Here is a 57,671-nt window from a genome sequence, read left to right as displayed (position 1 = left end):
AGCCGCTGTTAAACACAACAGCGGCTTTTTAAATTCTGCGAAGAGCTTTTTATTTTTTTATAACGGTTATGGTTTTTGAGTATGTTGTAGTACCGTCTTTATCTACTTGAGCTATTCGTACAAAATACTTGCTGCTGTCTTTATTTAACTTATCCAGATCACTTTTAGAGCAAGAATATAAAATACCTATGCATCCAAAACATATTAATAGAGATGCTATCCACCGTTTTCTTCGACATAGTATGCCACCTACTAGGAATGTTAAGAAGCTGAGGCCTAATACAACCGGGTTAATGGATTTTGAAAATGTATAAGTGAGTGGTATATCAGAATTGCCACCTATAGCTTTTGAAGAAACCTTGCCTATCTGCTTAAAGTGAACCCCATCAGATGACAGTTCTACGATAAAATGACTATTATTTTCTTCTTTCAAAACCTCCCACTCAATTGTAAGGTTATTGTTTTCGAAGAAAGCGCTAATTGCACCAAATATTACGGGCAATGCTTCTGAAAATTGAACACTCACTGTGGCAGGTGTGGGATCCTGCAATCCTGTAGCGTCAATAACGGAGTAAGTAAAGCTGGTGACATCCACTCCAGATACTGGATCCACTAATTGAAGTGTAAGTTGGGAAGGATCGAAATTATCAATGCGATATCCATTCTCTCCTAAATCAGTTATAGGGTTGTTATTATAGTATAGAGCAAATCCATTAGTGGGTAAACTTGTAATAACAATAGATCTTCCGGTCCAATCCTCACCATTAGGATCGCCGTCAGGAAAGTCTTCAGCATCACTACCTTTGATAAGACCGGTTAAAGGAATGTTCTGATTGGGTACAGGTGGCCCATCGATTGGCAAGACAGAATCATGGCTTTCAGGTTGTTGGCTGATGCCAAAATTAACACTGCTTACATCATCATTGCCGATAACAACATTACTTAATATTCCGGAAGGTTCACCATCGCTACCGGTTCCGCTACCTACTTTTTGTCCTGTTACACTCCATCCTGCGGGTAATACTACGGATGGTGGGGTGGTGCTTCCCAAAGTGCCGGGCTCGCTGGTGAGAATAATATTATAATTTTTACCAGGAGCAGCAGCAAGTATATAAGTGCCATCAGGTTCTACAGAGGCGATGTCAAGAATTTTGCCTTCGTCAATATCCCATAATACTACACTTAATGTACCGCCACCATTGGTACCTGTACCATTGACTATATTATCCGTCAGGCCGTTTACATCATAAAATACATTACCTGATATAGCCACATTTTCAAAGATGGCAAATGGACAGGATGCGCCATCATTATTTTCATTAGCAGCTACTGTAGGGCCTACTTGTACCGAAGTTAAATTAGTTATATCAATTTTATAATATCGGCCTTGTAAGTTAGCAAACACATATAAACTACCCGTTCCATCAAAAAAAACAGATCCATAAGCAGATCCTTCACTTTGGATACCCCCTCCCGTAACTAGACCGCTGCTTAAAGTTAAAACCCCTGTTTTAATATCTAAGGTGGCTAGCTTAAATCGGTTAGGGTCGGCTCCTCCTCCGCCCCAAATGGGACCATTAATTCCATAGAAGAGACCATCCTCAGGATTGTATGCCATATCACTTGTATTAAGTGACGCTCCATTGGCTAAAGAGGTATAATATGGGGCTGCGGTTTTAGCGGGGTAAGGGAAAGTTGCACTAGTGGGATCTACTAACTTTCCATACGTATCAGGCCTGTTCGGATTTATATCCAACACATAATATCGTGTACGTACAAAAGGCTGGTTATTGGCTATAAACATGTAACCATCATTTGTTACAGCACCATTATTGCAATATTCCAGACCTGTAACTGTTATAACAGAATCTCCGGTTAAACCAAATTTAATTATTTGATTATTAGGGGTGCCGGATCTGGAAGCGTACATATAATTATCAATAGGTGAATAAACCACAGCGTTTACTGCATAAGGTAGTGTTCGAACAGTAGTTCTTGTCCCTGTATTTATATCATATGCATATAAAGTAGTTGAGTTAGAACCGTTACTTACCGTTTGATAAGCAACATTCGTACATTCAAAAGGAGTCATTTCAGAGGGGGCTCTTGGGCTAGTAGTGGTGCGGTAAAAAAGGTTAATAGAACTAAGAAAATGAGAGCAAGTCGTTTAAAATTTGTAATCATATTAATAGTATTAGAAGGTGAGGGTGATGAATGTTAAATACTTTAATGATTTTTTTTTAGAAAAAAGTCACTCTATTCTATCAGTTTGAGTATGCCAAAATATTATAAAAATATGCTGTTGAGGGTGTGAACTATATGTTGTATACTCAAAAGAGATATTCTTATGGTAGAAAAGCATTATTTGTAGTGAAATGTTTTTAACTGTTTTTTAAGCGTTAAGTACATACTACTGAATTTTAAAATGTCTTACAAATTTGTTAAAATAAAAATAAATAAAATTTCTTTTAAGTCCCAATTTATTGTTTATTTGTTTCATAAACAGCCTAGTACAAGAGTTAATTCTACATCAGCTCCTATTAATTGGCAATAATAAATAGCGGTTTATAATAAGCTACATTAATCCTAAACTCTTAATTTATGTAAACGGGCATAGTTTAACGGAGATTGTCCAAATTTTCGTTTAAAGCTTTTGGTGAACTGTGAAGCAGAAGTAAAACCACATAGAAAGGCTATTTCATTCATTTTATAAAAGCCTTGATTGATTAAAGTTACAGCTTGGTTTAAACGTCTGTCTTCAATAAGCTCATTAGGTGTGCAGTGTGCTAATGATTTGATTTTTCGATAAAGAGAGGCACGGCTCATGTGAAGAATTTGTGCCAGCAGATTTAGATTTAGTTCTGGGTAGGCAATGTTTTCATCAATAATATTATTAAGCTGGTTAATAAAATATTCTTCCTCCGTAATAAGATTGTCCCCGTGTGTCTTTTTAGGTGAGATAAAGCTCAGTATTCGGGTACGGTTTTCTATTATTGAAACCACTTGTGCTTTTACGTATGAGGGAGAAAAGGGTTTTTCAATGTATACATCTGCGCCTTCATGTAATCCTTGAATTTTATTTTCTTCTTCTGATTTTGCAGATAATAAAATAACTGGAATATGACTTAGATGTGGGGTATTTTTCACAAAATTGCATAAATCTAGCCCGTCTTTTCCAGGCATCACTACATCTGATATGATCAGCGAAACAGAGAGCGAATTAAGTATTTTTATAGCATCATCTCCATTTAATGCCGAAAATACTTTGAATTCGACATCTAGCAAGTCCGACAATAAATCTACAATAAAAGCATCATCATCAACGATAAGAATGGAATGTTGTTTCATAATGCAATTGGCAACAGTTAGGTTAGGTATAGAAAAGAACCTATTTATTGTAAAAATATACTACAATAAGCAAGATTTTATCTTTTTACCAAAACTTCAATTATTACATCCTTATAGTTACAATATAATGAAAAACTTTTGTATTTTAATAAAAGTTATTATTCAGCACACTACAATCGTTTTATTTTGAGAACGCAATAAGTGCGCCAGAGGGTATGTCAAATGGCCGCATAAATGCGCCAATCTGTCACTCTCTTTTAAGGTTTTTGTAAATGGATAGAAATTTGTACGTTTACCCACGTTAATTAATGTATCAGCATGACTTATAATTCTGAATTTGAAAAATATGCCGTAAAACACAAGGGTATTTCCAGTAATACCCTTAATAGCTATGGAAACTATCTGGTTACGGCTCTTACTCCTAACATTATTGAAGAACGCCCCATGAACGTGGCGGTAATGGATGTATATAGCCGGTTGATGATGGACCGCATCATTTTTGTAGGTTATCCTATCAATGATGAGGTGGCCAACATCATTACTGCTCAGTTGCTGTTTCTTGACAGTACCGATCGCACTCGTGATATTAATATGTATATTAATAGTCCGGGCGGGAGCGTGTATGCCGGTTTAGGAGTATATGATACTATGCAGTATGTGTCTCCCGATATCGCCACTATTTGTATAGGCATGGCGGCTTCGATGTCATGTGTGTTGCTGGCAGCAGGTACGCCGGGGAAACGTGCTGCGCTAAAACATTCCCGTATCATGATGCATCAGCCTAGCGGTGCCATTGGCGGACAAGCCAGCGATATTGAAATTACCGTCAACGAGATCAGAAAACTCAAAAATGATCTCTACGAAATAGTACAGAACCATACCGGAAAGCCTCTGGATCAAATCGAAAAAGATTTTGATCGGGATAAATGGATGACTTCCCTAGAAGCAAAAGAGTATGGTATCATTGATGAAGTACTGATGGTAGGTAAGAAAGAAAAATAAAGCTTAGACAACATAAATTCTATAAAAATGAGCATCTCAAACATATACAGCCAAAAATGGCATCAGCCCATTATCAGTGATGAGGAGGAGGAAAAAGAGCGGGAGAATAAAGCCGATGAGCTTTCCATGTTTAACAAACGCCTCGAAAAACTCTTCTTTGAAAAAAGGAGTGTATACCTGTGGGGAGTGGTTGATGATAAAAGTGCGCGCGAAGTCACTACAAAATTGTTGCTGCTGGATGCTGATAAACCCGGAGAAGAAATCAAATTTTATATCAACAGCCCCGGAGGGGTAGTCACCAGCGGTATGGTGATTTATGATACCATGAAGATGATTAGCAGCCCCGTAAGTACTATTTGTATGGGGATCGCAGCTTCTATGGGTAGTATCCTATTGAGTGGTGGCGAAAAGGGCAAACGTTATATTTACCCCCATGGTGAGGTAATGATACATCAGCCTTCATTGGGTGGTTACTTCCGTGGTGTAACGGCCGATTTGGAGATTCAGGCACGTCAAACTCAGCGTGTTAAGCAAATCGGGGCACAAATTTTGGCCGATAACTGTGGTAAAACTATAGAAGAAATTATGCGCGACTTCGATCGCGACTACTGGATGAATGCCGAGGAAGCCATACAGTATGGTATTGTAGATAAAGTGGTGGACAAGCTGTAGTTCATTTCATAAATAGTTAATATTATAAAAAAGTCCACTACTCAGTAGTGGATTTTTTACCTTTGTAGACAAGAATCATACGCAGAGATTATCTCTGTAATAAAGTAATAGACAATGAAGGAAAAAATCTCAGGCAATGTTTTGCACTGTTCTTTCTGCGGAAGAAGCCGCGATGATGTGGAAATTCTAATTGCAGGACAGGAAGGACATATCTGCGAAAACTGTGTAGAACATGCCCAAGAAATCATCGAGCAGGAGTTAAACCTGAAACGTCATCTTAACAATTCCGGCTATTCGCTGAATGTGAAGAAGCCTATGGAGATTAAAGCATTCCTAGATGAATACGTTATCGGACAAGATGACGCCAAGAAAGTATTGTCGGTAGCTGTGTACAATCACTATAAAAGATTAAAACAAAAAGCTTCTGGCAGAGAACTGGATCCGCTTAACGAAGTGGAGATTGAGAAAAGCAATATCATTATGGTGGGAGAAACCGGTACAGGAAAAACCCTACTTGCCAAAAGTATTGCCAAGATTCTCAATGTTCCCTTTGCCATTGTAGATGCTACCGTATTTACCGAAGCCGGATATGTGGGAGAGGATGTAGAGAGTATCCTTACCCGTTTGTTGCAAGTATGTAACTACGATGTAGAGGCTGCAGAAAGAGGGATTGTATACATCGATGAAATAGACAAGATTGCAAGAAAAAGCGATAACCCCAGCATTACCCGCGATGTTAGTGGTGAAGGTGTGCAACAGGGTTTGCTAAAGCTACTCGAAGGTACCGATGTATTAGTGCCACCGCAGGGAGGACGTAAACATCCTGATCAGAAAATGATTAAGGTGAATACGAATAATATCCTTTTTATATGTGGAGGTGCATTCGACGGAGTAGATAAAATTATCGCCCGTAGAATACAAACAAATACTATCGGATTTAATGTTGATAAGCAACAACAGGAAGATGTAAGGAAAAATCTGCTTCGTTTTGTGAATGCACAGGATCTCAAATCTTTTGGCCTCATACCTGAATTGTTGGGTCGCCTCCCGGTAGTAACCTATCTAGATCCTCTAGATGCAAGTGCCCTACGGGATATTCTTACCAAGCCCAAAAATGCTTTAATGAAGCAGTATCATAAGCTCTTTGAGTTGGAAGGCATTGAGCTGAAGGTGGAAGAAGAAGTGTATGATTTTATGGTACAAAAGGCAGTTGAGTATAAGTTGGGCGCGCGCGGATTGAGAAGTATCTGCGAAAGCATACTCACCGACGCTATGTATGAGCTGCCTTCTTCTAAGGAAAAAACCTTTACACTTACAAAAGAGTATGCCGAGAAGAAATTTAGCAAAAGTAAAATGGGATTAATTAAAGCGGCATAGATAATTATTCAGTAAATATTCAACCTTAAATTAATAGTCAATGAACGAAATTATCGAAAGGCTGCAAAGCGAGGCGGGACTTACCGAAGAGCAAGCCGCAAAAACATTAGAAGTAATAAAGAATTACGTGATTGAAAAGTTTCCCATGCTGGAAGGAGCGGTAGGTAATCTTTTTGGTAATAACTAATCAGCGAATAAAATATATTGCATGTAAAGCAGGCTTCGGTCTGCTTTTTTATTATACGAAATTAGGGAGGCGTGTATCAGACATTATTAAATGCCATGTGCCTATAAGGAGAGCTATGTTGTTTTTATCAGATAAAAGGCGAAAACTTTGAATGAAAAGTTCTCGCCTTACTGTAAAATATCTGCGCACGAAGGTAAGCGGAAGTATTATGGAAAAAGAAAAAGCATATTTAAATCTCACCGGCCATGTAAGGATCAGTTACAGATATATTGCCACTTTCGACATGCCCTGCATATAGGCGGTAAAAATGTTTATATCCTTTTACTTTTAAAATAAAATGATACCACCCATAGGTGGATTCCAAATTGATTTTTAGTTTTTTGCTTTTTTGGGCGTTTAATACGATTGTTTGTTCCTCTTTTTTATAAACAGGATCTGTGATGACAATTTCGAGATCCTCCCTGCCATTGTTGTTTAGTGTAAGTATTATTTTTTCTTCAGCTTTTCCACTTAACGGTTTCTGAGCGTAGTCGAACTTTATGGCAAGCTCAGGGTCATGTTTATCACCAGCGAAAACTCTACAGAATCCATTAGGTCCGTCTATAGAAAGTTGATACTGCTCTTTATCAAACTTTGCTAGTTCCAGATAATCTTTCACAGTATCGCCTGCTAAAACAGCATAGGCCCAGGTTTTGCCCTTATCATTGTTATAGGATGTTTGGGTATACATATTAAACGGAGCTCCTTTTGCTCCTACAACCTTTTCCGCGCTAAACGAAAGTTCCAGTTGTTGCGATGTTTTGTTAAGAACACAATCGGCATGTAATCGGTAGGGAATAGCACAGGCGGGGCGGGTGCCGCTCTCCTGCAAAGGTGTGTTGGCGGCGATATCTTGTAAGTGATCTGTTTTATTGATTTTTTCAATCTGCGGTTCGGTTAACGGATCGGGAACCAACTGTTGTGGTTTGTTTTTTGCGTTTTGAATAGTGACGATAACTTTCTCTCGTTTCAGAAATTCAGGAAGCGGGAATGATTCCCCCTTATAGGGTCTGAATACTGATGTAAGATCGCCACAAATTGCCCTGCGCCAACTACTGATATTGTTGCACCGAATAGGTTTTCCGGTTTTCTTTTGAAGAAATTTTTCGAGAAACATTAATGTTGACGTGTGATCAAATATTTCTGAATTAACAAAGCCACCTTTGCTCCATGGTGATGCTACAATACACGGAACGCGGTATCCCAATCCGATAGGCCATCCGGACTGCTTTTCAAAATCTGAATCGCATTGAATGCCTGCCGAAACTTTTCCTCCAGTAGCGCCTCCGGGAATCACAAAGGGTGGTATATGGTCAAAATAACCATCGTTTTCATCATAATTGATGATTAAAATTGTTTTCTTCCAAACTTCCGGGTTTTGTGTAAGAATGTCCAGCACCTGCGAAACATACCATGTACCGTAGAAAGGAGTATCCGTATGATCGGAAAAACTCTCCGGAGCCGCTAGCCAGGATACAGTAGGCAACTTGTTATTTTCAACATCTTTTCTGAATTGATAGAGTATATCTCCTTTAGGGATGTTAACAGTTTCCTCAACTCCCTGATCATTAGTAAAAGTAAAAGGTTCTAGTTCCAGATAGTCTTCCTGTTCAATATTGGTAGTAAAGGCTTTATCAATCAAATTTTTTTCTCTTTGAGATAGCTGATTATAACGCGCCTGTACTTCTTCCGGGCTTAAATGCGGCGTGACAGTTTTATCGCCGTTTTTTCTGAAATAAGCCGAAAGTTTTACACGATGGCGTTTTACATACTCGATGGCGTTGTCTCCATAATTACCCAACCAATAGTCTTTTTTTCTTTCAAGATTGGCCGTCCATAGCTCGTTCTGATAAATTTTCCAGCTAATGCCATTATCTTCTAATATTTCAGGAAAAGTTTGCCAATCGACAAATACATTATTGCGCGATTCGGCATTGGAGTTATATACAGCAGCTATGGAATGACCATCGGGTCGGGGACGAATGTTGCCTGTCCAAAAGAAAAGTCGATTAGGAGTTGTTCCTGTTAAGGAGGAACAGAAATAATGATCGCAAATAGTAAAGGCATCGGCTAGTGCATAATAAAAAGGCATGTCATGACGATTATAGTATCCCATCGTCATAGCAGTTTTATGCGGGATCCATTGATCATATTTGCCATTATTACGGGCCTTACTTTGATCGGGCCAGCTATGCGGTAAGCCGCCCTGCCAAGTGATCTTGGTTTGGTGTATATCTAGATGAAAAGGGGCTATGGCTTTACCTTCTTTGTCTTTCTGTATCCATACCTTGTTACCATCAGGTAGGATTTTGGGGCGTGGATCGCTGAAACCTCTTACGCCTTTCATGCATCCAAAGAGATGATCAAATGATCGATTTTCCTGCATCAGTAGCACAATGTGTTCTGCATCGTAAAAGGTGGAGCCTTTGGGTGCATTAATGGCAAAAGCTCTTTCTACAGCAGATGCATTCATAGTGGTGACGGTAGTACCAGCCGCTAGGATTGCGGCTTGTTTTAGAAAATTTCTGCGGGATTGGTCCATAGCATAATTTTTTTCTTAGAAATAAAAATAAACATATTTACATGTTGCTTTAACTTATGGTTTGTCTGCTATTTCAAAACTGGTAAGCACCGCTGCATGATCCGAAGGCCATAGATTGTCTATGTTAGGATGTGTTCTAATGATTTTGGAACCAATCGGCTTGATTCCTTTACCCTTGTAATAAATGAAATCTATGCGACAATGAGGCAGCTGCCCGTAGATTGGTGACCATGTTCCCTCGGGTCGTTTTACTTCATCAGGATGTATTTCTCTGAAACTATCCTTATATCCTTCTTTTAGTAAATATCTGGAAACAGGGAAATGTACAGGCCCATATCCAAAGTGTAATGATGTAGCAGCTTTTGTCCAGTCCAGATGACTGGCTGAATTAAAATCTCCAGCTAAAATTACAATTAGGTCTTCTCTATCTAAATAGGGTTTGGTATCTTTTTCAATGATGTTTTGTATATCCTTTAATGCTTTTGCCGAATCTCCAGCAACCCATAATTCGGGATTTTGGCCTGTATTGGGATAGATGGAGGTATACTCCGGATCATTGCTATAACGCAGCCAGCATGAATTTACTAAAATGGTGCGTCCATTAGACAAATGTATCAATACAGGGTTGGAATTGAATGTATTGTGAGACTGTGGTAATGGTGTGATTTTATATCTGCTATAAACAGCTAAATTCTCTTTTGAATTTACTGAATACATATAATATCCTAGTGCATCGGCTATTTGCTGCTGAGAGCCGTATGCTTCCTGCATTGTAATAATGTCAGCATTCGCGGCTTTTAATACCTCAATAACTTTATTCATGCCATCATTGCCAAGATGTATACCGCCATGCCATATATTCCATTGCAATACTTTTATAATTTGAGAGCCAGGTTTACTGTTGCATATTAATTCAGGAATAATAGGATTAGTATCTTCTTCTGGTACATATGAGGTTTCATTTAAGCTAAATTCAGGCACCTTGATTTTTATTCTTCCTTGTCGTGTTGTATTTCTTGCGATATCGGCGGTTATAGTAATATAGTTAACTCCAGGAGATAAGCAAATTCGTTTTTGCTTATTTGTCAATGAAATCTTTTTTTTCGGATGGATATTTCTACCTAAGTATTGTATTACGGTATCCGATTTACCGTTGCTATAAGAATGAAAAATTTGTAATCGTTCAATATCGGGCAACCAGCTCACTTCAGAGAGGTCTAGGGTGATTCCCGTAAGATATGCAGGGCTGTTGTGCTGATTAAGTATAATTCTTAATTTAAGTATCTGGAAGTTTTTGCTGTGTTGATCATAATCCCACTCGTTATGTAATATCACTGCATTAAATAAAGGTTGTTCGTTTGGGTTGTATTTGAAGTGGATATTATTGCTTGGAACAGTGGAGGCTAAAGGAGCCCGGCCCCTGAAATGAATGCGTCCGTTTCTGAGATGAAAAGTTTGCCAGCTTTTTCCTACCCAATTAATACCAATCTCATTAATTCCATCATCAAAATTATAATAAGCTACAAGACTTTTGAAATTTGGATGATTATTGTTGAGTGGCCGTTTCATCCAGTATTGTATTTCGGATTCATCTACCGCAGCATTCCAGATGCGTACCTCATCCATTAACCCTTTATATACAGTGGCACTTTTTAAGTGCGATCCTAATGTGCCGGGTATTATAGAGAAGCTGGTTAGTTTTTTTGCTACAATATGTCCATCAATATATAATTGGGTTATTTCTCCGTTGCAGGATAAAGCAATGTGATGCCAGCCCTCGTCTAATATTGCTTCAGACCAAATATCAGCAAAAGGATTTCCAATTTTACCTCCTATAAAAATGAGTGGTAAATTGTGTGCAGTATTAAGTGTACTATATTCTCCCCCACCAATGATTACGGCCGTATCTTTGAGTAGGTTAGAATCGGGCTTGATCCACACTTCAAGAGTCCAAGGCGCTTTGATAACACCAATTCCGGTACATACATTATTATCTTTCCCGTCTAATTTTAGAGCTCTGTTGTGAGGAGTGTATTGGGCCGAAATAATTGTTGTATACAAACATAGGCATAAACACCCCAATAATCGTTTTACATAAAGCATAATTATGTAAGCTGTTTTAGAAACAGTTCGTCGTTAAAAGAGGGATTATTGGAATATTCAATAATCCCTCAGTTCCTAACCATTTATTGTATCAACCACATTATCGAATTGATGTTATCGTTTCCGTTAAACTGCCTATTTACTGCATCTTCTACATTTTCTTTATTAATGGTAAACTCATTAGCCGGATAACGCCAACGTTTAGGTACCATACCATTGTTGAGGGTGCCTGGTCCTACACTAAGTGTAGGAATACCTGTTCTTCTTTGTTCAAAGAATGCTTCTCTTCCTGAGTTCATAAAGAAGGCGATGTATTTCTGTTTTGCAATTTGTGAGAGGCCTGTAGCACTATTGTAGGCTACACCGGGATTTGACAGGTAGGTGGTAACATCACCTCCTGTAATATTATAAAATGCCATAGAGGCGGTGATTCCGTTATCATAGTGTTGTTTAGCTGTACCTGCTCCTGATATCCAGCCGCGTTCAATAGCTTCAGCTATTAGAAATTCCTGCTCTGCATATCCCAGAAATATTGTAGGCTCATTTACCTGATTTTGATGATAACGGCTTTTAATGCGCGATGCAGATGCAGAAGTAAGTTGCATTTCAGCCAATGTAAGTCCTCCATCCACCCCATCATAACTGGAGAATTCATTAGCCGGTCTGCCACTTACTGGTTCAGCAAAGGAAAATAATCGGGGATCCTGAAAATCTTTCAACATATTGACAAAATTTTTCTCCATCGATACCGATGTAGCAAAGCTGATATGCTGAAACGTGGGATAGGAATTATTAGTTGCTGAAGTATTGTACACGATTTGTCCATTATCATTGTTATCATTCATCAGCGGATATTTAGTAGGATTACTAATGATGCTTTGAAACTGTTGCTTAATATTCAAGTCCGGATCGTTTTCTTTTTTTGATAGATGTATCAGCAATCTTAATCTGAAAGCATTGATTAGCTTTTTCCACTGAAGCACGGGATCGGGACGCCCTCCGTAGATAATATCGCCGGTTATAGGGCCATTGGCACTGCTGAGCATATTATTGGCTTCTTCCAGTTCCGCTAATAAACCAAGATAGATTTCTTTTTGACTATCATACTTGGGAGTGGCAAGTCCCTCGTGTCCACGCAATGCTTCTGAATAGGGAATATCACCAAATGTTTCGGTAAGCTGGGAGAATAACACCGCCCGAAAGAATTTGGCCAACGCCTTATAATTGTCATTTCCATTCTTAGCCATCTCCTGAACATTTCGAAGGATGTTATAATTGTTATAACTTCCTGTTCCCCAGTTGTAGGTCATAGATTCGGATGTGCGTTCGTAATAAGCTAAATGCCTGTCTACATACGAGTAGTCCGTGTGTGTGATATTAAAAACGGATATTTGTATACCTGCTAATAATAGCGCTGGATCTCCTACAGAAGGATTGTCGGGATCAATCTGATAATAGGCATTCTTATGACAGGAGGAGAGCAGTGCGATTAACGAGAATGTAATGAAAGTTATATAGTGTGTAGCTTTCTTCATAGCAAAAAATTTAGGCGGTTAGAATTTTAAATTGATATTGATACCAACATTCCTGTATGATGGTTCAGCCATAGTAGTACCGGAATATGCTTCAGGATCCATATAAGGAACTTTGGTAAACATTAACAGATTACGCCCTACTAGCGATATACTTACCGATTTAAATGGTGTTTTGTTAAGCGAAGCGGGTTTAAAGTTGTACCCGATAATAACTTCTCTCAGTTTTAAATAGGTCTGTTTGTATAATAACGACTCAGTCACACCATTTGTATAGGTTGCAAATACCCAGTCTATATAATCCACTTTGACATCGTTGGGAGCAAAGGTGCGGTTATCGCTTATGATATTTCCAAAAGCATCGTATACCACATCGCCACCGGTAACTACTACGCCTTTTCCAACATAAGTTTTCTGTCCGGCATAGGAATCTTCCCTATAAGAGTTGGCTGTGGCAGGATGCGAACCTCCTTCGTACATTTTCGCCTCCACACCATTAAACATGTTGCCCCCCACGCGGCCATCCAGTAAAAAGCTAAATGAAAATTGCTTCAACCGAAAGGCATTATTAATGCCATAATCAAAGTCGTGTTCATGCACGCCTAAATTGATTAACTGGTTCAAATATTTGGGTAAGCCGTTTTCATATACAATCTGTCCGTCAGGAGATTTTTCCCATACCCATCCTGTATAGGCTAGCTCACCTCCCCATCTTGCCGGATCCACATTGATTCTATCGCCTACTTTTATCAGTCCTCTGCTTTCGACTCCTCCATACAATTCTTTTACATAGTTTCTGATGCGGCTATAGTTTACCAAAATATCCCATCCGAAATTTTTGTTTTGAATAGGCGATGCGTTTAATACTATTTCCCATCCCCGTCTGTTATATACATCGCCATTTACACGATAAGAAGAATAACCTGAAGCTTGTGATAGGCTGATATCTCTGGGTGAGTCTTTATCAAGATAGCTATAGTATGTGAGATCTAATCCTAAACGATTATTCAGGAATTTGGTTTCAAGACCCACTTCTCTTGAAATTGTTCTACTAGGACGAATGGCTGAATCTAATATTGAACCGGGGCTTGATAACGACGGTACACCATTCCATCTTGTACCTGAGCTATAAGTCGGCACTGTATAATACGGCGATACATCTGATTTTACATCCGCATAAGCTCCTCTAAGTTTTACAAAATTAATAGCATCGGGTAGCCTTACTACATCCGATAAGATAAAGCTCAATGATGCAGAAGGGTAGAAGTAAGAGTTGTAGGGTTTTCGTAATGAGCTACTCCAATCATTTCTCACACTGATGTTGAGGTTAAGAAAGTTTTTATATCCCAAATCGGCATATCCCAAAACACTGTTGACTTCTTTCTCCCAACGATCGTTGTAAGTTGTTGCCGGATCACGCGACATAGCCAGGTTATATACTTTCGGTACCTGTAATCCTCCGGTTGTACTTCCGCCGTTTGTTGAGTAGGATTCGTAACGATTAGCACCGCCGCCTGCAATAGTCATATCCAAATCGCCAAATGTTTTTTTGTAAGTGAGTAACGCGTCTGTCTGAAACAATAGTCTACTGGTACTGCTTATCGAGAATGCTCCATAAGGCAATGCCGAATAAGAGATGAAACTGTACGGAGTTTTTAACTCTGATCCGCTGTTACTAAAGGTGCCGCCACTTCTTATCATCAGACTTAAGTTGTCTGAGATATTATAGTTTAAACTTGCAGTTCCAACAACTACATCGTTTTTATATTGACGAAGACGTTCATAAGCTAGGTACCAAGGGTTGTTATACCAAGAGTAGTTGTAGTTCATCTGTTGAATATCCTTTACTCCGTAAGGCTTAAATTGACCTTCCTGCTCGTATCCACCTGCAGGTTTCCAATAATCACGCAGATCTCGTATATCCACATCGGCTCCCATCCATAAGAGTATATTGTAGAAAAAGTTTTCTGGGTTATAAGAATTATCAGGGTAATTGGGTGAAAACTGTCTGTTATAAGATAAGCTTCCCTCGATTTTTATTTTAGGAGAAATTTTGATATCTCCTGCTACCGCAAAGGTGCTGGAATTGAGTTTGGTATTAGGTATCTGTCCACGTTGGTACATATGACTTAACGATACTCTGTAACCTCCTAGTTCGCCACGTGCTGCAACATTGGCGTTGATGGTATACAGCATCTGTGGACGCATGAAGTTCTGCAAATTTTTCTTGCCTCGCGAAATATAGGGTATGGGTTTATAATGGCTTTGTCCTGTGTATCCATTTTGAGTAAACTCGTACCACGTGTTTGGATCGTATGGACTGTTATATTGAGGATATTCCACCCATCCGCTTTCCGTTGTAGGATCAGGTACATCCAGCTTAGGTCCCCAAACGTATCCATAGTTATCATAAAATCCACCACCGCCTTTCCCATCTATAAATGCGTAGTAGCCTTTCCACCCCATACCATATTGAGTCTGATATTCGGGAAGCTTAAGCCAGCCTGCAGTCATTTGAAATCCTTGATTAATGCTAGTCTCTACACCAGACCCCCTTTTGCCTTTTTTAGTAGTAATTTGCAAGGCTCCGTTTACACCAAGACTGCCGTACAGCAAAGCTGCCGCATTACTTTTCAGTACGTTAATGCTTTCGATATCATCAGCATTTAAGTTCCATAAGTCTCCTTGAGAAGGAATTCCATCTATTACAACGAGAGGTGTTTTCCCTCGCAGTGCAATGCTGGCTGTTTCATAAAGGGATGCTTTGTTGTTAATGGTGAGACCTGCAACTCGTCCTGTAAGGCCGGAAATTACCTGAGGCTCGCGTGCTTTGGTCATTGCTTCTCCTTTCACCTCCTGTGTGGCAAATCCTAATACTCTTTTATCTTTTTGTATGCCCAATGCTGTCGTTACAATTACTTCATCCATCCCTAGTGCAGCGGGTAGTAAGTATATTTCTATTTGATGGCTACTAACCTTCAGCTCTTGGGTAACGTATCCAATTCCGGAGACGATAATCGTACTTCCGGAGCGTATGGCTAAGCTGAAGCTACCATCGGTATTAGAGCTCGTGCCATTTGAAGTTCCTTTTTCGATAATACTAATACCAGGAAGGAAAGTACTGTCGCTAGAGGAGCGAACCGTTCCCTTAATATGGACCGTCGTTTGGGCCTGGCATATTATCGAAAGTATGCCTAGCAATACAATTAGAAGTGTTTTTTGCATAAGAGTGGTTTTAAGTTCTTGAATATCTTCATTAACTGGAGGTGTTGTAAATGGTTTATTATCGTTGTTGACTCATAGCATTCGATATTATTAATCGTATGTCACACACTATATGATCTGGCAAGAATATTTCAAATTTCCAATTAAAGGTAATTAATTGAATGAATATTCAATTAATTTATCATTAACTTTAAGCGTGCAATCGATTGCGCGTTTGAAGCGCAGAGATTATAAAATAGGTAATTTAGAATTGCTAAAATATTCCTATCACTAAACTCAAATGCATGGGAAGAAAGAGTTTAAAAGAACCAAGACAAAAAGAAATTATTGAAGCTTTTTACAGACTGGCTAAAAAGGAAGGGCTGGAAAATGCATCTATTGCCAAAACTGCCAATCTGATAAAAATAAATCCCAGTTTAGTGATGCATTATTTCAAGACAAAGGAGCATCTTATTTATGGACTTGTAGAGTATATACTACATAAGTATTTGCAGATTTTTAAAATTCCACCACGTTATCAAAACGATCCTAAAAAAGCCCTGAAGATTGTAATTGAGAATATTTTTTCTCATAAATGGAATACGTTATTTGACGATAGTGTTTCTTATAGTTGTTATGCACTTGTATTTCGCAATAAAATAATAAGAGGAAAATATAAATCCCTTTTGGATGAGCTTCGTAAAAAACTGGAGCAGCTTATCATCAGTTGTAATGAACAAAAAGTGCTTTCAGTAAAGAATCCAGCATATACGGCCGATCTCATTTTTGTATTAGTAGATGGTGCATATTATTATTTAAGTCTTGCTGATGATAAAAAAGAATATACAACCAAGCTTAGTAATTATAAAAGAGAAGCGTTCAAGCTGTTGGGATTGACCTAAACTCAGTTTTTTTTTGATAAAATCATTATCATTGCCATTACAGCTATGCCGCCCCAAACCAGATTTACTACAATATTAGGATGGTCCTCCAGAAAGAAGGCATGCACAATCATACCTATGGCACCTGCCAGGTTCATAAAATGATACAATATACTATTGGCCTTGAGTTTTCGTATACTTAGCAGAAAGTAGGCTATCAAGTAAAAGACAGTACCCAGCCATCCCAAAACACTGGCGGATGTAAATCCGGCAAGCAATGCACACAGCATAAAAATCATGATGATAGATTTTGATACAAGTTTGATGACTCTATTCAATTTGAGTGTGTCTTAGCTCCAGAAGATTTAGCGCATTCGTGGTAAATCCTTTTACATTCTTTTGTACTAAATGAATGACTTTATCGTACCATAAAGGAACAACCGGCGCATCATTAATGGCTATCTGATCAGCTTTTCTGTATAGCGCATATCTAATAGAATCGTTGGTTTCTTGAATGGCCTGCTCAAACACTTTATCAAATTCAGGATTGTTGTATCGCGTATAGTTGGGAGGCGCGGGATTTTTAGAATAAAATACCGATAGATAATTTTCTGCATCGGGGTAGTCGGCTATCCAACCCCCACGGAAGAACGCGGTTTTAGAGCCTGCGGTCATTTCGAACAGCAGCGATTTCTGCACTACTTCCACCTGTACACGTATGCCTAATTCTTCCAACTGTTTTGCAATAAAATTCCCAAAATCAGCATAAACCGAAATGGTGAGCAATTTAATGGGAGGAAGACCTTTTCCTCCGGGGAAACCAGCTTCTTTTAGTAATTGCGCAGCTTTGACAGGATTGTAGTTGTATCCCTTTACGAGGGAGTCGTTAAATGACGGCATTCCTTTGGGAACAAAACCGCTCTGAGCAGGAGTTCCTAAAGAGTTGCGCAGGTAGAGTATCATTTTTTCCCTGTCGAAACCATAATTAATGGCTTGACGCACTTTCTTGAATCGTGTCGGCGCATTTTTAACTAACGGATTGGTGGTGTCCATTAGAAACCCTAAATATTCTACATTTAAATAGGGGTGCGTTTGCAGCTCTATTTTATCTTGCCATTTTTTGCGTAAAGTGCCCTTTTTGGTAAGTACTTCGTCTTTAAAGCTAGGGTCAAGCTCGTTGATAAAGTCCAATTGTCCCTGACGAAATAACAAAAACTCTGTAGCCCTGCTATCTTTAAAACTAATTTTGATGCCGTCGAGATAGGGCAATCGTCTACCGGCACTGTCAAACTCAAAATATTTTTCGTTTTTGGCAAATATCAAAGCCTGTCCTTCTTCCCACACCACAAATTTGAAAGGCCCTGTACCTACGGGATGCTGCCTGAAATCAACCCCATATTGCTGTACCGCTTCTGGGGCCACTACTGAGCAATATTGCATGGAAAGTATGCCCAATATAGGTTGATAGGGACGTAGGAGCTTAAGCTGAAAAATAGTATCGTTAATAGCCGTGAAGGGTTGTATACTATCTACCTTACCATTGAAAATCCATGCGCCCGGACTGGCAGTTTTGGGATCTAGTATCCGCTGAAAACTGAACACCACATCCGATGCCACCATTTTGCGTCCTTTTCCATCGGGAAAGCAGGCGTCGTCATGAAACCACACATCATCTCTCAAGTAAAAAGTATATGTCGTTTTATCCGGAGAAATGTCCCAATACTTTGCCAGAGAGGGTTTAATATTCAGACTGTCATCTATCTCTACCAATGTGTTGAACAACTGATGGGCGGGCCACATGGTAGACTGGTTCTTGGCGAATGCCGGATCCAGCGAAGCAATACCGGCATATTCGTTATAACGGAATATTTTCTTTTTATTTTTTTCGGAAGGTTGATGGCATGCATATAATAGGGCTATAGCACTTATTATTATTGCCCACTGAGAAAAAATTTGTCTCATTTTGAAAACATAAATCATGCTGAACCCCCTTCTTAAATATCGAAATTGACCGTTTATCAACTTAAAAATACTGTTTGAAACCGAAGATTTAAATTTACACTATCAATTGTACAACATGCGTAAAGATATTTATAAGGCAATAATTTTCGCTGTTGCGATGGTGTTTTGTTTTACAGCAAATGCGCAACTAGGAAGCAATAAAAAGCAATTTAGCAGACAAGATTCGCTTCGAGGCTCGCTAAGGCCAGAGCGCGACTGGTGGAATGTGACCCGTTATGATATTGCTGTAAGTGTGGATATACCCCGAAAGTTTATTAAGGGTAATGTAGATATTAGTTACAAAGTACTGCACGTGAGTAGCAACAACCTCATGCAGATTGATCTACAGGAGCCTATGCAGATAGACCGCGTCGAATATCTCGATACCAAAAAAGCTTTATCATTTACTAGAGAAGGAAATGTATATTGGCTGCAACATTCCTCCCCACCCCAACCCGGAAGTGAGCAAAAATTGCGTATTTACTTTAAAGGGCATCCCAAAGTGGCAGTGCGTGCTCCTTGGGATGGAGGATGGGTATGGACAAAAGACTCTTTAGGCCGCGATTGGGTTACGGTGGCATGTCAAGGCCTCGGAGCCAGTGTTTGGTATCCTTGTAAGGATCATCAAAGCGACGAGCCGGATAAAGGTGCATCCCTCTCGATAACCGTTCCGGATTCGCTTACGGCTATTGGCAACGGCCGGCTGATAGGTACCACGGCTCATGCTAATGGAACCACCACCTGGAAATGGGAGGTAACATCACCTATCAATACCTATAATATCGTTCCCTACATAGGCAAATATGTAAATTTTAAAGACGCTCTGCAAGGACTGAAAGGGCAGTTGGACCTGAGTTATTGGGTTTTGGATTATAATTTATCAAGAGCCCGGCAACAATTTGCTGTGGTACCTGAAATGATTCGTTGTTTTGAAGACTGGATGGGACCTTATCCGTTTTATGAAGATAGCTACAAGCTTGTAGAGTCGCCGCACCTAGGTATGGAACACCAAAGTGCTGTAGCTTACGGCAATAGATATCGCATGGGCTATCTGGGAAGAGATTTAAGTAATAGCGGTTGGGGCTTAAAGTGGGATTTTATCATTATTCATGAAAGTGGACACGAATGGTTTGGAAATAATATTACCTCAAAGGATATCGCCGACATGTGGGTGCATGAAGGGTTTACTAATTATACCGAGACGATGTTTACCGAATGCTTATTTGGTAAAAAAGCAGGTTCTGAATATGTTATCGGTCTCCGCAATGCTATACAAAACGATATACCTATTATCGGTCCTTATGGTGTAAATAAGGAGGGAAGTGGTGATATGTATTATAAAGGGAGCAATATGATACATACCATCCGACAGGTTATTGATAATGACAGTATATTTAAAGATATCTTACGAGGACTGAACAAAGACTTCTATCATCAAACCGTTACCGGTAAACAAGTAGAAGAATATATAAGCCGAAAAAGTGGTAAAGATCTCAGCAAAATATTTGAACAGTATCTTCGAACTGTTCAAATTCCCGAACTTCAATACTACAAGAAGGGAAAATATATTTTCTACAAGTGGGAAAATGTGGTTAAAGGATTTGACATGCCGATAAAACTCACCAACGGGAAATGGATTTATCCTAAAGAAACTTTAAAAAAGATAGCATTAGACGAGCTCGGTGATACGGGTTTTGAAGTAATTCCTGATTTTTACATTACAGTGAAAGAAATTTAGTTTTGCCATTCCGAGTGCTCACAAAATATCCTATGTTTGATATGTTTGGCAACCAATAAGTAAACCGGAGTTTTTCTAATGAGTGTAAAAATCAGGCAGCAAAGCATTATTTCTTCTTTAGTCATTTATTTTGGCTTTGCTATTGGATTACTCAATACCTACTTTTTTACCAAGGAAGGGCTATTTACAAGTGCAGAGTACGGTTTAACAAAGATATTTATTGATATCGCCACGCTAATTGCATCTCTGTCCACCTTTGCCATGCCGGGCTTTATCTATAAGTTCTATCCTTACTATAATGATAACCTCAAGCCTCGAGAGAGCGATATGCTGGCCTGGGCGGTTTTGGTGAGTATTGTAGGGTTTGTGCTGATTGTATTTTTGGGATGGAGTTTTAAAGAATTAGTATATCGGAAATACAGTGCCAATTCTCCTTTGTTTGTTACTTACTATTACTGGGTTTTTCCCATGGGGTTGGGGTTAACGCTCTATAATGTTTTTGAGGCTTATGCCTGGAGTTTGCATAAATCCATTCTTACCAATTTTGTTAAAGAAGTAGAATGGCGTTTGCTCACTACTATTATTATTGTTCTCTTTTTTTTTAACGTCATACCCGATTTTGACACATTCATTAAACTGTATGCTTTTACCTATCTGGGAATTGCGCTTACGTTGCTGATCTATATATTGGTAACCAAAAAAGCCTTTTTTGTTTTTAGAATCAGTAAGGTTACCAGAAGATTTATTAAGAAGATTGCACGCTTTTGTTTTTTTATCTATAGTGGCGGACTGATATTTACTTTGGCACAAGTATTCGACTCCTTTGTAATAGGAGCAGTACTGGATAACGGAATGGAAAAAGTAGGGATATTCAGCCTGGCCTATATATTAACCAGCTTGATTCAGGCTCCTCAGCGTGGAATTATTGCGGCTTCTGTAGCGCATCTGGCTCAAGCTTGGAAAAATAAAAACCTGCAAACCATACAAACCATCTATCAGCGTTCTTCCATCAACCAGCTAATTTTTGCTTCGTTTATGCTTGTGTTGATTACGTTGAATTATCAGAATGCAGTGATAGCTTTCAAGCTAAAACCCGAATATTTGTTGGGTTTTCATGCTTTTATAATTCTGGGATTAATGCGCTTGGTGGATATGGGATCGGGCGTAAATGCTCAGATTATAGGCACTTCTAATTACTGGAAATTTGAACTATTTAGCGGAGTAGTGCTACTACTGCTGATGTTGCCCTTGAATTATTTTCTTACAAAGAAATTGGATATACTGGGGCCGGCACTAGCGAATTTGCTTTCAATGACAGTGTATAATCTGATACGCATTGTATTCCTTTGGAAAAAGTACCGCTTATTTCCTTTTACCCCTAAATCGGTGCATACTATCAACCTCGCTTTAGGTGTATTCCTTGTTACCTGGTTTTTATTTAAAGACTGGCAAGGGTTTACGGGTTTATTTTCGAGAAGCCTTTTTGCGCTGGTGCTATTTTGCGGAGGTATATATATACTCAATCTTTCACCGGATGTTCAGCCCGTTTTGCAATCGCTCCATCAACGCATGCGTTCAATTTTAGGCAAAAATAAAAAAGGATAGCAAGTAATTGCTACCCTTTTTATCCAATGATGCTATCATGTCTTCACCATAATTGGTTGGAAGATGATAATTCGTATATAACACCGAATCCAAAGCTATAGTATTTATTGGGATTGTTAATGCCGGGACCGGTACGGTTGTCGAGATTCTTAGAGAAGAATCTTAGATTGCCTTCAGCCAAAATCTTAAAACGATCGTTTATTTTATATTTAACTCCTAAACCGGCGGGCATTACAAAGCCCGTTCTGTCTTTGCTGTCTTTGGGGCCTAAGCTGGAAGTATAATTGAATAATGTATAAACGCCGGCACCCACATTTACAAACGGGGTGATGTTATTGATGCTTAAATCGATGAAATCATATTCTGCTTTTGCCGATACTTCAATCATTTCGGTTTGGAAATAACCGGAGGGTTTCTCTTCTTGGGAGGGCACATTTGTATTATCGGCTCTCATGCGACCTCCAAACAATTCTCCGCGAACATATAGTTTATCCCAGACTTTTCTACGATAATTAAGAGAAGCGTAAAGGGATGAGTGACTGGCTAGAGAGGCATCTACAGCAAATCTTCCTGAATAGGATAGAGCTCCAAAGCCCAATCCCAAACTGTTTTTCTGTGCTATATATGTCTGAGCGAAAGCAATAGAAGATGCTGTAATAAGCATAAACGCTAGAATAAGTTTTTTCATAGTTATAATTATTTTATTCGAACTATTTTGCCCAACTTCTTGCACTTAAATTGTTCAATTGTTCTTCTATAATAGCGGCCTGTTCGGGTGTGAGGGGTGTATTGTTAAAACCATTCTCCGCATCAAGCGAGGATTTGATAATCCTGCTTTCAAAAAGACGGTTTTCAAATACTTCTTCCCATGTTACAGAACCGCCTAGGTTTAGTGGATTGGTAATACGATTCCTTACTAAAGTCTTTCTTAAATCGGGGTAATATACCCAGAATGCAGCATGTTCGCTATTTTCCAGTGTATATCCATCAGAAGTGGTATAACTAATGACAGGTGCAATACCTAGGATGCGCACATAGGTTTTGCCATCACGCTTGTTAAAAAGCCACTCTTCTTTTATTCTGAATTTGTATACAGAGTCAGGCGATATCATTCGGTTTCTTACCTGATACCCTACGATATTACCATCTAGGTCATATTTGGCAGATGTATCTGTTCCTCCACCGAATGCAGCTAGAGCTTCTTCAAAGGTGATGGGAGTTGTAAATCGATCGTCAATATTGCTGAAGGCCTGTACGCCGTCTTCTTTAATGGCTTTAAGAAGAATGTTGATAAATCGTTTATCATTATCGCCTTCAATTGTCTTATTATAGAAGTATTTGGCGTTTTGAGGGGTACGTGCATCTATAGTGCGCCATGCCCTTATGCGAAAAGCTGCATCAGCTGCATAGAGCGGCGTATAAGCTAAAGGCTGTGCTGTACTGTCAATATCGTCATCTTCCAAAATATTGTCTTTTCTTAAGGAAGGTTTATAAGTACCATACAAACCGCCTTCGCCTTCGTCTTCGACAACTTCGATAGGTAAATTGACTTCAGGTTGCGACGTATAGTCACCACTTTCTCCTGAAGGTGTAGCATATTGGCTATTGGATTGTGTTGACTGATTATTGTTTCTTCTGTTAGATCTCTGTGAAGGTGTTGTATCGTAAGCACTTCGCGGTGCATTTTGAGCATGCACACTATCCACATCTAAAAGGAATGCACAACACAAAGTAAAAAATACAAGTTGTTTCATGGTACTTTACTTTTTAATACAGGTTAAACGCAATAGGAGCTAATGTTCGTGGCCCTCCCGGACCTACAGCTCTTATTTCATCAATAGTAATCGTACTTCCGGGCTGTGCTCTTTCAATAAGACTACGTGCCGGAGCAAAACTGTTGCCGGATACAGCTTTGTACATGAATTCAGGATAACCGGCTCCTGCAAAAGTGATTGTGTAACTGGTAACGGTAAACTTTACGCCTTCGAAGACAAAGTTTTCCAGCTCTGCTCGCACGCCAGACTGTGCTTTAAAATCGTTTACACGCATGCGTCCTCCACGACTATTTCCTACCATGGCCGTAGGAGTGGGTACCGTTTTTACACGAAAGTCGAAGCTTGTGGTTTTCTTTCCATCGTTTACAGTAATTGTTGCGGTGCCCGGGGTTGTAACACGCGCAATGTATCTGCCATTGCTACCGGTGATTGTACCTTGGCTGATTGAAACTTTTAAATTGCTAGCATTGGTGCCACTACCTCCACCGATGGAAATAGGGTTATCTAGACCTACATACAATACTTTAACCGCATCGGCACTTACTGTAAGGCCAGTGGGTGCTGCTACAACGTACTGAATATCTTTAGTGAGTGTTGCAGTAGTACCATCGGGTTTGACAAACGAAACGTTTACTTTTTTAGTGTAAGATCCCGGGTTCCCCGCAACAGTTTTATATTCGGCAAGGCCATTTTCGTTTAAAGGTACTTGTACGCCATCAATCGTTACTGAGGGTTTTGCATTTTTACTAAATGCTCCCACTCCGGCAGTAATGGTAAATTCACTTCCGGGATATAATACTTGAGAGTTGGCTGTGGCCAAAGCCTGAAACTCGTCATATACTACCTGTACTTCACCAATTTGATTATGACAATATTCTACGACTTGTGCCTCGGCGTTTTTGATATCGCTTTGGAATTTGGAAAGAATAGTGATGGCCGCAAGTGCAGGTGTTCGTCTAAAGTATGCAGCCTCCCAAGTATTATTGCTTTTGTTTTGTACCGGAGGCATACTCAGGTCCAGCGGAAAACTGTTTTTAAACTGTGCTTCTATTTTTGGATCGATACTCAATATATTGTTTTTGTATTCTGTTAATCGTTTGAGTAACTCTTTTCCGCTTGTTTCATCCACCATAATTTTCGTTGGCGCATTGGTGTTTTTTTCATTGAAATGGTCGCCAGAGGAGCCGGCTTCGTTTTTTATTTTGGTTTTTAAATCTTCTATATAAGCAACCAGCTCATCAGAAAGTTGCTTAGCTTTATCTGCTTTGGGTTTCCAAATTGAGGCCAGCTCGCTCGTTTTGGGATCTTTCAGTTTTGACTCGAAGGATGAGAAAATGGTGTTGGTTTTATTATCAATGACAGCACTGGCATTGGAGAAGCTTTTATCCATGGTTCTGAAAGCGTTCAGAACTTCGCTGGATACATTTAGTGCTAATAATGCCGTAAGCACTAAATACATCACATTGATCATCTTTTGTCGGGGCTCCTTAGGTAAAGCCATAGGATAATGAATAATTTAAGGTTAACGACTACGCGATGTTACTTTTGTTGTGTATCTTTTATCATCGTATTAGGATCCTTTTATTTGCATGGCTGCAATCATACTGCTATACATTTGATTTAGCTTTTGCAGATTTTTAGCCAGTTCAGCCATTTCTTTTTGTGTGACTTTAGCATCTTCAGCACTGCTGATAAGTGCATGCGATGTTTCAGCAAGCTTGTTGTAATAGGTATTAACACGGTTGATTGCTAAAGTAGCCTCTTTTACCTGCTTGGCATATTCGTCTGTTTCTACAACAGTATTAGTAGCGTTAGCTATTTTGATAATATTGGCTTCAAGTGTTTTAAAGCCTTCGCTTAGCTTTTGGAGTGATTCGGGAGTAATATCGGCTGCCTGCAACATTTCATCCAGTGCGGCAAGAGAACTGCCAGTTTTTGTCGGTGTTTGTTTTTGTGCGATGGTTTCCTGTTGGGGTGCGTCATCTAATGCTTGAGGCTTAAAGGCATACATATATGCATATACCAGAAAAACCAATGCTTCGGTATACATACCGAATTTCAACCACGTATCGGGATTGCCGATAGGTGCAGTGTTGGTAAGCTTAAACAATGCACCTAAAAGTACAGGTACTGCCCCTAGTGAAAAGAAAACGTTCAAATAACGTTGAATGTTTGTGCTTCTTCCTTCATTCATTGTAAAAAAGTTTTATAGTAGTTGATTTTTATTGTGGCATATTTAATACAACTCTAAATCCTAGATAAGAGTGTGTTGCATCCATATCATCGTAAGAGCGATTGGAGGTAGTTTGCATGGATGGGGTATCCTTCCAGCTGCCGCCTCTAATCACTTTTCTTCTTTGGAATCGAGATTGTGTTGTCGGTGTACCTATTTGAATATCCGGGTTAAAACGATTTTGAAAGTTTTCGCCTCCTTCGTAATAAGAGGTCAGCACCCATTCCGAAACGTTATCGGTCATATTGTACAACCCTATATTGCCTTTTTGACCTTCATATACGTTTACGGGAAATATTCTGGCGGGTTGTTCTTCAGATGTATCTTTTTTCTTTTTCGCAGCCTTTGCGTTTGCTTGGGCCGTTCTTTCATCAAGGCTGGCTGCATATAACCATTCTGCTTCGGTTGGGAGTCGACAGCGGCCTCCTTGTGATAGTTTATTTTTAATTTGATAAGGGTAGATTTTTTGTTTGGTAATCCAGTCGCAGAAAGCATTTGCCTGATTCCAGCTTACACCTACAACCGGAAAGTTTTGATATTTGGGGCTGCTGAAATAATTAACGGCCATGTGTTCATTGTTGGAGTAACCGAAGTCGCGTAACCAACAAAGTGTATCCGGATAAATGGGGATTTCATATTTGTAAATAAATTCTGTGGGGTTTCTGTCACGATTTTCTTTCTTAGCTGCTTCAAGATAATTGAAGCCGTGCATCAGGTATACCAGCCTCTTGGGATCGATGCTTCTTTTATTGTCAACAGATCTGGAGGGATCGATGAAGAAGTCTCCTAGTATTTCAATGATTTGAGGATTATTATAATTAATTTTAGAAGCCAATTTCCAGTTTACAGCTGTATCACTGCCATTGATTTTTATGTATTCGCCTCCTAAAATTCTTGCTGCAATAGAGTCGCGTACCCAGTGCACGAATTCTCTATATTGAGCGTTTGTAATTTCGGTTTGCGAAATATAAAAGCCGCTTATTAACACTGGTTTGACACGTTCTTTTTTTGTTACCGACGAGGTGTCGTTTTCATCTCCCATGATAAAGGTTCCGGTAGGAATTTCTACCACCGATAAGGGAATAGTAGATGAAATTGCCGATTTTTTAGCTACTAGTTTTTTTAATCGCAAGCTTTTTTGCGCATAAACACTATTGCTGATAAGTAAAAAAGTAATAACAAAGCATGAAATGAACCTCATATCTTTTATGGTGTTTTATACTCAAAGTGTGTAATAGCTTTTCAGCAAATGATATACCAAAGCCGCCAAAATGCACCAGCAGATGATTTTTGTTTGCTATATCTTTGTTAGCTTATATTGTTTTTAGTGCTTGTTCCAAGTCTTGAATCAAATATTCCGGTTCTTCCAGTCCGCAGTATAATCGTATGTGGCGGTGATATTCATTATCTGGGTTGTAGTCTTGTTCCGGTATAAAAGTGCAACGGGGTATCACAAGACTTTCGTGACCACCCCAGCTTACGGCCATCAGAAAGTGTCGTAAACTTTCACAGAAATGGATGATTGAGCTTCTGTCATATTTTTTCAGAATTATCGTAACCAACCCTAGTGCAGCTTTCATCTGCTTTTTGGCGAGCTCATACTGTTCAAACGAAGGATGAAAAGGAAATATAATTTTTTCTATAGCAGGATGCTGGTCCAAAAAGCTTATTATCCGCTGCGTGGTTTGATGGATGCGTTCCAGACGCAAAGGCAGTGTGCGAAGACCTCTTAATAAAAGCCATCCGTTAAAAGGCTGGAGACTGCTACCGATTGTCATCAACTCGGTATCGAAAATCTTTTTCATCATGGCGTTACTTCCGCATAGTACACCTCCTAATGTATCACTATGCCCCCCGATGTACTTGGTTGCTGTCTGCATGGCAATATCAATACCTATATCTATTACATTCTGATAAATGGGAGTGCAATACGTATTATCGATGAAGGTGACGATATTATGTTTTTTAGCGAGTTGCGCTATTTGTGCCAGTGGCTGTAATTCATAAGTCCAGCTGTTGGGAGATTCCAAATAGAATAAGACTGTATTGTTCTGCCGTGCATTTTCCCACTCCTCAATAGTTTTTCCGTCTATATATGAAACCGTAACACCAAATCTTGGCAAAATAGCATCGAACATTTTTTTGGCCGAACTGTACGGATTTTTTACAGATACGATGTGGTCTCCGGCTTTTACATTTGCAAATACCCCGGCGAAAATAGCAGCAGCGCCACTGCTAAACAACAAGCAATCCTCTGCATGATCTAGGGCAGCTAATTTTTTGCGTAATATATCGGTTGTGGGATTAATACCCCTGCTGTAAACATAGGCTTGGCGCTCATCCTCAGCAATTTTACTAAAATCTTCTACTGTTTTAAATGCAAAGTTGCTGGCCTGCCAAATGGGAGGAGCCACTGCATTAAAATAAAGCTCCCTGTCCTCTCCCAGCTCATTAATGATATTGGAAATATCCATTTTATAATACTTTCTTTTTGGTGTTTTTATAAAAAATAAAGTATAGTAGCATGAACAATGCCAACACACTTAATCCTATCAGCGCTGCATGGTCATTTTTTTTGTAGTCCAGCGCAATGCTTGTTCCTACAAAAGCATAGGCCGCAATGAATATAATGGGTATTAACGGATAAAGTTTCATCTTATAGATGCCGGTCCCGTCAAGATGTTTTGTTTTTCTCCTGAAATAAAAAATACTGCCGGCAGATAAAGCCATGCCGAAGCAGTCTAAAAAAATGGAGAAGCTGAGTATTTTATCAAACTCTTCAGCCCAAAATACCACCAATACAGCTATTAATGAAAAAACTGTAAGCGAAGTGCTGAATACCCCATTTTTATTAGTGGATGAAAAAAATGAGGGAAGCACCTTGTCCTGACTCATGGCATACATCACGCGCGGATTACTTAATAAGGAGCCGTTGATATAAGCCAGCACTCCGAGAAATAGAAGTACAGAGAGTACGGTTTCGGCTTTGGAACCTAAAACCTTTGAAGCCATAATGGCTGCTATATTTTTGCTTTCCTTCAATTGCTCAAACCCTATCACGTATACGTACGCGTAATTCACCAGCAGATATAAGGATACGATGATAAGCATTCCCCAGAAGATGCTGCGAGGAACAGTTTTAGAGGGGTTTTTGATTTCTTCTCCAAAATTAATGGTCTGCTGATAGCCTCCATACGTAAAACTCACCGCCACTAGTCCAATTCCAAAAGCTTTAATATATTCTTTCATTGTGGGCGATATTACGCCTTCAGGTTGTATTCTAGGAGCGGGATCCGCAAAAAATATTGATAATACTAGTAAGGCAACTAAGCCGATTTTGATAAGCATTAATACATTTTGTGTACGGGAACTCATCCTCAGTCCCAGCATGTTGACACCATAGAATATAATAATGGCCACTATTGCTGTAATGATCTCTATGGTTTTGATATTGGGTGCGCTGGGAAATAGGATGCCTGCGATATATTCTGCACCTACCAGTGCTACCATTCCTAATGAAGCGGCATTACTTACAAGTATGATACAATTGATGGCAAAGGCAATGGAAGGATGGTAAGCGTAAGAAAATACTTTATAGTATCCGCCAGTTGCTGGGGTGCGCGATCCTATTTCGGCATAAGTCAACGCTCCGCAAAAAGCCACTAGGCCTCCAGCCAGCCAACATAAAAAATAGGTGATAACATCGGGTGTAGCACGCGCCACATTGATGGGTGCTCTAAATATCCCCATGCCTATTACAAAACTGACACTTATCATAGTAAGGTCAAATAGGCCAAGTTGCTTTTTCATCGTATTGAAGATATGTAATTAATAATTTCCGTTTCTAGAATGCAGGAAAACTATCAAAAACCGCATTTTATGTACTTAGGGGGTCAAAAATAAGTTTATCGGGCGGATTATGATAAAAAGCTAATCTTTGCAGTAAAGTTTATAGAGCATCGAAAGTATTAATCCGAACACTGTGATAAGTTCCGGTACTCGGAAATCTTTGTTCGGCTGCTTTTATACAAAGGTTTCAAGAGCGATGCTATAGCATGGACTTAGTTATGTAAATAAGTGCTCTGAATTAGGTAAACAACTGATTAATATCATTTTATTTATAAGAACGTACACGCAAATTTGTATTATGGGATACCTACTAGCGTTGTTTATAGGCCTTTCTTTGGGGCTCATTGGCGGAGGGGGCTCTATATTAACGGTTCCCATATTGGTCTATTTGTTTGATATACCCCCTGTGTTGGCCACCTCTTATTCCTTGTTTATAGTTGGCGTAACCAGCTTTGTAGGTTCTATAACGCACTGGGCAACTAACAAGTTGGATATGAGGATGGTACTAATATTCGGTTTAGCATCGGTCATGACGGTATTTTGTATTCGTCATTATATTATACCTAATTTACCGCAGGAGATAAGTATAAGTGGGCTTTCGATACCGGTTTCATTCATTACTATGATGCTTTTTGCTCTCTTAATGATAGTCTCCTCTTTTTCGATGATAAGGACGCATGAGCATGAACAAACATCTCAGCATAATACTAGTGTATTGAAAATACTCGGTTATGGAGTAGGAGTAGGACTGGTCACTGGGCTTCTGGGTGCTGGAGGGGGATTTTTATTGATTCCGGCATTAGTATTATTATTGCGTCTTCCGGTGAAAAGAGCCGTGGGAACCTCCTTGTTGATTATTACCATCAATAGTCTTATCGGCTTTGCCGACGATGTGACGCATCATAACATGGACTGGAAGTTGTTATTAAAAATTACCGGTGTGTCAATCGCTGGCATTTTAATCGGGATCGCATTGGGAAAAAGAATGGATGGTAGTGTATTGAAAAAGGGGTTCGGGTGGTTTGTATTGCTGATGGGGATTTACATTATTGTTCATGAGATATCACTCATTACCACATGATTTTAAAATAATCATATATGATCGAATGGATCAAACAACCTTGGCCTTGGTGGGTGGCCGGTCCGCTGATAGGGCTTACCGTGCCGGCTTTATTACTCTTAGGTAATAAGCATTTTGGTATTTCCGCCAATCTGCGTCATATATGCGCCGCATATTTTCCGGCAAACATTTCCTTTTTCAAATACAACTGGAAAAAAGAAATGTGGAATCTGTTTTTTGTAGCCGGACTGATATTAGGTGGTTTTATTGCTGCAACCTGGCTTCCGGACCCCAATCCTGTCGAGGTGGCTCCGGCTTTATTGTCAGAGCTGAATCAATATGGAATTACTGATCATCAGCATCAGTTGCCTTCAGAAATATTTAGCTGGCAAGGCTTCTTAACAGTAAGAGGATTGCTGATGTTGGTTGTAGGAGGGTTTCTGGTAGGATTTGGTACCCGTTATGCAGGTGGCTGTACCAGCGGCCATGCGATTATGGGATTGAGCAACCTGCAATGGCCTTCGCTGGTAGCGACTATTTGCTTTATGATTGGCGGATTTGTTATGGCAAATCTGATATTACCCTTTATTCTCAACCTCTAACGATCCATTATGAAAGAAGCAATAAAAGATACCGACTTTGAAGTGCGCCTTGATAATGATGTGATGGTACAGGAACCATGGTGGCGCAATATTAAATACTTGATTGTAGGTGTTTTGTTCGGCGTCGTATTTGTCAAAGCCGAAATTATTTCCTGGTTTCGCTATCAGGAAATGTTTCGCTTGCAAAGTTTCCATATGTACGGCGTTATAGGATCGGCTGTAGTAGTGGGAATGATTTCGGTGTGGTTGATTAAAAAGTTCAATATAAAAACCATTGATGGTGCCCCCATCACATTTGCCCCAAAAAAGTTTAATAAAGGACAGATATACGGAGGGGTGATGTTTGGACTAGGATGGGCCATGACTGGAGCTTGCCCGGGTCCCATATTTGTACAAATTGGTACTGGGGTAGGGGTAGTGCTTGTGGTACTGTTAAGTGCTATTGCCGGTACCTGGGTATATGGGTACCTGAGGGATAAACTTCCTCATTAATTATGTAAATAATGAAAACATATATATATGCAGATAGAGCAATTTGAAGATGTAAGTCTGGCCCATTATAGTTATGCTATATTGAGTGAGTGTCAGAAAGAGATTATTTTGATTGATCCGTCCCGTAACCCTCAACCCTATTATGATTACGCAAAAAAGCATGATGCTAGAATCGTCGGTGTTATTGAAACGCATCCTCATGCAGACTTTGTGAGCAGTCATGTAGAGATTGCTAATACTACCGGAGCTACAATTTATGTAAGCGAAAAAGTAGGCGCTTTTTATCCTCATCAGTCTTTCGATGAAGGACAGGTTATCGAGTTGGGTAAGATGCGTCTGATAGCACTGAATACTCCGGGACACTCTCCGGATAGTATATGTATTCTGCTGGAACATGAAGGCATACAGAAGGCGGTTTTCACCGGGGATACATTGTTTATAGGCGATTGTGGTCGGCCCGATTTAAGGGAAGGAGCGGGGAGTATACAACTCAGCAGAAATGAGCTGGCGCGCATGATGTACCATTCGCTACATGAAAAGCTGGCTTTGCTGAACGATGACGTTATCGTATATCCGGCGCACGGGGCGGGAACGCTTTGCGGTAAAAACTTGAGCGATGCTCCCAAAAGCACTATCGGTATCGAAAAGCAGACCAACTGGAGCTTACAACCCATGTCCGAGCAAGAATTCATGCAGCAGCTTCTAGAGGATCAGCCTTTTATACCGGCTTATTTCCCCTTTGATGTAGAGTTAAATCGCAAAGGTGCAGCACCGTTTAAAGAAAGTGTGGAAAAAGTACCCTTTAGTACTATGGTACCAAATTTGGAAGAAGAAATATTAATCATCGATACGCGTCCTCAGGATGCATATAAAAAAGGTCATCTACCCCATTCGGTGAATCTAATGAAAGGGGATAAGTTCGAAACTTGGTTGGGTAGCATCGTAAAACCAGGAGAACCCTTTTATATAGCAGCTGCCGATAAAAGCAGTGTGGATACGGCCATAGAACGCGCTGCAGCTATTGGTTACGAAACCAGTATACAACATGCTTTTATTGTTAATACCGGCTCATTGGCACAACCATTACTGGATGTGGAAGAATTTAGAAAGCACCCCGACGATTACACCATTGTAGATGTGCGTAACGACACCGAAGTGAAGAAGCGCCGAATCTTCGAAAATAGCATCGCAATTCCTTTAGGACAACTAAGAAATAATATTGATAAGATCCCTTCCGGTAAACCAATAGTAGTGCACTGTGCTGGAGGGTATAGAAGTGCGGCAGCAAGCTCCTTGCTACGAGCAAAATTACCGGCTGATGCAGTTGTATATGATTTGGGCGATGCAGTAAAAACTTTTTAATACGGCTTAGTGAAGGATAATGCACCCATAGATGTGGGTGCATTATTATTTAAGGATATGCCTCTTATATTTTTTGTAATGAAATTAAGCTGGTGTATTTAGCATTTTCTTACTTTTGCTGCGGTTTTTGGTCTCCGTTGTATGCGGAGTTAAAAGGGAAGTCCGGTGAAAGTCCGGCGCTATCCCCGTAGCTGTAAGGGCTCTTTCAGATTGGAAAGAAGTTTCAACAAAGAACCACTGTCCGGTAGGGATGGGAAGGTGTTGAAGCGGCCCAAGCCAGAAGACCTGCCAGAAATCACTATTACGAATCAGGCTTTCGGGTGAAAAGCATGAGATGTAACCGCTCTTTTGCGTTTATACCTCTCCTTCTTTTTCTTTCCGAGAGCAGTCAAACTAAAATTTATCACGCATGAAAAGGAAAATTTTAGTAGTGGCTGCTGTTATACTTCATGGCACACTACACGCTCAGCACGAAACCGTTAACAAAGACTTGGACGAAGTGGTAGTTACCGCTACCAGAAAAGAACAAAAGCAATCTCAAACCGGTAAAGTAATTACCGTAATTGACAGAGCGACGTTGGAAAACAATCCCGGTAAATCCCTCACCGAAATTCTAAATCAGTATGCAGGTCTCTTTACAGTAGGCGCCAATAATGCTCCTGCATCCAATCAAGAGTTTTATATGCGTGGTGCAGCTACGGGCAATACTTTGTTCTTGATTGATGGTATTCCACTGCAGGATCCGTCTTTTATTACCAATATTTACGACCTGAACAATATTAAGCCCGAGCATATCGAGCGTATCGAAATATTAAAAGGTGCACAAAGTACACTTTGGGGGAGTGCGGCCGTAGCAGGTGTGATTAATATCATTACTAAAAAGGGAGGAGAAAAATCCATATCCCCGTCCGTATCACTAGCATACGGAACTTACAACACTTTTCAAGGCGATGTTAGTATCAAAGGAAGTATAAAGCGTTTCTCGTATAATGTTATATATAACCGTACGCAGACCGATGGTTTTTCTGCAGCATATGATAGTATTGGCGGCCGTTCGTTTGACAAAGACGGATTAAGGCAAAATAACTTTCAGGCCAATCTGCAGTATCGTATTTCTGATGTACTCTCGATACAATTGATGAGTAATTACGGTCAATATAAAGCTGATGCAGATGCTGGTGCCTATGCCGATGATTATGATATCACTGCTCGAAGCAAGACCTTCATCAATAATCTGGGGCTACATTATAAGCGCGGCAAAACTACGTTACACCTTACACAAAGCTTTGTGCGTTCCGATCGTTTTCACTATGATGATAGCACAGATGTGGGAGCACTGCGTCTGGATCCGGCGGCTACTTACTATACCGTCTGGTCAGATGCTGGATATAAGGGATTGTCTTCGGTAACGGAATTGTATGGTAACTACCACTTCTCTTCGCACGCCTCCATAGTAGGAGGTGTGCAGTATATCGCACAAAAAACCGATCAGCATTACACGAGCATATCCAATTACGGACCTTATGATGCATTGCCAATTAGCAGCGATTCGGCCAAAGCACGCAATCTTTCTGTATATGCATCTCTATTACTTGCAGAATTAAAGCGTTTTAATATTGAGATAGGTGGGCGCTATAATCATTTTAGCGTATATGGTAATAATACCACTTTTACCTTCAACCCTTCATATCACATAGGTGATGGGGCCATTGTTTTTTTAAACGTATCCAGCGGATATAATACGCCTTCATTGTATCAGCTGTACAGCGAGTATGGAAACAGAGACTTGAAGCCTGAAAAAAGTATCAACTACGAATTAGGGTTGCAGACTTTTATGAACGATAATCGCAATCATTTACGCATTGTGGCATTTAAAAGGGATATTAAGGATTTGATCATTTTCTATACTAATCCTGATACTTATGTCAGCCAATACCGAAATCGTGACGAACAACACGATTACGGTTTTGAGGTGGAGAGCAATGTGGTAGTGGATAATATAGGCCGTTGGGTGAACAACTTTTCGTACATCAATGGGAATGGTACTAACGATGGTGAAAAAATCCGTAACCTTTACCGCAGGCCTAATTTTACCTTCAATAGTACGCTTACTTTAAATCCCTCTTCCCGGCTTACCCTTGCACCGGCATTCCGCTTTGTAGGGGAGCGTCTTGCAGGGGAGTATGATTTGGGTGGGCCCAATCCCATGCCGGCCTATTATACCGTAGATTGTTATGTGGCGTATAAAGTAAACCGTTGGCTGAAGTTGTTTGGAGATTTTCGCAACATCACCGATCAAAAATATTTTGATGTATATGGATATAATAGCCGTCGTTTTAACTTTTTAGCTGGTTTGAGGTGTTCTTTGTAGCGGCTTATACGTCAACCAATGCCATGTAATATTGTTTATATAAGGCAATGTTACATGGCGTTGTTATTTTCACATGCTCATTACCAGCTAAAGAATTATTATATTTATTGTATGAATGATATAAAGAGTGTGTCTTTTAAAAACCATTATCCATGCAATTCAGCTACAAGGATTTATTGACGGTAACTTTTACTCTGTTTGCAATCATCGATATTATCGGCTCCATTCCGATTCTGATATCGATTAAAAATAAAGCGGGAGGTATTCGCGAATTGCGGGTAACGGTCATTGCCGGCGTGCTCATGATACTCTTTCTGTTTATGGGAGGCCCCATATTGGATATACTGGGGCTAGATGTAAAATCCTTTGCTGTGGCGGGCTCCATAGTTATATTCATTCTGGGGCTGGAAATGGTATTGGGAGTAGAGTTTTTTAAATCGGATGACGATGTAAAAGCAGCTACAATAGTGCCTCTTGCATTTCCACTCATTGCAGGCTCGGGAACTCTTACTACTATTATGTCGCTTAAAGCGAATTATCAGATACAGGTCATTCTGGCGGCTATTGTTATAAATCTACTGATTATTTACATTGTTCTAAAGTCGCTCAACGGTGTATCCAGATTATTAGGTCCCAGTGGTCTTACAGCCATCAGAAAATTTTTCGGGGTGATATTGCTGGCGATATCCGTTAAAATATTTGCAACTAATGCTGCAGGTTTGATTCATTAGTATTAGCACTGATAGAAAATAATCGTTTAATAGAGGTTGCCTGTAATTTTTTTAGCCTAATTTTGCCGCCCGGAAGAGCCTTCCCCTGATTGTATGTTGGCCTCGTAGTACAATGGATAGTACGCAAGTCTCCGGAACTTGAGATCCCAGTTCGATTCTGGGCGAGGCTACCAATACCTATCTTGTTTTTAGCTTTTCTTTTTTTCTTTTATTTGCTGAAGTGTTGTATTGACATATTTATTATGCTGCTGGGATTTGGGCGTGCCTATTCTTTGTGCGGCGTAAATCCCAGAGTGTCCGCTAAAATAGTAAGCAGTAAAGCAAGCTACAGCATAGTAAAGGATATGATCGCCACCAAACAGCTCTATGCCCATTATGGTGCATGCTATAGGTGTATTGGTAGCTGCCGCGAATACCGCAATAAATCCCAGTCCTGCCATTAGATCGACGGGGGCTCCTGAAAGATCGGCTATGGTATTGCCCAGAGTAGTTCCAATGAAAAACAACGGCGTTACTTCGCCTCCTTTAAAACCGGTACCGATGGTAATAGCAGTAAACAACAGTTTCCAGAACCAGCTGAAGGTTGTGGCGCCGCCTTCATTAAAAGAAGACAGTATGGAAACGCTGCCTGTATGAGGGTTGGCTACACCAAGACTCAAATAGTCTTCAGTACCCAGTATAGTAGCCAGCAAAATAATAGTCAAGCCTCCTAAAGCTGGAATCATCCATTTTCTATGTACCCATCGATGGCTATAGATTTTTATAAGATGCGTGGTTTCGGCAAACAAGTATCCTGCAAATCCGAAGGCAACACCGGCTACAATTACTTTAAGAAGAAGTAATGGATTAATATGAAATAAGACAGGCAAACTATCTGTTTGTTCTGTGAAGCTGATATTGTAAGCCGTATGCTGAATACCCCATGCCGTGCAAACTAGATCGCCCAGTACACTGGCTATAAAACAAGGCATCAGAGCTTTGTATTTAATTTTTCCCAGTGTAATTACTTCCAGTGCGAAAATAGCTCCAGTTACGGGTGTACCAAATACGGCCCCAAATCCGGCAGCTACGCCGCTCATCAACAGAATGCCTGTATCATCGGCAGACAACTTTAGTTTTTTACTAAAGAATTGTGCAATGCTACCACCTATCTGTACGGCAGTGCCTTCACGTCCGGCAGAGCCTCCAAACAAATGGGTAATTACCGTAGTAAATAGCACTAGTGGTGCCATACGCAATGGGATACTTCCAGCGGGATTGTGTATTTCGTTTATGATAAGATTATTGCCTTGCTCGGCATTCTTTCCCCAATGCGTATAAAGCAGGTATATAAAAATCCCCGCTAGTGGAAGTAGGTACAGCAGCCATGGATGTATAAAGCGATAATGGATGGCTACTTCTAGCGACCACAAAAAAAGTGCTACCATAGAGCCTACTACAGCAGCTACAGGAAACACCAGCAGTGTCCATTTTAAAAGATAGGAAGCAATAGCGTACTGCTCGAAAGAAGATTTGAATTGTTTCATGCCTACAAATACTAATAGGTTTAAATGATCAATAAATAACCATAATTTGTAGGCGCCATCAGTTCCGGTGGGGGAAACGGTTCAAATAGGAAGACACCATTTCCTTTTAATGTGAGGCGAAGTTAGGAGTTTTTGAATAAATACATAAAAACCCGATCATGTATGCTGACCGGGTTTCTTTAGAAATACACTAATACATTTTATTGTAACGCTGCCAGAGCGGCTGCATAATTGGGTTCCTGTGTGATTTCCGGAACCTGTTCGGTATAAACAATGGCTCCGTTTTCGTTTGCTACCACCACAGCACGGCTCAGCAAACCCTTGAGGGGAGAGTCTGTTAGTGTTACACCGTAATCTTCTCCAAAGCTTCCTCTGAAGTCGGAAAGAGTTTCCACATTAGCAATACCTTCTGCTGCGCAAAATCTTTTCTGTGCAAAAGGAAGATCTCTTGAAACATTGATTACTACAGTATTTTCCAACTTAGCAGCTTCTTCATTAAACTTCCTTACAGAGGCGGCACAAACGCCTGTGTCTATGCTGGGGAAAATGTTCAATACGATTTTTTTCCCTTTGTAATCTGCAAGTGTTTTTTCACTGAGATCATCTTTTACTAAAGTAAAGTCTTTCAGCTGGCTACCTACTGCTGGTAGCGTGCCGGATGTATTAACAGGAGATCCTTTAAAAGTAATTTGTGACATAGTAAATGTTAATTTTTTTTAAGAAACTGTTATTCGAAAAATATTCTGAAAGTCACTAACGAAAAAAATAAAAGAATTAGTATATTAGTTGTGACTATTGATGCAATATCCGAAAAATTAATTGATTGACAACTACTCTTATGGTCTTTTTTACATAATGATAATGAAAAAACAGGAATAATGTGGATGGGAAGAAACAGCTGCTTGAATAAATTAGTGTTGAATCATTAAAAAGCGTTACTTTCAGGGTTAAAAAAATATCACCGAAAAATTTTGTTGTAATTTATTTTTTGTTAGAATTGTACTCTTATTTTTTAAAGAGCTTAAATATTTAAAAACTAAAAAACTAAGATCATGGCTGAAAATCAAGCTAAGCCGGTAGCAGCGGCAACGACTTCTGTGCAACCTAAAAAGAGTGGAAACCTGATTTCGTGGGTGGCACCTGCATTATGTATTATTGCTGGTTATTGTATTTGGAGATTTGGCATGGGTAATCCTGCAGGGTTTAAATCACCAGATCCAGCGGGAGGTTTTTGGCCGCACCATTTAGGGCCAGTTGATGCGTTCCACAGAATTTACGAAGGTGGTATCATCGTGCCTCTCTTGATTGGTATGCTTTTAATGACCATCGTTTTCGCCATCGAAAGATTCCTTACTATCAGCAAAGCATTAGGTAAAGGAAATATCAGCAACTTTATCCGTAAAGTACAATATCAACTGGCTAACAAAAATGTTGACGCTGCTATTGCAGAGTGCGACAAACAAAAAGGCTCTGTTGGTAATGTAATGAAAGCTGGTCTGCGTCGTTATAAAGAAATGATCAGTGCAACTGACCTCGATACTGAACAAAAAGTAATCGCTATTCAAAAAGAAGTTGAAGAAGCTACAGCCCTGGAATTACCAATGCTTCAGAAAAACCTGGTGTTCCTGTCTACAATCGTATCGTGCGGTACACTGGTAGCGCTGTTAGGTACGGTAATGGGTATGATTCGTTCATTCGCTGCACTGGGTGAATCTGGTGGCGGTGGAGACTCTAGCCAGCTGGCGGTTGGTATCTCTGAAGCGCTGTATAACACTGCTTTGGGTATCGGTACTTCTGCTTTGGCGTTGATATTCTACAACATGCTTACTACAAGAATCGATAATATCACTTATGGTATTGACGAGTCCGGATTTACATTAACTCAATCTTTTGCTTCTCTGTACAAATAATTACACGAGCAAAATTTTGTAACTTTTTTATGGAAAATCCGAGTTGTATCGTCTTATAATAAAACAGTGATTTTATATGCCAAAAGTTAAGATAGCCAGGAAATCGACTGATACGGACATGACGCCCTTCGTGGACATCGCGTTCCTTATCCTGTCGTTTTTCATCATGGCAACGAAATTTAAACCACCGGAGGCGGTACCTATTACTACGCCGAACTCGGTGTCTTCACAAAGATTGCCTGAGAACGATGCTGTAATGATCAGCATTGATAAGGATGATAAAGTATATTTCTCTATCATGGCTCAAAAAGACCCTCAAATAGCGAGGGATATTATCAAAGCTGCCGCTGAAGCCAGAAATATTCCAATTTCGGATGAGCAGGCTGCTAACTATATCTCTGGAGACATGATAGGTGTACCCTTTAGCAAACTAGGACCATTCCTAGCACTTTCTAAAGATCAAAAAAGGTCTTACGTTCAGGAAGGTATTCCGGTAAAAGATTCAGCGAACAATGAATTGTATTACTGGATTGCTGCGACTCGTACTGTTTACATGGGTAAAACCGTGAAATTCCTTATTAAAGGGGATAATGTGTCTAAATACCCTGCTTTCAAAGCAGTAATTGATGCATTGAAGAAAAACGATGAGCAGAAGTACAACCTAGTAACCATGCCGGAAGGAGCTCCTGAAGGAACACCGCTATGGTACGAGCGTAATGCTAAAAAGAATTAATAATCGTTTAACTCCAAAAACTGAAAAGTTATGGCAAGTTTAGATACTGGTGATGACGGCGGACACAAAAAAGGTCCTGGCGTTAAGAAAGCCAAAAAGCTGAGCACCAAGGTGGATATGACACCCATGGTGGACTTGGGGTTCCTGCTGATCACCTTCTTCATATTCACCTCGACCATGAGCTCTCCTACTACAATGGACCTGAACATGCCAAAGGATACTGAAAAGCAGGAAGAGCAAACTAAGGTGAAAATGTCAGGAGCGCTTACAATTTTGTTAGCGAAAGATAATAGCATCTTCTATTACGAGGGAGAACTGACCAATGAAAACGCAAGTCAGATCTTTAAATCCTCTAACTTTAATGAAATCAGAGATGTTATCATCAACAAAAAGAAGGAGGTAGAATCCAGATACGTTCCGGACCCCGCTTGCGAGGCTAAAGCCAAGGCTGACGGAAAAGATCCCAACGACTGTCGTCAAAAGGATTTCTTCGTACTGATTAAACCTACAGATGATGCAAATTATAAAGGAGTGATCGACATTCTGGATGAGATGACCATCAACAAAGTATCACGCTATGCATTGTTGGAGCCATTTGAAACAGAATTAGATCTTGTAAATGCGTCAGTAGGCTCAGCTGCTGCTGGACAATAACCGTCTTTTTGTGGAATGTGAGCATTTTTGCATCTCAATATTAACAAACTTAAAAAGTAATGGAAGCTAATAAAATATTAACCACTGACTTTTTGGACCTTCTTTTTGAGGGTCGCAATAAAAGTTATGGTGCATATGAGCTTCGTAAAACCTATCCGAAAAGGTTGTGGTTGGCTTTGGCATTCACCGCCCTTGCTCTTGTAGTGATTGCGGGAATAGCCATTGTAAAAAGCCAACTAAAACCGGCGGTAGACAACGAAGCCGTAAAAATCAATGAGGTTACGATTCAAAACATTCAACAGGAGAAGCCGGAGGAACCACCACCCCCTCCACCACCGCCGCCACCCAAACAGGCGCCTCCACCCCAAATTGAAATGAAACAGTTCACACCTCCTAAAATCGTAAAAGATGAAGAGGTGAAGGAACCACCACCCGCAGTGGAAGAGTTGAAGGAAACCAAAATTGGTACCATCAACCAAGAGGGTATTAAAGATATTGGTATCGTTACCCCGCCAGCTGCAGTGGATGCCGGTAAAGGTCTGGTGCAGGCTAAACCTGTAGAAAAAGAACCTGAAGTATTTACCAAAGTAGAGGTAGATGCTTCTTATCCGGGTAACTGGGTAAACTTTCTGCAAAGAAACTTGGATTCTCAGGTGCCTGTAGAAAATGGTGCTCCTCCCGGAAACTACACGGTGATAATCCAATTCATTGTGGATGTAACCGGTACTGTAAGTGATGTGAAGGCTTTGACTAACGTGGGTTACGGAATGGAGCAGGAAGCCATTCGGGTAATTAAAAAGTCCGGTAAATGGAAACCTGCGATTCAGAATGGACGTGAAGTAAAAGCTTACAGAAAGCAGCCGATTACCTTCCAGGTGGTTGAGCAGTAAATATGACTAATGATCTTAAAGGTTTTAAGTAGTTTTAAAATCCCGCTTTTTCAGGCGGGATTTTTTATTATTTCTATCTTCCCCAGCCGCTCACAATCGACGATATATGCAGGTTGACTCGTTTATTGTCGGTATCGTCAAGAGAATTTATTGGAAGGACCTGTGTAGTAGCCTTTTGAATGTAAAGAAAGGAGTTATTTAATTCTTATTTACAATGAGAAGACTAAGTCTTAAACAGGGGAAAGTTATTTATTGCATTAATCCTGTTACGCCATAAGATAGATAGGAGGATTGTATGTTATAAGCTGTGGCGTTTGATAGCACCGATTGATAATCTTAAAAAAAAGCAGGTATATTTACCTGCGTTTTTGAGTTGAAATACTGTATAATTAGTTTCTATATTCAGGATTAATCAGCATCTGAATAGATTCGTTAAGCATTTCATTTTTCTTGGACATAAAAGTTTCCATTTGCTCCACCGGGAGTTTCAGCTGGTACGAGTTATTGGCGGCCAAAACCTGCTCGAAATTAGGATTTAGCTGATTGAATGTTTCCTCATCCATACCCAGATATTTTACAATGGCTTTCACTTTATATCGGCCATTGATAGTCTGAACTTTCACGTCTTTGTGAGTTGCCTCGTCCTTTACAGTTTCCATCATTGCTAACGCTTTTTCTTTGGATACTGTGGTTACACCACCTTTTCCTTCCATGATATAGTGTGTAGCAATGAATTTTTTCACATGATTACGGCTTTCTGCGGGAAGATGGTATTGCAGTTTCCAGAAGTCACTAGAACCGGCTTTTGCGATGGCCGAATTCACTCTTCCAGGGCCGCAGTTATAAGCAGCTACTACCAATAACCAGTCGCCATAGATGTCAAACAGGTAATTAAGATATTTAGCTGCAGCTTTTGTACTTTTTAGATAATCTCTTCTTTCATCTACGCGGCGATCCACTCGAAGCCCCAATGTTCGGGCTGTAGCTGGCATAAACTGCCAAGGGCCCACAGCACCTGCCCAAGAAACCGCTGAAGCACGAAGATGCGATTCAATTACAGCAAGATATTTCATTTGTTTGGGCACATTATTTTGGGTGAGCACATCATCCATCATATCAAAATAAGGGCGTGCCCAATTTTGCATGTCCATTAGAGATTCATAGTGTTTTTCTATATAATCCTGGACAAAACTAAGTGCCTGCGGGTTGAGATGATCGAAATTAATATTCTTTATACTCGATGATGCTGAGTTAAGCGCGTTGGTATTCTCAAATACGTTTTTAAACCCATCTTTGGGATCCGCCTTTTTTACCGATGAGGCCGCATTATTAGCGGTAACAGGGTTTGCTGTTACCAGCGGATTAATTTGAGCAAATGAAAGTGTGGAAAGAGCAGAAAATACCACCACCAATCCATAGCGCCTTGATGTCTTTTTACTACTTGTCATTCCTTTTAGATGTTTTAAAGAAGTCAAAGGTTGTTTGGTATTTTGCTCCCTTAATAACGTTTAATTAGCCAAAATATTGTGGCTGAAAGAAAGCAAAGGTAACTCATTAAAATGAGATGACATGAGTTGCAGGCCAAAAGGCATATGGTATCGCGAATGCTGGAAAAGCGGCAAGGCAATCCCCGGCACCCCGGTTAAATTAGCCATAACTGTATATATATCAGCTATATACATCGATATAGGGTCCGTCATTTTTTCCCCAATTTTAAAGGCTACTGAGGGAGCCGTAGGCATACAGATAAAATCGAAATCATTGAAAATCAATGTTAACTTATTTGTTAAAAGTTTCCTTACTTTTTGTGCTTGAGTGAAATAAGCATCGTAATATCCCGAGCTGAGCACAAAATTACCCAGCATAATGCGCCTTTTCACTTCCCAGCCGAAACCTGCCGAACGGTTGTTTTTGTAAAATATATCCAAATCCGCGTCGTTCTGTACCGGATGTCGGTATCCATATTTTACACCATCGTATCTTGACAGGTTGGATGCAGCTTCTGCAGTAGTAAGAATATAGTATGCTGGAACAATGTAATCCAGTAGATCAAAGGTAACCGGTGCAACAGTATGTCCCTGAGATTGCCACTCTTCCAATTTATTTTTAATTGCTGCACCAATTTCTGGGTCAAGGCTTTCGTGGTTCAAAGCCTCAGGAAAATAGGCTATTTTATAGCTTTTTTGCTCTTTTTTTAGCTCTTTTGAATATTGGGGAACCGGTTTCAGCGATACAGTGCTGTCATATTCATCTGGACCGGCAATTACTTCGAGCAATAATGCGGCATCGGGTATATTTTGGGAAAATATTCCAATTTGATCAAAAGAAGATGCATAGGCAATCAATCCGTATCGGGAGATGCGGCCATAAGTAGGTTTCAGTCCAACAATCCCACAAAAATCGGCAGGCTGACGTACCGAGCCTCCTGTGTCTGATCCTAGAGAGGCCATACACAAACCGGCCTGTACGGCCACAGCTGACCCTCCAGAAGATCCTCCGGAAATGCGGGTTTCATCTGCGGCGTTGAGCACTTTCCCGTAAACAGAGTTCTCATTGGTGGAGCCCATAGCAAACTCGTCACAGTTGAGTCGCCCAATGATAATAGCTCCTTCGGCTAATAACCGTTCTACAGCAGTGGCAGAAAATACAGCAGTAAATCCTTCTAGAATTTTGGATGCGGCGGTTACTTTATGGCCTTTATGGCATATAACATCTTTAATCCCGATAACAACACCATGGAGTTTGCCTTTTGGAGCGGTGGATGCATCCAGTTCTTTGGCACGAGCTCTGGCTTCATCGGCATATACTTCTACAAAAGCATTCAAATGCTTTTTGGCTTCAATCGCAGCCAGGTATTCCTCCACAGTAGCTAAACAGGAGGTACTACCTTCTTCCAGTCTTTTATGATAATCTGCAATAGATATAAAATCCGGCAAGAGGTTATGCTTTGAAAGTCAATAAAATAAACGAAATAGAATACTGTTATTCAGGCTTTTTAGGTTCGCTAGAAATAGTATTGGCTGTTTCTTCCAGCTCTCTCTTTACATTATCCTTAGCGTCGTTGAACTCACGCACGCCTTTACCCAACCCTCTCATCAGCTCGGGAATTTTACGGCCACCGAATAACAGTAACACAATTATTGCAATGATAATAACCTCGTTAGTACCTAAAGCTAAAAGTTGAACACTTGTCATGATTGATAAAATTAGTTATCAAAGATACGAGAAGAATGGCTATGCCGGTTGTTTAGTATTTTAAAAATTTTCAAATAGTCAACAATCCTATATATAAAAATCCCGCATTAAGCGGGATTTTTATATGAGATTTATAATATTTTAAAACTGATTTATGCTTTATCAGCTGCAGCAGCAACCATACGTTTTTCACGAATACGAGCGCTCTTACCACTTCTTTTTCTTTGGTAGTAAAGTTTAGCTCTATGTACTTGCCCTACTTTATTAACTACGATGGATTCGATATTAGGAGAAGCGTAAGGGAATACTCTTTCTACTCCGATACCATCAGAAATTTTTCTTACAGTAAAGGTAGCAGTACTTCCAGTTCCTTGTTTTTTAATCACATCACCTTTGAAAGACTGGATACGCTCTTTATTTCCTTCTATAATTCTGTAATTTACAGTAATATTATCACCTGCTTTGAAAGCGGGGAAGTTCTTTTTTTGAGTCAATTGCTCATGAACGAAAGCTACTGCGCTGCTCATAACTTTATTTTTAAGGACTGCAAAGGTAAGGGGAATTTATCAAAATTCCACCCCCTGTGATAAAAACTTTTTGCTGAGAGGGTGTTTTTATATCTCGCTCAGCATTTCGGTACTCTTTTTTTCGACCTGTTGCTGACTGCATTTATATTTTACGATGCGCTTACCCGTAACCAGTACCGTCAGGGCCGTAAAGGCGCATAAAGCCATTACAAATGCCATGGGAATGGCAGTTTCGTTGTGAAAAATACTTACCAGTGCCGAGGAAAGTGTACCGGCTAACATCTGAATACATCCCATCAGGGCCGATGCGCTACCTGCATTCTGCTCGAAAGGGGCTATGGCAATGGCCGAAGCGTTGGGGAAAGTAAAGCCTTGGCAGGCCAGAAAAATACAGCAAATTACCACGCTGCTGTTAAGTCCCCACCAATGCCATATGAATCCTGCCAACAGCAATAATCCGGTAAAGCATTGCAGCAGAATGGCACGGGGCACGATTTTTTGGCTGGTAGTGAACCTTAATATTTGTGCGTTGATCTGAGTTGCTAATATCAACCCGCCCGCAACAATGGAAAATATCCACCCGTATTGCTCCTCGCTGGCCCCAAAGATTTCCATAAAAACATGTGGCGAACCGGCGATGTAGGCATACAAGCCTGCAGCCGTAAAAGCTCCGGTTATCGCATAAATAACGAACTGCGATTGTCTGAACACGTCAGCAAATTTTCCTAAAATAGCCCTAGGAGCCAAAGAATAATTGGGGTTAGGCTTTTTGCTTTCTGGCAAGATGGTGATGCAAAGCACCAGAATTATTACACCAATGAGCACTAGCGCTCCGAAAACATACCTCCAGCCCAATACTGCAGTAATATAACCACCTAATGTAGGGGCTATAATAGGTGATACTCCTACCACCAGCATCAAAAGGGAAAAGATTTTTGCATTTTCTTCCACATCAAACAGGTCACGTACCATGGCCCTTGAAGCTACCATACCCACACAACCTCCAATAGCCTGTAGAAAACGTAACCCTATAAGCATATGTACCGAAGTGGCCAGTGCACAACCGAGTGTAGCAAGAATGTAAAGCGAGAGCCCGAAATACAGCGGTTTTTTACGACCATATTTGTCCAATAAGGGGCCGTAAATCAACTGGCCGGATGAAATACCGATGAAAAAGCTGGAAAGCGTCAAGGATATATTACTTACATCCGTATTTAATTCTTTAGCAATACTGGGGAACCCCGGCAAATACATGTCGATCGAAAAGGGGCCGATTGCACTCAACAATCCTAGAATGAATATTTTTACAGCTTTGTTATTGCCCTTCATATTTTATGCTCATTTTTATCGGGCAAGCATCGGAATAAATAATTATGCAGATAGAATATTCTGTTCACGGTTTTTCAGATATTCGGTAATGAAGGAAGAGAATATAATTCTGCACCGGTTAGAGCGGCAATATTATTCAATTTAAATTAATTGCTGAAATAAAATATACACACTGTGTGATGCCGAAACGCTTTCCCGTAATGTACTTTTGTAAGATTATCACACAATAACAAAGCATGTTACGAATTTGTTGGATTCTCGTATGGATATTATCAATAACCCCGACTATTCGGGGCCAGAATGCTTATGTAGATTCTTTGTTAAATGCTATTGTAGGCTTGCAGAAAAGTAAGTCGGATATTTATTATAATGCTGGCTTGTTTCCTTCCCAACGTTGTTATTTAGGATTTCGGTATAACGAAAAAGAAGATGATAATATATTTTTTACCGGTCTTATTGTATGGACTTTGAAAAGCATTCGCGATGCACTATCCTTGCAAAATCAGCAATTGGTAGACAGCATTGCAGCGCGTGCAATTGTTAATTATCCTTTATACAGAAACAAAGAAGGAGGGCCCACTTACAATTTTTGGCAGACGAATCCTTCTAGGCACTTTCCTAACAGTAAATATTTTTCCAGCAGAAGCAAATATATTTTGCCCGATGACTTAGATGATACGGCCATTATTTACCTTTCTGCTGATTTTCCCGACAGCCTTAAACAGGCCGTCAAACAGTTGATCGCTCGCCATGCTAATGGCAATACCTTACGTATTAGAAATACCTACAAGCGCTATAAGAATCGTAAAGCCTATGCTACCTGGTTTGGCAAAAACATGCCAATAGATTTTGACATCTGTGTACAGGCAAATGGGCTGAGATTTGTGCTGGATAATGGGTTTCCATTAGGGGCACATGATAGCGCCACCATCCACCTCATTAGCGATATGGTACGAGCAGGCTTGCATATAAAGCGACCGCCTTATGTGGCACCGCATTATCAAGATGCGGCGATTATTTTATACCATCTATCGCGTTTGGTGGCTGCACATCCTCAATTGCCTGAACTAGCTGCTTTGAAATCCTTACTGATTAGGGATATTCAAAAAGAGTTATTAAAAACAAACGCCGGAATGCGAGCTGTGTTATTGCAAACTTCATTACTCAGGTTAGGAGTGCTTGTATCAACGCGTATACAGCTTTTGGAGCAAGATTTGGACGATTTTTATTTTTTCGTAGCCAATATGACATCTGTGTTTCCTAATCCTATTAAGGGAATTTTTGCCAAAAGCCGTAAAATCAATTTTTATTATAAATGTCGTGCGTACTATTTGGCATTATTGCTGGAACATGAAATGTATAGGCTAGCGAGTAGTAGAACCGAGCAACAATGATACTGCATAAAAAGAAAGAGGAGCTTTAAGCTCCTCTTTTGATATATTTTTTTATTTGACGGTCTGAATAAATTATCTGGCCACGTTTACAGCTCTCTTCTCGCGGATGACAGTAACTTTTATTTGTCCGGGGAAGGTCATTTCCGACTGAATTCTTTGTGCAATCTCGAAGGAGAGCCTGTCACTATCTTGGTCAGTTACTTTGTCCGATTCTACAATAACACGCAGCTCGCGTCCCGCTTGAATTGCGTAAGCTTTTTCTACACCTGGATAGCTTACAGCGAGATTTTCGAGGTCTTTAATGCGTTGCAGATATTGCTGCATAATTTCGCGGCGGGCTCCCGGACGGGCACCACTAATGGCGTCGCAAGCCTGCACAATAGGAGCAATAATGTATTTCATTTCCACTTCATCGTGGTGAGCGGCAATGGCATTTACCACTGCAGGGCTTTCGCCATATTTTTCGGCCAACTTAGCACCCAGCAGTGCGTGGCTTAGCTCGCTTTCTTCATCAGGTACTTTACCAATATCGTGTAATAAACCGGCGCGTTTAGCCAGTTTGGGGTTCAATCCCAGCTCGGCAGCCATCGTAGCACAAAGATTAGCAGTTTCACGGCTGTGCATGAGCAGATTTTGTCCGTATGAAGAACGATAGCGCATGCGCCCTACCATTCTTACCAGTTCTTTATGCAGACCGTGAATGCCTAAATCGATAACGGTGCGTTCGCCGATTTCCATTACCTGTTCTTCGATCTGTTTGCGGGTTTTTTCTACCACTTCCTCGATGCGTGCCGGGTGGATACGACCATCTGTCACCAAGCGTTGTAAACTAAGTCGGGCAATCTCACGGCGAAGCGGGTCAAAGCAGGACAATAAAATAGCTTCTGGGGTATCGTCCACAATCAGGTCTACTCCAGTAGCGGCTTCCAACGCACGAATATTACGACCTTCACGACCGATAATTTGTCCTTTTACCTCATCACTTTCCAGATTGAAAACGGTAATTGAGTTTTCAATGGCTTGTTCCGCAGCAGTACGCTGAATGGTTTGAATAATAATTTTACGGGCTTCTTTATTTGCTTTCTGTTTTGCCTCGTCAATAATTTCCTGCTGAATGCCGATTGCCTGTGTTATTGCTTCGTTTTTAAGAGTTTCTATCAGTTGGCTTTTGGCTTCTTCTGCAGTAAGCGAAGCAATTTTTTCCAGACGCCGGATATGTTCTTCCTGGTGTTTCTCCAGCTCTGTGCGTTTTTTATTGACGATTTCGATTTGTTTGTTAAGGTTTTCCTTAATAACGTCGTTGTCTTTAACCTGTTTTTCCAGCGTCAATTCTTTTTGAATTAACAGCTGTTCCCTTTGTCTAATGTGGTTTTCAGTTTCGGCAAGTTTGCGATTGCGCTCATTTACTTCTTTATCATGAGCTGATTTTAAAGAAACGATTTTTTCCTTCGCCTGTAATTCTTTTTCTTTTCTAATATTTTCAGCTCTTAATTCAGCCTCTTTTATGATAGTTTGCGCTTTTAATTCCGCTTCCTGAATCTTTTCTTTTGTGCTTTTAGCAAAAATAAATTTACCCGCTATAATGCCAACCAGTAGGGCAACCACAGCCACTATAACAAAACTTATTATGGGATCCATTAAAATTCATTTTTAAATTTTCTTAACAAATAATACTACCTATCTATATAAAATTACGTCACTACCACGACACTTATGGCAGTGGGCGAAGATAAAATAAATTTGGGATTTAATATGTGCCCAACCTTACTTCTTGGAATAAGGGAGAGGATTAGAATTTGGCTTCAATACTCCTCGTTTTTCCATTGCTGAAGACGCTGCGAAGGTGTGAGGGTAAAAAAGAAAGGCTCTTTTAACGGTTATGGTTACGGTATTTATTTTTCCAGTTCTTCCTCAATAACCGATTCGATGTGTTGTAATTGAGATAAAAGTAGGCTTTCATTGGCAAGGGATACGGACTTATTGGCGCTTTCGGTTACAAACCACACCAGTACCATGGAAAGATAATCCTGCATATCTTTTCCGGGGATGGTGGTTTTGAACTCCATTATTTTATCATTGATAAGCTTTACAGATTGTCTTACAACCTGTTCATCGTCGGGGAGCATCTGTACCCGGTAAATTCTATCGGCAATATTGATATTTGCAGGGATGAGATTTTTTTGTTCCATGGCAGTGGGTTAAAGTGATTACAAATCTTGTAATACCGGACATTATACACTAAGCAGTGCAATACACTTATCTATTTCCTTGATATACCCGTTGATCTTTTTTTCAAAGGCTTTCTTTTCTTCAGGATCCATTAAGGCCTGGCTGTACTTACGGGCATCCAGCTGATGTTGTAGAGATTCAGCCAGCTTAGAGGCTTCGGTTACTTGCTGACGGGCCTCCGCCAGCGCGTCTTTTAACTGCTGGTTCTCTTTTTTTAAGGCAGCATGCTGTTTTAGGAGTAATTGCAGCTTTTCCTGTATGTCTTTTATTTTGTTTTCAAGAACTTCGGACATAGGCTTGTATTTTAAGGAGTAGTGCATCCTCCAACAAGGGCTGCATGCACTACTGCCATTATTTTCTTATTTCTGCCTGCAAATCTTTTTCCAAACTTTGAATAATCTTGTTCATCCAGCCGTCAATTTCACTATCGGTAAGGGTTTTTGCCTCGTCCAGGAAGGTGAAATTGATGGCAATCGACTTTTTATCAGCGCCCAATTTTTCACTTTCAAAAATATCGAAGAGTTGGATGGATTGTAGTTTTTTAAGATTTAATTTTTTTACCTGCTCTTCTACTGCGGCATAAGGCAGCGATTTGGGGATGACTACTGCAATATCTCGCTGAACTGAAGGGAACTTGGGTAATGGTTGAAACTGTACTTGATGGTTTTTTACTTTTTTCAATAGCAGCTCCCAGTTCAGGTCGGCAAAAAATACCGATTGTTTAATGTCAAATTGCGCAAGTTTGTTTTTATGAATTAAACCTAATCGGCCGATTTCATCCTTTCCTGCCAATAAGGACAGACCATACTGCAGGGTGGGATCATTAGTTTCTTGATAAGTGAAATTTGTAAGGCCGGTCAGATATAATACTTTTTCTACAACTCCTTTGAGCGTATATAGGTCATTAGCCGGAGCTTTGCCTTTCCAAGAATCGGCGTGTTTTTTTCCGGTGAGATAGCAACAGAGATGTTCTGTTTCGTTAAAAGCCCCTTTGTTATTGACACTATAAATTTTCCCAAATTCAAACAGCTTTAGATTTTCATTTTTACGGTTGAGGTTATAGGAAACTACTTCTAGACCGGTTTCCGTCATCCTTGGCCGAAGAATGTTCAATTCTGCGCTCAAGCTATTCTTCATTTTTACTGCTGCAGCCAGTTCTTCTTCGGAGAAATAAGCCTTATTAGTGATGGAGTTGGTAAGTATTTCATTAAAGCCGAGACCAGCAAGGTAAAAGGCTACTTTTTCCTTTAGTTGTTCTGCTGCATAGTGCTCCTCTACTGCGGGTGTCATGGTAATGGAGCTAGGAATAGGAATGTTGTCTAGTCCATCTATACGTAGAATTTCCTCCACAATATCCGCGGGCAGACTGATGTCGGGTTTGTGATACGGTACTTCGATGGTTAAAGAATCGATATCTTCTTTCTCAATAGAAAATCCTAATGTTTTCAATATTTTTTTTACTGCATCAGGATGATAGTTTTTGCCACTAAGCTTTTTGAGGTAGTGGTATTTCAGAATGATGGAAGTTTTGGGTTTTTCTTCCGGATAGATATCGATAATATCTGATGCGATTTCACCGCCACACAATTCCAATATAAGAGCGGTAGCTCTTTTCAGCACGTCGACAGTGGCTGCAATATCGGTTCCTTTTTCGAAGCGTGTAGCCGCATCGGTTCTTAAGCCATGGGCAAAGGATGTTTTGCGAATGCTTACACTGTCGAAACAAGCACTTTCCAAGAAAATGTTTTTGGTACTTTCGGTTACCCCGCTATTAGCACCACCATATACACCGGCAATACACATGCCGGTTTCGGCGTTGCATATCATTAGGTCGGAAGCCAATAGTTTTCTTTCCTTGCCATCCAGCGTAACGAAAGGTGTGCCTTCCGGCAGCGTTTTAACAATGACTTTATTGCCTACAATCTTGTCCGCATCGAAGGCATGTAAAGGCTGTCCGGTTTCATGGAGGATAAAATTAGTAATGTCAACAATGTTATTAATAGACTTAACGCCGATGGCTTTAAGTTTATTTTGCAGCCATACTGGGCTGGGTCCGATAGTTACATTATTAATGCAGATACCGCTGTATCTAGGACAAGCAGCCGTATTTTCTACCGATACTTCAATAGGGCTTTTTCCTTTGAAGGGGGGAAGTTTAGCAATTTCTGGTAGTTTGGGAGAAACGGTTTTCTTATCGTGATGAGCTAAGTAAGCAGCAACATCTCTTGCTACACCCCAGTGGCTCATCGCATCCATACGATTAGGTGTAAGCCCTATCTCGAAAATTGTGTCATTGTAAATTTCAAATAAATTGGCTACAGGCGTGCCGGGTTTGACATCAGCAGGCAATACCAGAATACCATCGTGCGAGGTTCCCAGCCCAATTTCGTCTTCGGCACAAATCATCCCTTCACTTTCTTCGCCACGTATTTTAGCACGCTTCATAGTAACGGGTTCTCCGTCGGTGGGGTATATTGTTACACCTACGGGTGCTACTACTACTTTTTGTCCAGCTGCCACATTAGGGGCTCCGCACACAATTTTTAAGGTTGTAGACCCAATATCCACGGTAGTCAGTTTCAGCTTATCTGCATTAGGATGCTTCTCGCAGGTAAGCACTTCACCTACAACAAGGCCTTTCAAGCCTCCTTTATGCGACTCGTATGTTTCTACAGCTTCTACTTCCAGTCCTATTGAGGTAAGAATCTGGCTCAGCCTTTCGGGTTGCACCGGTTCCGGCAGATACTCGCTTAGCCAATTATATGAAATAGTCATCTTCTGAAATATGTTTTTGTTTGAAGGATATCCCTTCAGGGAGCCGCAAAGATAAGCAATTGGCTGCTAGTGGGCGCTGCGAAGCAGTGCAATACGGTAAAACAAAAACTTCTCTAAATTTTGGAAAGAAGGAGTACACGCTAATGATGAGTGAGGAGGCAAGCTTAAGAGCTAGCGTTATCAAAATAATTCTCTTTGGGATGTTTAAAAATGTGAAGAATGGTGATGTGAACATATTTATAGCACTTAATGAGAGTATATGAACGGAGTACTCATTGTATGTTTTTGAATGTTATTAAAGATGTAGATGAATGCTATAAATCCTAGTAAATACGGGTTTTCATAAATAGTAGTTTATACATCCACCTAAATGATGTATATTGAGTGATAAACACGACGACATGTAAAAAATAGATTGGCAAACCATCGGATGCTGTAGTATCGGAAATCAGGGTGCTTGAGGTTTTTGCTATTATTACAGAATGTGAATATATCAATAATTTGTAATATAGAATCTTTGCTATATCAATTATTGTACGAAATATATAAAAGCTTGAACATGTGAATAACCTTCTTTTTTCTGTATATAAAATGTTTGGAAATAAAGATTTTTTTCTACCCTTTTTTGAGTCTAAATTCGCCCTCTGAGATAAGGGTATCGCAACCACCACAACAAACATTTTTACAGAAATATAAGTTGGATGGCACCCGTGGATCGTTGGTAAAAACTAATGATAGGAATTTTGTCGCTGTTAATGAACAATGGATTTAACGAATCTAAATAAAAAAGAAAGAAAGCAAAAGAGGCGTACGGCTGTAGACCTAGGCACTATGGTCTATGGGAAAGTACCACCACAGGCGCGAGAACTGGAGGAGGCGGTTTTGGGCGCCATAATGCTGGAGAAAAATGCTTTTGATGCTGTAATTGAAATACTGAAGCCTGAGTGTTTTTACGTTGATGCCCATCAGCGTATTTTCAGGGCGATGCAGTCTCTGGCGAATAAGAGCCAGCCTATAGATATACTTACCGTAGTAGAAGAACTGAAGAGCCGAGAGGAACTGGAGATGGTAGGTGGACCTTATTACGTAACCAAGCTTACTAATGCAGTAGTTTCTGCTGCCAATATAGAATCGCATGCTCGTATCATTCTGCAGAAATTTATCCAGCGAGAGTTGATACGTATCAGTGGCGAAATCATCAACGATGCTTATGAGGATAGCACTGACGTGTTTGAGCTACTTGATGATGCCGAGGCCAAATTGTTTGAAATTACCAATTCACATTTGCGTAGCAGTATTCAGCCGGTAGACTCTGTGCTGGTACAGACCATTCAGCGTATTGAAGATCTCCGACATCGGAATGAAGATATAACCGGCGTACCGAGTGGTTTTAAAACCTTGGATAAAGTAACCTACGGATGGCAGAACAGCGACCTGATCATTCTGGCGGCGCGACCTGCGGTGGGTAAAACTGCATTTGCTCTCAATCTGGCTAGAAATGCAGCACTGAATCCTTCAAAACCTACGGCCGTAGCATTCTTTTCTCTTGAAATGAGTGCGAGCCAGCTAGTACAACGTATCTTGGCTGCCGAGAGTGAAATTAATCTGGAGAAAATTGCGCGTGGTAAAATGGAAGAGCATGAGATGAAGCAATTATACACAAAAGGTATTCAACGCTTGTCTCAGGCTCCATTGTTTATCGATGATACGCCTGCTTTGAATATTTTTGAATTGCGCGCTAAATGTCGCAAGCTAAAAAATAAGCATAATGTAGGGTTGGTGATTATCGACTATTTACAGTTGATGAGTGGAACAGGGGATAACCGCAATGCCAACCGGGAACAGGAAATTAGTAACATTAGCCGTAACCTGAAGGGATTGGCTAAAGAGCTTAATATTCCCATTATTGCGTTGTCGCAGTTAAGCCGGGAGGTGGAAAAACGGGGTGCTAAAGATGGTAGTCGCGTACCTCAACTGAGCGACCTGCGTGAGTCCGGGGCCATTGAACAGGATGCGGACATGGTAATGTTCTTGTACCGTCCAGATTATTACGATATTCATTCTAATGCCGAAGGTGAAGACCAAAGAGGTCTTACCGAGGTAAAAATAGCGAAACACCGTAACGGTTCGCTAGAAACTATTAAACTGAAAGCACTGTTACACATCCAGAAATTTGTTGTATGGGATGAAGATCCGCTCAGTGCAATAGGTTTACCGGGCGGTAACTGGCGTCCGGTGGACGATGACAGTGCCGGAGGTGCGCGTCTGTTCCAAGCGCAGAGCCGCATGAACACCATGACAGATGACGAGCTGGACGATGCTCCTTTCTAAAAAAAATAGAGAAGCATTTTTTTCATCGAAAAACTGAAGATATACTTCCCTGTTTTTACATAAAAGATTATGACCCGAAGGAAAGTGGGGTGGTGTTGGACGAAGATAATTCGCGCCACGCTATTCAAGTACTGAGAATGAAAAACGGCGACTCAGTACATCTTACGGATGGGAAAGGACATCTGCTAACCGCCGTAATCACCAACGATCATAAAAAGCGCTGCGAGGTACGTGTATCGCAGGCGGTTTTAAAACCTAGAACCGGACCGGAAGTTACCATTGCCATCGCTCCTACCAAAAATAACAGCCGCTTTGAGTGGTTTCTTGAAAAAGCTGCAGAACTGGGAGTGAGCCGGGTAATACCGATTGTTACCAAACGTACCGAGAAGCAAAACATCAAAGCAACGAGGGTTGAAAATATTTTAATTAGCGCCATGCTACAAAGCCGCCAAACCTGGCTGGTGGAGACTTGTGAACCGATGCTCTTCGACGCCCTGATGCGTAATGATGTTTATACTGCCATTCAACATAAGTATATTGCACATTGTATAGAGGGAAATAAGGAAGTACTGAAATACACCACTGCTTCATCTATTATTCTTATTGGACCCGAGGGCGATTTTACTCTCCAAGAAGTAGAGGAAGCATTGTCAAAAGGATATCGGCCTGTTACTTTAGGCGATACAAGGCTTAGAACAGAAACTGCAGGCATGGCTGCCGCAGCGCTTTTGCGGATACCTCAATAATGCACAAGGTAAATATTATGTTACATGCAATCGTAAATGGCGTTATTTATAACGGTGAGCAGGTTATACACGACCGGATCATTGTTGTTGAAAATGGTATGATCAGGGAAATCACTGACCGTGTGCCTATCGGAGCCACAGTTATGGATGTGGAGGGGAAAAATATTGCACCCGCTTTTATTGATATTCAGCCCAATGGGGGTTATGATCTATATTTCTCAAAGGAGGTTTCGGAAGCTGCCTTGGACGACATGTATCAAGCTTGTATTGATCATGCCACAGGTTTTTTGTTGCCTACATTGATTTCTTCCGAATTTGAAACCATTCTTAAAGCTATTGAGGTTGTTAAGCAGTATCGCCAGAAACAGCCTGGCGTATTAGGAATGCATTTGGAAGGTCCATTCCTTAATGTAGAAAGACGAGGTGCCCATCCGGCACATATTATTCGTAAGCCTACAAATGAAGAGTTGCAGGCAATCTTAAACGCAGGAGCCGATGTAATAAAAATGATTACGATTGCTCCGGAATGTTTTACAGAAGCGCAGTTGCAAATGCTGCTCGATAGTAACATTAATATTTCTATTGGGCATACTACAGTGAATTATGATCAAGCGCAGTATTATTTTTCAAAAGGTATTAGCTTGGTTACTCACTTGTATAATGCAATGAATCAAATGGGGCATAGAGAGTGTGGCCTGGTAGGAGCGGTGTTTGACAATGACACGG

Annotated in this window: 48 protein-coding genes, 1 tRNA gene and 2 riboswitches (1 of these 51 cut by a window edge); of the genes, 23 read left to right on the top strand and 26 right to left on the bottom strand. The window is 40.3% G+C overall.

The genetic code is table 11. The annotated features are described in order from the left end of the window. Positions 1–49 precede the first annotated feature (49 nt). Both V2H41_RS10590 and V2H41_RS10585 read right to left on the bottom strand, forming a co-directional pair. Positions 50–2,092, bottom strand: coding sequence for a DUF6923 family protein (locus tag V2H41_RS10590; RefSeq protein ID WP_330975126.1), 2,043 nt, complete (start codon positions 2,090–2,092; stop codon positions 50–52). 494 nt (positions 2,093–2,586) lie between these two features. Further along, complete coding sequence (locus V2H41_RS10585) at positions 2,587–3,348, bottom strand: response regulator (RefSeq protein WP_330975125.1); 762 nt, start codon at positions 3,346–3,348, stop codon at positions 2,587–2,589. A 318-nt stretch (positions 3,349–3,666) separates the two neighbouring features. Between V2H41_RS10585 and V2H41_RS10580 the strand changes: the two genes are divergently transcribed. The 4 genes from V2H41_RS10580 (at position 3,667) to V2H41_RS10565 (ending at position 6,586) form a co-directional block, all read left to right on the top strand. Continuing rightward, entirely contained in the window at positions 3,667–4,350 is a 684-nt protein-coding gene (locus V2H41_RS10580) for a ClpP family protease (protein ID WP_330975124.1), read from the top strand. Between the two features lie 27 nt (positions 4,351–4,377). Next, positions 4,378–5,022, top strand: coding sequence for a ClpP family protease (locus V2H41_RS10575; RefSeq protein WP_330975123.1), 645 nt, complete (start codon positions 4,378–4,380; stop codon positions 5,020–5,022). Between the two features lie 114 nt (positions 5,023–5,136). Beyond that, positions 5,137–6,399 (top strand): ATP-dependent Clp protease ATP-binding subunit ClpX, encoded by a 1,263-nt coding sequence (gene clpX / locus V2H41_RS10570; RefSeq protein ID WP_330975122.1) that lies wholly within the window; start codon positions 5,137–5,139, stop codon positions 6,397–6,399. Positions 6,400–6,439: 40 nt separating this feature from the next. Further along, complete coding sequence (locus tag V2H41_RS10565; protein WP_330975121.1) at positions 6,440–6,586, top strand: hypothetical protein; 147 nt, start codon at positions 6,440–6,442, stop codon at positions 6,584–6,586. 229 nt (positions 6,587–6,815) lie between these two features. On the opposite strand, the gene V2H41_RS10560 is transcribed toward V2H41_RS10565, so the two are convergent. The 4 genes from V2H41_RS10560 to V2H41_RS10545 all read right to left on the bottom strand — a co-directional run bounded on the left by V2H41_RS10560 (position 6,816) and on the right by V2H41_RS10545 (position 16,027). Then, on the bottom strand, positions 6,816–9,167 hold the full coding sequence (locus tag V2H41_RS10560) for a phosphocholine-specific phospholipase C (protein WP_330975120.1): 2,352 nt from the start codon (positions 9,165–9,167) through the stop codon (positions 6,816–6,818). Between the two features lie 54 nt (positions 9,168–9,221). Continuing rightward, entirely contained in the window at positions 9,222–11,228 is a 2,007-nt protein-coding gene (locus V2H41_RS10555; protein WP_330975119.1) for an endonuclease/exonuclease/phosphatase family protein, read from the bottom strand. 125 nt (positions 11,229–11,353) lie between these two features. After that, the gene (locus V2H41_RS10550) at positions 11,354–12,805 is read right to left on the bottom strand and encodes a SusD/RagB family nutrient-binding outer membrane lipoprotein (protein ID WP_330975118.1); all 1,452 of its coding nucleotides are present in this window, start codon (positions 12,803–12,805) and stop codon (positions 11,354–11,356) included. Positions 12,806–12,823: 18 nt separating this feature from the next. After that, positions 12,824–16,027: a SusC/RagA family TonB-linked outer membrane protein gene (locus tag V2H41_RS10545; protein ID WP_330975117.1), complete on the bottom strand. Its 3,204-nt coding sequence runs from the start codon at positions 16,025–16,027 to the stop codon at positions 12,824–12,826. A gap of 284 nt (positions 16,028–16,311) precedes the next feature. On the opposite strand from V2H41_RS10545, the gene V2H41_RS10540 reads away from it, so the two are divergent. Continuing rightward, positions 16,312–16,908, top strand: coding sequence for a TetR/AcrR family transcriptional regulator (locus V2H41_RS10540; protein ID WP_330975116.1), 597 nt, complete (start codon positions 16,312–16,314; stop codon positions 16,906–16,908). Positions 16,909–16,910: 2 nt separating this feature from the next. Here the strand turns inward: V2H41_RS10540 and V2H41_RS10535 are convergent, their stop codons facing one another. After that, positions 16,911–17,186 (bottom strand): CBU_0592 family membrane protein, encoded by a 276-nt coding sequence (locus V2H41_RS10535; RefSeq protein ID WP_330975115.1) that lies wholly within the window; start codon positions 17,184–17,186, stop codon positions 16,911–16,913. A 31-nt stretch (positions 17,187–17,217) separates the two neighbouring features. After that, positions 17,218–18,849, bottom strand: coding sequence for an ABC transporter substrate-binding protein (locus V2H41_RS10530; RefSeq protein WP_330975114.1), 1,632 nt, complete (start codon positions 18,847–18,849; stop codon positions 17,218–17,220). Between the two features lie 115 nt (positions 18,850–18,964). On the opposite strand from V2H41_RS10530, the gene V2H41_RS10525 reads away from it, so the two are divergent. Continuing rightward, positions 18,965–20,626, top strand: coding sequence for a M1 family metallopeptidase (locus tag V2H41_RS10525; RefSeq protein ID WP_330975113.1), 1,662 nt, complete (start codon positions 18,965–18,967; stop codon positions 20,624–20,626). A gap of 78 nt (positions 20,627–20,704) precedes the next feature. Continuing rightward, positions 20,705–22,231 carry a lipopolysaccharide biosynthesis protein gene (locus tag V2H41_RS10520; RefSeq protein ID WP_330975112.1) on the top strand — a complete coding sequence of 509 codons (1,527 nt, stop codon included), beginning with the start codon at positions 20,705–20,707 and terminating at the stop codon, positions 22,229–22,231. Between the two features lie 43 nt (positions 22,232–22,274). Here the strand turns inward: V2H41_RS10520 and V2H41_RS10515 are convergent, their stop codons facing one another. The 7 genes from V2H41_RS10515 to V2H41_RS10485 form a co-directional block, all read right to left on the bottom strand. After that, positions 22,275–22,919, bottom strand: coding sequence for a DUF6089 family protein (locus V2H41_RS10515; RefSeq protein ID WP_330975111.1), 645 nt, complete (start codon positions 22,917–22,919; stop codon positions 22,275–22,277). 22 nt (positions 22,920–22,941) lie between these two features. Beyond that, entirely contained in the window at positions 22,942–23,985 is a 1,044-nt protein-coding gene (gene porN / locus V2H41_RS10510; protein WP_330975110.1) for a type IX secretion system ring subunit PorN/GldN, read from the bottom strand. 13 nt (positions 23,986–23,998) lie between these two features. Next, a complete protein-coding gene (gene porM / locus V2H41_RS10505; protein ID WP_330975109.1) occupies positions 23,999–25,507 on the bottom strand; it encodes a type IX secretion system motor protein PorM/GldM in 1,509 nt (502 codons plus the stop codon). A 69-nt stretch (positions 25,508–25,576) separates the two neighbouring features. Further along, the gene (locus V2H41_RS10500; RefSeq protein WP_330975108.1) at positions 25,577–26,200 is read right to left on the bottom strand and encodes a GldL-related protein; all 624 of its coding nucleotides are present in this window, start codon (positions 26,198–26,200) and stop codon (positions 25,577–25,579) included. 28 nt (positions 26,201–26,228) lie between these two features. Continuing rightward, entirely contained in the window at positions 26,229–27,440 is a 1,212-nt protein-coding gene (gene porK, locus V2H41_RS10495) for a T9SS ring complex lipoprotein PorK/GldK (protein ID WP_330975107.1), read from the bottom strand. Positions 27,441–27,552: 112 nt separating this feature from the next. Beyond that, positions 27,553–28,713 carry a trans-sulfuration enzyme family protein gene (locus V2H41_RS10490; RefSeq protein ID WP_330975106.1) on the bottom strand — a complete coding sequence of 387 codons (1,161 nt, stop codon included), beginning with the start codon at positions 28,711–28,713 and terminating at the stop codon, positions 27,553–27,555. A 1-nt stretch (position 28,714) separates the two neighbouring features. Further along, positions 28,715–30,049, bottom strand: coding sequence for an APC family permease (locus V2H41_RS10485; protein WP_330975105.1), 1,335 nt, complete (start codon positions 30,047–30,049; stop codon positions 28,715–28,717). A 337-nt stretch (positions 30,050–30,386) separates the two neighbouring features. Here V2H41_RS10485 and V2H41_RS10480 point away from each other — a divergent pair, with 337 nt between their 5' ends. The 7 genes from V2H41_RS10480 (at position 30,387) to V2H41_RS10450 (ending at position 36,879) form a co-directional block, all read left to right on the top strand. Next, positions 30,387–31,169, top strand: a complete 783-nt coding sequence (locus V2H41_RS10480; protein WP_330975104.1) for a sulfite exporter TauE/SafE family protein — start codon at positions 30,387–30,389, stop codon at positions 31,167–31,169. 17 nt (positions 31,170–31,186) lie between these two features. Next, complete coding sequence (locus V2H41_RS10475; RefSeq protein ID WP_330975103.1) at positions 31,187–31,750, top strand: YeeE/YedE family protein; 564 nt, start codon at positions 31,187–31,189, stop codon at positions 31,748–31,750. A gap of 9 nt (positions 31,751–31,759) precedes the next feature. Continuing rightward, positions 31,760–32,242 (top strand): DUF6691 family protein, encoded by a 483-nt coding sequence (locus V2H41_RS10470; protein WP_330975102.1) that lies wholly within the window; start codon positions 31,760–31,762, stop codon positions 32,240–32,242. A 27-nt stretch (positions 32,243–32,269) separates the two neighbouring features. Beyond that, positions 32,270–33,604, top strand: coding sequence for an MBL fold metallo-hydrolase (locus V2H41_RS10465; RefSeq protein ID WP_330975101.1), 1,335 nt, complete (start codon positions 32,270–32,272; stop codon positions 33,602–33,604). Between the two features lie 111 nt (positions 33,605–33,715). Next, positions 33,716–33,911: riboswitch (cobalamin riboswitch) on the top strand. Positions 33,912–34,013: 102 nt separating this feature from the next. Further along, a complete protein-coding gene (locus V2H41_RS10460) occupies positions 34,014–35,975 on the top strand; it encodes a TonB-dependent receptor plug domain-containing protein (RefSeq protein ID WP_330975100.1) in 1,962 nt (653 codons plus the stop codon). A 152-nt stretch (positions 35,976–36,127) separates the two neighbouring features. After that, positions 36,128–36,706, top strand: coding sequence for a MarC family protein (locus V2H41_RS10455; RefSeq protein ID WP_330975099.1), 579 nt, complete (start codon positions 36,128–36,130; stop codon positions 36,704–36,706). Between the two features lie 98 nt (positions 36,707–36,804). Continuing rightward, positions 36,805–36,879: transfer RNA gene (locus V2H41_RS10450), tRNA-Arg, on the top strand. Between the two features lie 15 nt (positions 36,880–36,894). On the opposite strand, the gene V2H41_RS10445 is transcribed toward V2H41_RS10450, so the two are convergent. Beyond that, positions 36,895–38,232 carry a voltage-gated chloride channel family protein gene (locus tag V2H41_RS10445; protein WP_330975098.1) on the bottom strand — a complete coding sequence of 446 codons (1,338 nt, stop codon included), beginning with the start codon at positions 38,230–38,232 and terminating at the stop codon, positions 36,895–36,897. 42 nt (positions 38,233–38,274) lie between these two features. Continuing rightward, positions 38,275–38,345: riboswitch (Fluoride riboswitch) on the bottom strand. An 87-nt stretch (positions 38,346–38,432) separates the two neighbouring features. Continuing rightward, a complete protein-coding gene (gene tpx / locus V2H41_RS10440) occupies positions 38,433–38,930 on the bottom strand; it encodes a thiol peroxidase (RefSeq protein WP_330975097.1) in 498 nt (165 codons plus the stop codon). A 354-nt stretch (positions 38,931–39,284) separates the two neighbouring features. On the opposite strand from tpx, the gene V2H41_RS10435 reads away from it, so the two are divergent. The 4 genes from V2H41_RS10435 (at position 39,285) to V2H41_RS10420 (ending at position 42,419) form a co-directional block, all read left to right on the top strand. After that, positions 39,285–40,142, top strand: a complete 858-nt coding sequence (locus tag V2H41_RS10435; protein ID WP_330975096.1) for a MotA/TolQ/ExbB proton channel family protein — start codon at positions 39,285–39,287, stop codon at positions 40,140–40,142. Positions 40,143–40,218: 76 nt separating this feature from the next. Beyond that, positions 40,219–40,875 (top strand): ExbD/TolR family protein, encoded by a 657-nt coding sequence (locus V2H41_RS10430; protein ID WP_330975095.1) that lies wholly within the window; start codon positions 40,219–40,221, stop codon positions 40,873–40,875. Between the two features lie 30 nt (positions 40,876–40,905). Then, entirely contained in the window at positions 40,906–41,529 is a 624-nt protein-coding gene (locus V2H41_RS10425) for an ExbD/TolR family protein (RefSeq protein ID WP_330975094.1), read from the top strand. Positions 41,530–41,588: 59 nt separating this feature from the next. Then, positions 41,589–42,419, top strand: a complete 831-nt coding sequence (locus V2H41_RS10420; RefSeq protein WP_330975093.1) for an energy transducer TonB — start codon at positions 41,589–41,591, stop codon at positions 42,417–42,419. A gap of 389 nt (positions 42,420–42,808) precedes the next feature. On the opposite strand, the gene V2H41_RS10415 is transcribed toward V2H41_RS10420, so the two are convergent. The 5 genes from V2H41_RS10415 to V2H41_RS10395 all read right to left on the bottom strand — a co-directional run bounded on the left by V2H41_RS10415 (position 42,809) and on the right by V2H41_RS10395 (position 47,470). Beyond that, positions 42,809–43,867, bottom strand: a complete 1,059-nt coding sequence (locus V2H41_RS10415) for a lytic transglycosylase domain-containing protein (RefSeq protein WP_330975092.1) — start codon at positions 43,865–43,867, stop codon at positions 42,809–42,811. Between the two features lie 60 nt (positions 43,868–43,927). Continuing rightward, positions 43,928–45,355 carry an Asp-tRNA(Asn)/Glu-tRNA(Gln) amidotransferase subunit GatA gene (gatA, locus tag V2H41_RS10410; RefSeq protein ID WP_330975091.1) on the bottom strand — a complete coding sequence of 476 codons (1,428 nt, stop codon included), beginning with the start codon at positions 45,353–45,355 and terminating at the stop codon, positions 43,928–43,930. A gap of 46 nt (positions 45,356–45,401) precedes the next feature. Then, positions 45,402–45,614, bottom strand: a complete 213-nt coding sequence (locus tag V2H41_RS10405) for a Sec-independent protein translocase subunit TatA/TatB (RefSeq protein ID WP_330975090.1) — start codon at positions 45,612–45,614, stop codon at positions 45,402–45,404. Between the two features lie 152 nt (positions 45,615–45,766). Further along, positions 45,767–46,141: a 50S ribosomal protein L19 gene (gene rplS / locus V2H41_RS10400; protein WP_330975089.1), complete on the bottom strand. Its 375-nt coding sequence runs from the start codon at positions 46,139–46,141 to the stop codon at positions 45,767–45,769. 87 nt (positions 46,142–46,228) lie between these two features. Next, a complete protein-coding gene (locus V2H41_RS10395; RefSeq protein ID WP_330975088.1) occupies positions 46,229–47,470 on the bottom strand; it encodes a multidrug effflux MFS transporter in 1,242 nt (413 codons plus the stop codon). Between the two features lie 236 nt (positions 47,471–47,706). Between V2H41_RS10395 and V2H41_RS10390 the strand changes: the two genes are divergently transcribed. After that, entirely contained in the window at positions 47,707–48,864 is a 1,158-nt protein-coding gene (locus V2H41_RS10390) for a hypothetical protein (protein WP_330975087.1), read from the top strand. A gap of 72 nt (positions 48,865–48,936) precedes the next feature. On the opposite strand, the gene rny is transcribed toward V2H41_RS10390, so the two are convergent. The 4 genes from rny to pheT all read right to left on the bottom strand — a co-directional run bounded on the left by rny (position 48,937) and on the right by pheT (position 53,868). Then, positions 48,937–50,502: a ribonuclease Y gene (gene rny, locus V2H41_RS10385; RefSeq protein ID WP_330975086.1), complete on the bottom strand. Its 1,566-nt coding sequence runs from the start codon at positions 50,500–50,502 to the stop codon at positions 48,937–48,939. Positions 50,503–50,756: 254 nt separating this feature from the next. Continuing rightward, positions 50,757–51,053 carry a cell division protein ZapA gene (locus tag V2H41_RS10380; protein ID WP_330975085.1) on the bottom strand — a complete coding sequence of 99 codons (297 nt, stop codon included), beginning with the start codon at positions 51,051–51,053 and terminating at the stop codon, positions 50,757–50,759. A gap of 42 nt (positions 51,054–51,095) precedes the next feature. Then, a complete protein-coding gene (locus tag V2H41_RS10375; RefSeq protein ID WP_330975084.1) occupies positions 51,096–51,386 on the bottom strand; it encodes an SH3 domain-containing protein in 291 nt (96 codons plus the stop codon). A gap of 58 nt (positions 51,387–51,444) precedes the next feature. After that, positions 51,445–53,868 carry a phenylalanine--tRNA ligase subunit beta gene (gene pheT / locus V2H41_RS10370; RefSeq protein ID WP_330975083.1) on the bottom strand — a complete coding sequence of 808 codons (2,424 nt, stop codon included), beginning with the start codon at positions 53,866–53,868 and terminating at the stop codon, positions 51,445–51,447. Between the two features lie 20 nt (positions 53,869–53,888). On the opposite strand from pheT, the gene V2H41_RS10365 reads away from it, so the two are divergent. From V2H41_RS10365 to nagA, 4 genes are all read left to right on the top strand, one after another. Then, positions 53,889–54,131, top strand: a complete 243-nt coding sequence (locus V2H41_RS10365) for a hypothetical protein (protein WP_330975082.1) — start codon at positions 53,889–53,891, stop codon at positions 54,129–54,131. A 499-nt stretch (positions 54,132–54,630) separates the two neighbouring features. Beyond that, positions 54,631–56,199 (top strand): replicative DNA helicase, encoded by a 1,569-nt coding sequence (gene dnaB, locus V2H41_RS10360; protein WP_330975081.1) that lies wholly within the window; start codon positions 54,631–54,633, stop codon positions 56,197–56,199. A gap of 5 nt (positions 56,200–56,204) precedes the next feature. Then, positions 56,205–56,945: an RsmE family RNA methyltransferase gene (locus V2H41_RS10355; protein ID WP_330975130.1), complete on the top strand. Its 741-nt coding sequence runs from the start codon at positions 56,205–56,207 to the stop codon at positions 56,943–56,945. 17 nt (positions 56,946–56,962) lie between these two features. Then, on the top strand, positions 56,963–57,671 hold the 5' portion of the coding sequence (nagA, locus tag V2H41_RS10350) for an N-acetylglucosamine-6-phosphate deacetylase (RefSeq protein WP_330975080.1). 404 nt of this gene lie beyond the right edge of the window; the window shows 709 of its 1,113 coding nt (coding positions 1–709); its start codon is at positions 56,963–56,965; its stop codon lies off the right edge, out of view.

Source organism: Niabella digestorum (assembly GCF_036409055.1).
In the GTDB taxonomy this organism is placed as follows: domain Bacteria; phylum Bacteroidota; class Bacteroidia; order Chitinophagales; family Chitinophagaceae; genus Niabella; species Niabella composti.
This window is presented reverse-complemented; position numbering and strand designations above follow the sequence as displayed.

What these genes read in the sequence shown, in the direction of transcription:
- dnaB (WP_330975081.1), top strand. Translation starts at nt 54,631, where the DNA reads ATGGATTTAACGAATCTAAATAAAAAAGAAAGAAAGCAAAAGAGGCGT.
- rny (WP_330975086.1), bottom strand. Translation starts at nt 50,502, where the DNA reads ATGGATCCCATAATAAGTTTTGTTATAGTGGCTGTGGTTGCCCTACTG.
- V2H41_RS10445 (WP_330975098.1), bottom strand. Translation starts at nt 38,232, where the DNA reads ATGAAACAATTCAAATCTTCTTTCGAGCAGTACGCTATTGCTTCCTAT.
- V2H41_RS10515 (WP_330975111.1), bottom strand. Translation starts at nt 22,919, where the DNA reads ATGAAAAAACTTATTCTAGCGTTTATGCTTATTACAGCATCTTCTATT.
- V2H41_RS10545 (WP_330975117.1), bottom strand. Translation starts at nt 16,027, where the DNA reads ATGCAAAAAACACTTCTAATTGTATTGCTAGGCATACTTTCGATAATA.
- porK (WP_330975107.1), bottom strand. Translation starts at nt 27,440, where the DNA reads ATGAGGTTCATTTCATGCTTTGTTATTACTTTTTTACTTATCAGCAAT.
- V2H41_RS10475 (WP_330975103.1), top strand. Translation starts at nt 31,187, where the DNA reads ATGATCGAATGGATCAAACAACCTTGGCCTTGGTGGGTGGCCGGTCCG.
- V2H41_RS10395 (WP_330975088.1), bottom strand. Translation starts at nt 47,470, where the DNA reads ATGAAGGGCAATAACAAAGCTGTAAAAATATTCATTCTAGGATTGTTG.
- V2H41_RS10540 (WP_330975116.1), top strand. Translation starts at nt 16,312, where the DNA reads ATGGGAAGAAAGAGTTTAAAAGAACCAAGACAAAAAGAAATTATTGAA.
- V2H41_RS10465 (WP_330975101.1), top strand. Translation starts at nt 32,270, where the DNA reads ATGCAGATAGAGCAATTTGAAGATGTAAGTCTGGCCCATTATAGTTAT.
- V2H41_RS10485 (WP_330975105.1), bottom strand. Translation starts at nt 30,049, where the DNA reads ATGAAAAAGCAACTTGGCCTATTTGACCTTACTATGATAAGTGTCAGT.
- tpx (WP_330975097.1), bottom strand. Translation starts at nt 38,930, where the DNA reads ATGTCACAAATTACTTTTAAAGGATCTCCTGTTAATACATCCGGCACG.
- V2H41_RS10575 (WP_330975123.1), top strand. Translation starts at nt 4,378, where the DNA reads ATGAGCATCTCAAACATATACAGCCAAAAATGGCATCAGCCCATTATC.
- V2H41_RS10560 (WP_330975120.1), bottom strand. Translation starts at nt 9,167, where the DNA reads ATGGACCAATCCCGCAGAAATTTTCTAAAACAAGCCGCAATCCTAGCG.
- V2H41_RS10480 (WP_330975104.1), top strand. Translation starts at nt 30,387, where the DNA reads ATGGGATACCTACTAGCGTTGTTTATAGGCCTTTCTTTGGGGCTCATT.
- V2H41_RS10535 (WP_330975115.1), bottom strand. Translation starts at nt 17,186, where the DNA reads ATGATTTTTATGCTGTGTGCATTGCTTGCCGGATTTACATCCGCCAGT.
- porM (WP_330975109.1), bottom strand. Translation starts at nt 25,507, where the DNA reads ATGGCTTTACCTAAGGAGCCCCGACAAAAGATGATCAATGTGATGTAT.
- V2H41_RS10425 (WP_330975094.1), top strand. Translation starts at nt 40,906, where the DNA reads ATGGCAAGTTTAGATACTGGTGATGACGGCGGACACAAAAAAGGTCCT.
- V2H41_RS10500 (WP_330975108.1), bottom strand. Translation starts at nt 26,200, where the DNA reads ATGAATGAAGGAAGAAGCACAAACATTCAACGTTATTTGAACGTTTTC.
- V2H41_RS10375 (WP_330975084.1), bottom strand. Translation starts at nt 51,386, where the DNA reads ATGTCCGAAGTTCTTGAAAACAAAATAAAAGACATACAGGAAAAGCTG.
- V2H41_RS10585 (WP_330975125.1), bottom strand. Translation starts at nt 3,348, where the DNA reads ATGAAACAACATTCCATTCTTATCGTTGATGATGATGCTTTTATTGTA.
- V2H41_RS10580 (WP_330975124.1), top strand. Translation starts at nt 3,667, where the DNA reads ATGACTTATAATTCTGAATTTGAAAAATATGCCGTAAAACACAAGGGT.
- V2H41_RS10405 (WP_330975090.1), bottom strand. Translation starts at nt 45,614, where the DNA reads ATGACAAGTGTTCAACTTTTAGCTTTAGGTACTAACGAGGTTATTATC.
- V2H41_RS10490 (WP_330975106.1), bottom strand. Translation starts at nt 28,713, where the DNA reads ATGGATATTTCCAATATCATTAATGAGCTGGGAGAGGACAGGGAGCTT.
- V2H41_RS10415 (WP_330975092.1), bottom strand. Translation starts at nt 43,867, where the DNA reads ATGACAAGTAGTAAAAAGACATCAAGGCGCTATGGATTGGTGGTGGTA.
- V2H41_RS10525 (WP_330975113.1), top strand. Translation starts at nt 18,965, where the DNA reads ATGCGTAAAGATATTTATAAGGCAATAATTTTCGCTGTTGCGATGGTG.
- clpX (WP_330975122.1), top strand. Translation starts at nt 5,137, where the DNA reads ATGAAGGAAAAAATCTCAGGCAATGTTTTGCACTGTTCTTTCTGCGGA.
- porN (WP_330975110.1), bottom strand. Translation starts at nt 23,985, where the DNA reads ATGAAACAACTTGTATTTTTTACTTTGTGTTGTGCATTCCTTTTAGAT.
- V2H41_RS10435 (WP_330975096.1), top strand. Translation starts at nt 39,285, where the DNA reads ATGGCTGAAAATCAAGCTAAGCCGGTAGCAGCGGCAACGACTTCTGTG.
- V2H41_RS10430 (WP_330975095.1), top strand. Translation starts at nt 40,219, where the DNA reads ATGCCAAAAGTTAAGATAGCCAGGAAATCGACTGATACGGACATGACG.
- V2H41_RS10530 (WP_330975114.1), bottom strand. Translation starts at nt 18,849, where the DNA reads ATGAGACAAATTTTTTCTCAGTGGGCAATAATAATAAGTGCTATAGCC.
- V2H41_RS10390 (WP_330975087.1), top strand. Translation starts at nt 47,707, where the DNA reads ATGTTACGAATTTGTTGGATTCTCGTATGGATATTATCAATAACCCCG.
- V2H41_RS10455 (WP_330975099.1), top strand. Translation starts at nt 36,128, where the DNA reads ATGCAATTCAGCTACAAGGATTTATTGACGGTAACTTTTACTCTGTTT.
- V2H41_RS10470 (WP_330975102.1), top strand. Translation starts at nt 31,760, where the DNA reads ATGAAAGAAGCAATAAAAGATACCGACTTTGAAGTGCGCCTTGATAAT.
- V2H41_RS10380 (WP_330975085.1), bottom strand. Translation starts at nt 51,053, where the DNA reads ATGGAACAAAAAAATCTCATCCCTGCAAATATCAATATTGCCGATAGA.
- V2H41_RS10420 (WP_330975093.1), top strand. Translation starts at nt 41,589, where the DNA reads ATGGAAGCTAATAAAATATTAACCACTGACTTTTTGGACCTTCTTTTT.
- V2H41_RS10520 (WP_330975112.1), top strand. Translation starts at nt 20,705, where the DNA reads ATGAGTGTAAAAATCAGGCAGCAAAGCATTATTTCTTCTTTAGTCATT.
- V2H41_RS10590 (WP_330975126.1), bottom strand. Translation starts at nt 2,092, where the DNA reads ATGACTCCTTTTGAATGTACGAATGTTGCTTATCAAACGGTAAGTAAC.
- V2H41_RS10460 (WP_330975100.1), top strand. Translation starts at nt 34,014, where the DNA reads ATGAAAAGGAAAATTTTAGTAGTGGCTGCTGTTATACTTCATGGCACA.
- pheT (WP_330975083.1), bottom strand. Translation starts at nt 53,868, where the DNA reads ATGACTATTTCATATAATTGGCTAAGCGAGTATCTGCCGGAACCGGTG.
- rplS (WP_330975089.1), bottom strand. Translation starts at nt 46,141, where the DNA reads ATGAGCAGCGCAGTAGCTTTCGTTCATGAGCAATTGACTCAAAAAAAG.
- V2H41_RS10550 (WP_330975118.1), bottom strand. Translation starts at nt 12,805, where the DNA reads ATGAAGAAAGCTACACACTATATAACTTTCATTACATTCTCGTTAATC.
- V2H41_RS10565 (WP_330975121.1), top strand. Translation starts at nt 6,440, where the DNA reads ATGAACGAAATTATCGAAAGGCTGCAAAGCGAGGCGGGACTTACCGAA.